General features: G+C 45.7%; 46 protein-coding genes, 1 tRNA gene and 1 other annotated feature (2 of these 48 cut by a window edge). Of the genes, 3 read left to right on the top strand and 44 right to left on the bottom strand.

What is annotated here, in order from left to right; translation table 11 throughout:
- Window positions 1–110, top strand: partial view of a helix-turn-helix domain-containing protein gene (locus ESE_RS0107675; RefSeq protein ID WP_010373561.1) — the end only. It extends 1714 nt beyond the left edge of the window; the window shows 110 of its 1824 coding nt (coding positions 1715–1824); its start codon lies off the left edge, out of view; its stop codon occupies window positions 108–110.
- Between the two features lie 65 nt (window positions 111–175).
- Here the strand turns inward: ESE_RS0107675 and ESE_RS0107670 are convergent, their stop codons facing one another.
- From ESE_RS0107670 to ESE_RS0107500, 35 genes are all read right to left on the bottom strand, one after another.
- Complete coding sequence (locus ESE_RS0107670; RefSeq protein WP_029237491.1) at window positions 176–3760, bottom strand: KxYKxGKxW signal peptide domain-containing protein; 3585 nt, start codon at window positions 3758–3760, stop codon at window positions 176–178.
- A 308-nt stretch (window positions 3761–4068) separates the two neighbouring features.
- Window positions 4069–5367: a hypothetical protein gene (locus ESE_RS0107665; RefSeq protein WP_010373558.1), complete on the bottom strand. Its 1299-nt coding sequence runs from the start codon at window positions 5365–5367 to the stop codon at window positions 4069–4071.
- 32 nt (window positions 5368–5399) lie between these two features.
- On the bottom strand, window positions 5400–5744 hold the full coding sequence (locus ESE_RS0107660; protein ID WP_010373556.1) for a hypothetical protein: 345 nt from the start codon (window positions 5742–5744) through the stop codon (window positions 5400–5402).
- A 465-nt stretch (window positions 5745–6209) separates the two neighbouring features.
- Window positions 6210–6980, bottom strand: coding sequence for a M57 family metalloprotease (locus ESE_RS0107655; RefSeq protein WP_010373553.1), 771 nt, complete (start codon window positions 6978–6980; stop codon window positions 6210–6212).
- Window positions 6981–7066: 86 nt separating this feature from the next.
- Window positions 7067–8725 carry a hypothetical protein gene (locus ESE_RS0107650; protein ID WP_029237490.1) on the bottom strand — a complete coding sequence of 553 codons (1659 nt, stop codon included), beginning with the start codon at window positions 8723–8725 and terminating at the stop codon, window positions 7067–7069.
- A gap of 346 nt (window positions 8726–9071) precedes the next feature.
- Complete coding sequence (locus ESE_RS0107645) at window positions 9072–9524, bottom strand: flavodoxin domain-containing protein (RefSeq protein ID WP_010373549.1); 453 nt, start codon at window positions 9522–9524, stop codon at window positions 9072–9074.
- A gap of 77 nt (window positions 9525–9601) precedes the next feature.
- Window positions 9602–11599, bottom strand: coding sequence for a DNA mismatch repair endonuclease MutL (gene mutL / locus ESE_RS0107640; RefSeq protein ID WP_010373547.1), 1998 nt, complete (start codon window positions 11597–11599; stop codon window positions 9602–9604).
- Between the two features lie 14 nt (window positions 11600–11613).
- Window positions 11614–14256 (bottom strand): DNA mismatch repair protein MutS, encoded by a 2643-nt coding sequence (gene mutS, locus ESE_RS0107635; protein ID WP_010373545.1) that lies wholly within the window; start codon window positions 14254–14256, stop codon window positions 11614–11616.
- Window positions 14257–14330: 74 nt separating this feature from the next.
- Window positions 14331–14873, bottom strand: coding sequence for a DUF177 domain-containing protein (locus tag ESE_RS0107630; protein WP_010373543.1), 543 nt, complete (start codon window positions 14871–14873; stop codon window positions 14331–14333).
- Between the two features lie 3 nt (window positions 14874–14876).
- Window positions 14877–16070, bottom strand: coding sequence for a nucleotidyltransferase (locus ESE_RS0107625; protein ID WP_010373541.1), 1194 nt, complete (start codon window positions 16068–16070; stop codon window positions 14877–14879).
- 17 nt (window positions 16071–16087) lie between these two features.
- Window positions 16088–16834, bottom strand: coding sequence for a class I SAM-dependent DNA methyltransferase (locus ESE_RS0107620; RefSeq protein ID WP_010373539.1), 747 nt, complete (start codon window positions 16832–16834; stop codon window positions 16088–16090).
- Window positions 16834–17205, bottom strand: coding sequence for a ribosome silencing factor (rsfS, locus tag ESE_RS0107615; protein WP_010373537.1), 372 nt, complete (start codon window positions 17203–17205; stop codon window positions 16834–16836). Before rsfS ends, ESE_RS0107620 begins: the two co-directional genes overlap by 1 nt.
- Complete coding sequence (gene yqeK, locus ESE_RS0107610; protein ID WP_029237488.1) at window positions 17205–17804, bottom strand: bis(5'-nucleosyl)-tetraphosphatase (symmetrical) YqeK; 600 nt, start codon at window positions 17802–17804, stop codon at window positions 17205–17207. Before yqeK ends, rsfS begins: the two co-directional genes overlap by 1 nt.
- Window positions 17767–18432, bottom strand: coding sequence for a nicotinate-nucleotide adenylyltransferase (locus tag ESE_RS0107605; RefSeq protein WP_010373533.1), 666 nt, complete (start codon window positions 18430–18432; stop codon window positions 17767–17769). The genes yqeK and ESE_RS0107605 overlap by 38 nt, the downstream gene beginning before the upstream one ends.
- 27 nt (window positions 18433–18459) lie before the next feature.
- Window positions 18460–18774: a YhbY family RNA-binding protein gene (locus ESE_RS0107600; protein WP_010373531.1), complete on the bottom strand. Its 315-nt coding sequence runs from the start codon at window positions 18772–18774 to the stop codon at window positions 18460–18462.
- Between the two features lies 1 nt (window position 18775).
- On the bottom strand, window positions 18776–19915 hold the full coding sequence (gene yqeH, locus ESE_RS0107595) for a ribosome biogenesis GTPase YqeH (RefSeq protein WP_029237486.1): 1140 nt from the start codon (window positions 19913–19915) through the stop codon (window positions 18776–18778).
- On the bottom strand, window positions 19911–20438 hold the full coding sequence (locus tag ESE_RS0107590; protein ID WP_010373527.1) for a YqeG family HAD IIIA-type phosphatase: 528 nt from the start codon (window positions 20436–20438) through the stop codon (window positions 19911–19913). Before ESE_RS0107590 ends, yqeH begins: the two co-directional genes overlap by 5 nt.
- A 158-nt stretch (window positions 20439–20596) precedes the next feature.
- Window positions 20597–21745 (bottom strand): D-alanine--D-alanine ligase family protein, encoded by a 1149-nt coding sequence (locus ESE_RS0107585; protein WP_010373525.1) that lies wholly within the window; start codon window positions 21743–21745, stop codon window positions 20597–20599.
- Between the two features lie 68 nt (window positions 21746–21813).
- Window positions 21814–22797 (bottom strand): DUF2785 domain-containing protein, encoded by a 984-nt coding sequence (locus ESE_RS0107580; RefSeq protein WP_010373523.1) that lies wholly within the window; start codon window positions 22795–22797, stop codon window positions 21814–21816.
- A 113-nt stretch (window positions 22798–22910) separates the two neighbouring features.
- Entirely contained in the window at window positions 22911–24743 is a 1833-nt protein-coding gene (locus ESE_RS0107575; RefSeq protein ID WP_010373522.1) for an APC family permease, read from the bottom strand.
- A gap of 185 nt (window positions 24744–24928) precedes the next feature.
- Window positions 24929–26548 carry a chaperonin GroEL gene (gene groL / locus ESE_RS0107570; RefSeq protein ID WP_010373520.1) on the bottom strand — a complete coding sequence of 540 codons (1620 nt, stop codon included), beginning with the start codon at window positions 26546–26548 and terminating at the stop codon, window positions 24929–24931.
- A gap of 50 nt (window positions 26549–26598) precedes the next feature.
- Window positions 26599–26874, bottom strand: a complete 276-nt coding sequence (locus ESE_RS0107565; RefSeq protein ID WP_010373518.1) for a co-chaperone GroES — start codon at window positions 26872–26874, stop codon at window positions 26599–26601.
- 166 nt (window positions 26875–27040) lie between these two features.
- Window positions 27041–28999, bottom strand: coding sequence for an ABC-F family ATP-binding cassette domain-containing protein (locus tag ESE_RS0107560; protein ID WP_010373516.1), 1959 nt, complete (start codon window positions 28997–28999; stop codon window positions 27041–27043).
- 126 nt (window positions 29000–29125) lie between these two features.
- Window positions 29126–29449, bottom strand: coding sequence for a hypothetical protein (locus ESE_RS0107555; RefSeq protein ID WP_010373514.1), 324 nt, complete (start codon window positions 29447–29449; stop codon window positions 29126–29128).
- Window positions 29450–29536: 87 nt separating this feature from the next.
- Window positions 29537–30238, bottom strand: coding sequence for a glycosyl transferase (locus tag ESE_RS0107550; RefSeq protein ID WP_010373512.1), 702 nt, complete (start codon window positions 30236–30238; stop codon window positions 29537–29539).
- A gap of 11 nt (window positions 30239–30249) precedes the next feature.
- Window positions 30250–32184 carry a glycosyltransferase gene (locus ESE_RS0107545; RefSeq protein WP_010373510.1) on the bottom strand — a complete coding sequence of 645 codons (1935 nt, stop codon included), beginning with the start codon at window positions 32182–32184 and terminating at the stop codon, window positions 30250–30252.
- A 141-nt stretch (window positions 32185–32325) separates the two neighbouring features.
- A complete protein-coding gene (locus ESE_RS0107540) occupies window positions 32326–33636 on the bottom strand; it encodes a bifunctional folylpolyglutamate synthase/dihydrofolate synthase (RefSeq protein ID WP_010373508.1) in 1311 nt (436 codons plus the stop codon).
- A gap of 125 nt (window positions 33637–33761) precedes the next feature.
- Window positions 33762–34514: a matrixin family metalloprotease gene (locus ESE_RS0107535; protein ID WP_010373506.1), complete on the bottom strand. Its 753-nt coding sequence runs from the start codon at window positions 34512–34514 to the stop codon at window positions 33762–33764.
- 473 nt (window positions 34515–34987) lie between these two features.
- A complete protein-coding gene (locus ESE_RS0107530; RefSeq protein ID WP_010373504.1) occupies window positions 34988–37651 on the bottom strand; it encodes a valine--tRNA ligase in 2664 nt (887 codons plus the stop codon).
- Between the two features lie 83 nt (window positions 37652–37734).
- Window positions 37735–37948, bottom strand: a binding site (T-box leader).
- 43 nt (window positions 37949–37991) lie between these two features.
- A complete protein-coding gene (locus ESE_RS0107525) occupies window positions 37992–38255 on the bottom strand; it encodes a hypothetical protein (protein WP_010373503.1) in 264 nt (87 codons plus the stop codon).
- 48 nt (window positions 38256–38303) lie between these two features.
- Window positions 38304–38603 (bottom strand): hypothetical protein, encoded by a 300-nt coding sequence (locus ESE_RS0107520; RefSeq protein ID WP_010373501.1) that lies wholly within the window; start codon window positions 38601–38603, stop codon window positions 38304–38306.
- 18 nt (window positions 38604–38621) lie between these two features.
- Complete coding sequence (locus ESE_RS0107515) at window positions 38622–38882, bottom strand: hypothetical protein (RefSeq protein ID WP_010373499.1); 261 nt, start codon at window positions 38880–38882, stop codon at window positions 38622–38624.
- A gap of 118 nt (window positions 38883–39000) precedes the next feature.
- Complete coding sequence (locus ESE_RS11560; protein ID WP_010373496.1) at window positions 39001–39312, bottom strand: hypothetical protein; 312 nt, start codon at window positions 39310–39312, stop codon at window positions 39001–39003.
- Between the two features lie 137 nt (window positions 39313–39449).
- On the bottom strand, window positions 39450–39845 hold the full coding sequence (locus ESE_RS0107505; RefSeq protein ID WP_010373494.1) for a tautomerase family protein: 396 nt from the start codon (window positions 39843–39845) through the stop codon (window positions 39450–39452).
- 16 nt (window positions 39846–39861) lie between these two features.
- Window positions 39862–40476, bottom strand: coding sequence for a LysE/ArgO family amino acid transporter (locus ESE_RS0107500; protein ID WP_010373492.1), 615 nt, complete (start codon window positions 40474–40476; stop codon window positions 39862–39864).
- Window positions 40477–40634: 158 nt separating this feature from the next.
- Between ESE_RS0107500 and trhA the strand changes: the two genes are divergently transcribed.
- Window positions 40635–41288: a PAQR family membrane homeostasis protein TrhA gene (trhA, locus tag ESE_RS0107495; protein ID WP_010373491.1), complete on the top strand. Its 654-nt coding sequence runs from the start codon at window positions 40635–40637 to the stop codon at window positions 41286–41288.
- A 394-nt stretch (window positions 41289–41682) separates the two neighbouring features.
- Here the strand turns inward: trhA and ESE_RS0107490 are convergent, their stop codons facing one another.
- Complete coding sequence (locus ESE_RS0107490) at window positions 41683–42450, bottom strand: hypothetical protein (protein ID WP_010373489.1); 768 nt, start codon at window positions 42448–42450, stop codon at window positions 41683–41685.
- 97 nt (window positions 42451–42547) lie between these two features.
- Here ESE_RS0107490 and ESE_RS0107485 point away from each other — a divergent pair.
- Window positions 42548–42621 (top strand) — tRNA-Lys (locus ESE_RS0107485).
- 63 nt (window positions 42622–42684) lie between these two features.
- On the opposite strand, the gene ESE_RS0107480 is transcribed toward ESE_RS0107485, so the two are convergent.
- From ESE_RS0107480 to ESE_RS0107445, 8 genes are all read right to left on the bottom strand, one after another.
- Window positions 42685–43446 (bottom strand): hypothetical protein, encoded by a 762-nt coding sequence (locus ESE_RS0107480; protein ID WP_010373488.1) that lies wholly within the window; start codon window positions 43444–43446, stop codon window positions 42685–42687.
- A 244-nt stretch (window positions 43447–43690) separates the two neighbouring features.
- The gene (locus tag ESE_RS0107475) at window positions 43691–45772 is read right to left on the bottom strand and encodes a leucine-rich repeat domain-containing protein (RefSeq protein ID WP_010373486.1); all 2082 of its coding nucleotides are present in this window, start codon (window positions 45770–45772) and stop codon (window positions 43691–43693) included.
- A 187-nt stretch (window positions 45773–45959) separates the two neighbouring features.
- Window positions 45960–48467: a beta strand repeat-containing protein gene (locus ESE_RS0107470; RefSeq protein ID WP_010373485.1), complete on the bottom strand. Its 2508-nt coding sequence runs from the start codon at window positions 48465–48467 to the stop codon at window positions 45960–45962.
- 34 nt (window positions 48468–48501) lie between these two features.
- Window positions 48502–49602 carry a WxLIP family cell surface protein gene (locus tag ESE_RS0107465; protein WP_010373483.1) on the bottom strand — a complete coding sequence of 367 codons (1101 nt, stop codon included), beginning with the start codon at window positions 49600–49602 and terminating at the stop codon, window positions 48502–48504.
- 78 nt (window positions 49603–49680) lie between these two features.
- Window positions 49681–50253, bottom strand: coding sequence for a hypothetical protein (locus ESE_RS0107460; protein ID WP_010373477.1), 573 nt, complete (start codon window positions 50251–50253; stop codon window positions 49681–49683).
- A 304-nt stretch (window positions 50254–50557) separates the two neighbouring features.
- Window positions 50558–51676, bottom strand: coding sequence for a WxLIP family cell surface protein (locus ESE_RS0107455; protein ID WP_010373474.1), 1119 nt, complete (start codon window positions 51674–51676; stop codon window positions 50558–50560).
- Between the two features lie 11 nt (window positions 51677–51687).
- Window positions 51688–52368, bottom strand: a complete 681-nt coding sequence (locus ESE_RS0107450; protein WP_010373472.1) for a hypothetical protein — start codon at window positions 52366–52368, stop codon at window positions 51688–51690.
- A gap of 11 nt (window positions 52369–52379) precedes the next feature.
- Window positions 52380–57671, bottom strand: partial view of a hypothetical protein gene (locus ESE_RS0107445; protein ID WP_137636361.1) — the 3' portion only. It continues 2592 nt past the right edge of the window; only the last 5292 of its 7884 coding nucleotides appear in the window; the start codon falls outside the window, past its right edge; the stop codon is at window positions 52380–52382.

The raw sequence follows: 57671 nt of genomic DNA, 5'->3' as shown, positions 1-57671 counted from the left end.
CCATCGATAATTTGCTAAAAGATGTTGAAGTAATAACTGGGGAGCGCGATTTCATTCAACCTTATCAAGAATTGTTAACGATGTTGAAGGAAGTTTATCCCGTCTATTAATACACAAAGAAACCCCGTCGCCATTCCATAATCGGAATAGCGACGGGGTTTTAATTTACATTTAATTAGGCGGTTGGTTGAATAAGTTGTGCTGCATTCAACCGAGCGACTGCATCAACAGCATTGACAACTGACGCTTGTGCACGTGTCGTTTCTGCTTCATCATCCAACAACTCACGTAAGTCCATCTTAGCTTCGTCAACCGCTAAAATCTGATCGATGTACGCCATCTCGTACTGCTCCTGATTTTGCATCGTGAATCCATCCGGTACCACGATGCTCATCACTGGATTGTACTCCATTGTTGCTTCACCATCCATCTCATTCATCGGTGCCGACGCTTGTTGCAATTGCTGGAACTTCTGACTAACATTCAAAGCCACGATATCTGACAGGGCGTTTTCAACATGCTTAACAGCCTGTTCGACCTGACCAATTGTCGCACCATCATCCATTGCCTCTTGCAGGGCCATCTTAGCATCCTCGAGTAGTAAGACGTGGTCAATATATGCTTCTTCGTAATCGTCTGCATCAATATTAGCAAACCCAGCTGGCGCAGCAATCATATTAGCAGGCTCATGATCCAACGTTTGTGACCAAACATCATCTGCTTGATACGTCACACGCCCATCGGTAATCTGCGTCGCTTGCTGTGCAACCATAAAGCGTTGCGCTTCATTTAAGGCTACTACCGCAGCTAATGCACGACTAACTGCTTGGCCATGTTCAGCCAGAGAACGCGTTGTCGCATTGTCATCGATAGCCTCTTGTAACAGCATCTTCGCCTCATCGACAGCAATCACTGCGTCAGCATAACGCTCAGCATACGCTGCTTCATTGACATTAACCGTCCCAGCTGGCGCAACTAATTGAGCAGCTGGCTCTTCATCCAAAAAGCTAGCGTAAGTTGTCCCCCAATCAGCCCAGTTAGCTGGTACATCGGCATCGCGTGCTAACAGGTCGGTTGTCGGTGCATAATTCATTGCCACTGACTTCAAATCGGCCACTGGCAATTGCTCTGGCGCTTGCATGTCACCAAGGCGGAACCCAGCAAATGATAATGGCACAATCGTCAAAGCCACCATACCGATAGCTTGTGCAATGGCAACCACCAGTGTGGGCATTTCACCAACAATCGTATCCGTTTGACTAGCTTTCGTCCACTTCATACCATCAGCTAGCAGACTTTGCATGCTGACCGGTGTCGTGGTCGTTACTTGCCGTGCAACACGCTGTACACCGTTAACTGACTTATTAGGCGTTGCCCATTCGATAACAATGGCCTTATCGTCCAATTGTGCGACACGTACATGACTACCCTGTGGCAGACTGTGTGCCAATAATTTGTTAACTGCCTGCAAAACATCATGTTGCTTACTATTATTTGTATGTGCCAACTGTGCCACTAATTTTTGTAGCACCGCACTCCGCACAACCATCCGTTGGACAGTCGTTGTCGCAGCATGTGTCGCCTTAGAATTAGTCAACGCAACATGCGGTACGGCTCGATCAACGACCATCTTTTCGGCAAGCTGCGTCCGGGCCACCTTCGTCTGGTTATGGTGAGTCTGATGTGACTCCGCCTTGCTAGACTGCTCAGATTTTGGTGTCGTTGCGTCAATCCGTGCACTAGAACTTGGTGTGACTGGCGTAGCTGGTGCAACTGAGGCAACACTTACACTTGATGTCGCAAGCGATGATGCGGCTGACGATGATTCTGATACTGCCGACGAAACGCTTGAAGAAGCTGTCGAACTTGGTGCCGAAGCAGGCAAGGTACTTGGCGTGGTCACATCACCCCCCTTGTCAACGACCATTGGATTAATCAACGAAAACGCTGGCGTCGTTCCTTGATCAACTAATGTCACACCCATTTGTGAACTAGAATCACCGGTGATGGCCTTAATTGCCAACGCCATCGTGGCCACATTTTTTGCACCCACAACCATTGATTGCTTATACGAACCGTCAACTGCCTGAACCGTTAACACCCCTGTACCATCACCATTTGCAACATAGCTTATCGTAACAGGCACAACTATGTTTGGTGTTACTGCCGTCCCTAAATCATTAGAACCCGCAGTTTGTACATCTGTCGCAAAACTATCAGCCGTCATCCCTGTTTTAGTCGTCACTGAGTGATTTATAAAATCAAGCCCTGAGCCCACGTGATAACCAACATATTGTGTCCAAATGGCATTCCCATAACTGGTATACCCCAGCGTGTGCCCACCAAGTTGGGCCACCAAGTCAGTAATCGCTTGGGTATTCGTCATAGCTGTGCCATCAGGGTTAATATTTGCTGGTAACAGCTCACCAGCAGCATAAGCGATATCGTTCTTCACAACATCATTGGCGGCATAAACTGTCCCATCAGGGGCGGTAAAGCCGGACTTCAATTGCGTACCAGCCTTAATAACGGTGCCGTTTTCAGGTGCCGTCAATCGGAAACCAGCCTGGGCAATCGTATTAGCAAGATTAGTGATGCCATCACCATTATTTGCATTCAGGTCAAGACCCCAAGCAAACGCTCCCCTAACACCATCAATTCCCAAACCACCACCATTATTACCGGTCGTTGCAGCTGCTTTAGGATCAACTGGCAACAGTGTAAGACCTAAGAAATCACCAAAGACGTGGTTCATATCTTGTAGATTGGCCAAGTCCAATTCAAGATTTAACGTCCAATTTGCCTTCATATCAACTTGCTTGTTAAACGTTAATGCACCTTGTTGTCCCTTATTGGTCGTTAATGTATAGACTGATCGTGACTTATTCGTTGCCGCAATACTAGCATAATATGAAGCGGTTGCCACTAAACTAGCATAAGTTGCACTTGCACTTCGATTATAGCCGGCTACTGTCTTAGCTGAGTCGGCCGCTAAAGACGCCATCATCGCCAATGAACTAGCCATAGCTGGCGTCAGAGTTGTCATAACCGCTTGTGACTTTGTCGCCCCCGATGTCACCGCCGTAAAGTGCGAACCCACCGTTTCTTGGCTAACTTGCGTATCCGACGCAACGTTGCTTGTAGCGGTCTTGGCGGCAGGTGCAACTGAACTAGCGACGTCACTTGACGTAGCCGCCGGCAATACTGCCGCGTAAGACACTGGGACGTGAACTGCTGACAAACTTTGCGCCGTCGCAGTTACTTGCGCCATGGCGCTTTGATCATCACCATCTACAACACCTAAATCAACTGTGCTGTCAACTGATTGACTAGTTTCACCTGATTGTTGCGATGAACTTTGCACACTGACCGATGAACTTACGACGGCAGAACTTGATGTCACAACTGACGACACCATTGATTGACTTGATTGATCACTGACACTACTAATCGATTCATCGCTTGCGATTGCTGATGAATTTTCATTTGCAGATGTCGATGCTGTGCTAGCGACTGAGGTAGCCGCTACCGTTAAATTCGATGCACTATCAACGTTGGGCGCTATTTGATTGGTTGTGGCCGTAGCTGACGTACTGGTTTGCTCAGCTGGTGTCACATCAGCTGAAACGTTCACTGGCATCAAGCCGCCCAGTCCAACTGCAGCGGCAAAGATTCCCGCAACGACCCAACGCTTACCGTCTTTATACATCTTAAAATGTTTTTGTGTTGGTTCTAATGCTTTGAAAGACTTGAAATTCATTTCCCAAACTTCCTCTCTGTTTTCTTAAAGCGGTTCGCGTTTGGCCTGAGGATATCAGAAAAGGCCACCCATCTTACTAGTAGACGCGTGACCTTTTCTCATTTCCACAGTACAAAACACCTACGCAAAAAGCGTAAACTCTGTGTATCATACCAACTACCATTCCATGTTTATTATTATAACAGGTTACTGTGGTTATGTATAAAAAATAAGCAAAAAACAGCGGTAGAATGTGTCGCTTTTGAAACATTCTACCGCTGTTTTTAATGTTTGTGATAAGTGGCTTTACACTAACTGGTTAAGCCACTTTATTGTAATAGGTTTTTAAAGATTGTTAACTTTGACAAGAGCATCTGAGCAGCAACCGCTAATGCACTCATACCAACAGATAACGCTGAAAACGTCCGCGCTTTGTCGTTCCACATTGAAGGCTTTGGCGCGTCAGCCGTTGAACTTAATAATGACCCCTTTTTAACAACCGTTGTGTCATTTGGCTGATCACGCTTAGTGCTTGGCTTTGCTGATGCAAGACCCGGCGCACTTACTGGCGTCGTTTGCGCTGGTTGTTGCAACGCTGCTGCTGCGTCAATGACCGCACTTGCAGACGTTGGCGCTTGCCAATCAATTTGCTTAGTTGGCGCAATTGTTGTTGCCATCTTAGGCAAGTTAATAATTGCGGCTGGCTGGGTTGCCAATGCTGGCAGGATAACCTGGGTTACCCCGTTTGATTGTGGCACAACTGGTGTGGCCTCAGACTGAACACCCGTATCACTGGCAGCAACTGCAGCCATACTTGCCGGTGCTGATGCCGCTGAACTGATTGCACTAGATGGTGTAACCGTCGCTGACTCACTGGCCTCTGAAGCAGATGATGCGACTGATTGGGATGGCGCTACCGTGATACTTGATTGTGAAGGTACGTTGGATACCACCGGTGTCTCGCTAGCTACCTCTGACGTCGTATCACTAGGCATCGTTACTGCTGAAGATGATGCCGGTGCTTGTGAAGTGACCACCGATGACGGCGCCTCACTTGGCGTTGTCACGACTGCAGATACGCTGTGTGATACCTGAACAGATGACGCACTCGGTGCAACAGACGAAGCGCTTGACGCTACTGACCCAGGATCAGTTGCTGCAGATGAATTTGCATCTGACGTTGCGCTAGATGACGCTGGGTTGTTTGATGCAAAGGCAGCCCCCGTCAATGTGAAGTGAGCAACTGAGCCTTGAATGGCAGATAACGTCACGTATAGTTGACCGCCTTGTACCATTGCGATTTGATCCTGATCAGAAGATGATACTCCAGTTGCAGTAACGCCGGCTGGCAATGCAATCAACTGCATGCCTTCCAAGTTACCGTCCTGGCCGGCATATTCAATGCTTGATCCGCCGTTAGTACCATCTGACTGGAACCAGGTAACTGGGTTTCCTGCATCATCAACCAAATTAATCACAATTTGCTTTTGATTAGTACTTGTTGCCGATTCAAGTCCTGATGTATATGGTGAAGCTTCAACCAATTTCTCTTGTTGAACGAGCAATGTTCCCGTGGCTGCCAAACCAACGAGTGCCGTCAACACAATTTTTTCTCTCTTTAATGTCATGTCTGACGCCCTCTTTCGTCCCACAAACATTCCTAATGAATGGTATAACTCAGTGCAACTGCTTTAAATATCCAAGCAATTGCCAAGAACACCAACGGAATATTCGCTAACAAACCTTTCGCAATTCCCCGAAGGAAAATTGTATAAACCAGTCGCGCAATTGATGCCAAAATTGCTGTGGTCAGTACCGCCAATGATAACGTAATCCACAAACGTGAATTCGGTTGTATAAACATATCGAACACACTAGTGACGAAATACAAACCGATCATCACCATAATATTTTGGCCGCGCTGGTTAATTCTCTTTCTTAATGTTTTCCGGTACGTCTTCTGATCGGAGACGCCCGACTTTGTTTTTGATACCATATTATCCATTTCGCGTTCCCTTAGTTTCCGAATGTATCTTCATTCTAACCGAAAGCAACTTGTGTGCATATGGTCTTGCCTTCTCTTTACGTCCCAGTATAGCAACACTTTCCACTATCCAGGATAAAAAAGTTAGTGTTTAACACAAAAACGGGTAAACTCATTTGAATTTACCAGTCATTGCTAACATCACACTAGCTATTAAGAAATGAATTGACTGATCGAGTGTTGCAAAAAGATCGCGTCTTTTCAATTAGGTATGGTGTGGTATGAGAGAAAAGTCAACCGCTCCACCAGCCAATTCATTTCTTAACATGTATAAGTGTACCCCCGCCTAACCTTCATATTTGGTTTCTTCCCCAAATTAAGCTCTATAACTATGGTTTTCCAAGTAACCTAAAAAAAGAGCTGAATTCTATGCGAATTCAGCTCAAATCTGGGACGTTTTTGCCATTTGTCCGTTATTTTTTCAAATTAACTTTGCAGTCCAGCTAAAACTTTCCGACGCCAAGCAACCAATCTGATGATAATTGCTAACGAAGCGACTGCCAAGGCCGCAACCATGCCCCAAAAGAGCATAGGCAAATGGGCAACTCTGGCTGAAAACATCGACATGCGCGTTGTAACGAACTGACTATTTGCCATCGATGTATTCTTATCTAAATCACTTAAAGCTGCCGTCGACACTTGCCACGGTAACTTAGTCGCGTCTAAGTGTGTAATCGCTTGATTCGGCCCCGTGTTCACTGGGTACATCAAGTCATTCTTGTTGTTCAAAGTGTGTCGTAGACCCATCGCGTGGCCCATCTCGTGGGCGATAACGCTGGCTGTGTAGTCAGCTGCCGTCTGGTATGAGGTCAACTTAAAATTAGTGAATATTCCTTTTGTAAAAATGACAATCTTTTTGGTGCCAGCTACATCCGATGTTTCGCCTAAAACATCAGCTGCTACTTGGTTTCCTTTCGCATGGCCCGCAATTTCTTTTGTATCGTTAAATTCAATCGTGATTGTCGTGGCGTCCGATTGCGCATCAGCTGCCTGAAAGAGGCTTGGTTCGTGCAAGGCTGTCGTCCACATCGTTTCAGCGGCCACAACAGCTTTGCGCTGGTTTGCCGTACCAGCTAACACATTCACGCGATACCGCGCCTGATTAACGGTGTCAGCATGGGCTGTATGACCAGCAACCAGTAAGACACCAAGCAAACTTATCACGATTCGGAATAAAACATGTTGCGTTACACGCATCGTATTCAACCTCATCTCAACTCAATTTCTTTCCCGTATTGGATTATACAGTGCCAAGCACTTTTTTCAAGCATTTCGTTTCACAATTAGTAAGCCGGATAGACCTCACGAATTGCGTCCAAAATCGCTAAATAAGGCACAATAAATCGACGTTCGCCAGTCACGGTCTCAACATCGCGCAAAACACCTTCGATTGTCATCGGCACCACGAAACCATCTTGAACAACTTTTAGCAGCTGTTCGTTCAACAATTTATGCCAACGATAATTGAAGTAGATTTGCAAATCAGGGCGTGCCTGGTATTCTGCAAACAAGCGTTGGTAGACTTCTTGCGCCTTTGCAACATCCTGTCGTAAGATCGCCTGCATTAAAACCGGATCAAAATTAATTAAAATCGGATCGTACGGATACTTAAACACCTGTGCATTGCGAGTGAACGATAACAAAATTTCCATCCGTTGACCAACGCCAACATCAGTCGTTTCATCCAAAAACGCCCACGAAGCAAGCCGGTGTTGCGACTCATGCCATTCATCAAAATGTTCCAAATGGGTTTTAACGTCGTCAGACAATTGTTGTAATTCTGGTGATGTCAGCCAATTCTTGACCGTATTTTTAATGACTACACCCCGGAATTCAAGACTCATTTCCGTATACAAATCTAAGCCGGTTTCTTCAGCTAAGGCTTCGTACTTGGTGATCGCCTCTTGTAACTCCGTCAGACTTAGGTGTCGCATACCAAACCGTGGGCGCCCCATTGCAGCCGAACTGGCCGTTAAATATACGTCAATATCACGGACATCCAAACGGGCGGCCAACATTCCCGCAAACAAATCTTCCACATCAAATTCAGCTAGGTTTTTACGAACCCGATAAATTTTAGAGTGACTCATCCCCGCCAGCTCAAATTCATGGACTGATAATTTCTTAAGCTTCATGATAAAGGCAAATGCTTCACCCATACCAAAAACGCCAAAATCAACCGTTTCAATTTCAGCTGATTTTAGGGCTGTATCAGATTCCTGAAGTTTGCTTGGGTCAATCGAAATCAATCGCTTCCAAAATGTTTCGAAATCCAACAAGTTGGGGGACACCCATAAGCGCTGAACATCTAATCGCTTGGCTGCCCCATTAAAACTATCGAACGCGCGTTTAGCCGCATCCACATTACCACTTTGGTACAGGCGCACAATCGACACGAAGCGTTTCATAATCGAAAATTCAGATGTAAATGGGCGCCCTTGTAAAGCTTCAATTTGTTCAATGACAAAACTCAAGTACTTTTGGGCTCGTGCTGTCGAACTGATGGCATATGACAAAGCAGTTGCGTGCACTTTTACCATCAACTCAATACCGTCAGCCGGATTATAATTTTCATAAGTTCGCAATGAAACGGCAAACACCTCATACAACTTAAAGAAACGTGCCACGTTTAACTGTGGCATTAAAATGCGAAAAACTTGCAAATCAAAAATTGTAAAAAAACGTTGCCGTTTCAGTTCTTTATATAATTCATCAACATAATCTGAAATATCTTCGCCAGCTTTACGCCCCGCTAATAATTCATACACTGTCGACGCAATATAATGCGCCTTCATTTGCGTTTGCATATAACGGTGCGCGAACACGCTAGCACGTTCGCGCAATTCAGGCAGTGACAATTGCCAATAGTCACCAAATTCATTGAAAATCAAACTATCACGCTCATCAGATTCGGCTACCAATTCCGATAACGAAACCGTCAAGATTTCAATTATTTTTTGTAAATCTCCGATACTAACGGACCCCTCGCCTGATACGAACCGGTAGTATTTATTTTTTGAGATACCGTTTCGCACAAACCTTTCAATGGGAATGTGTTTGGTCTGACGGATCTCATTTATGCGTTCGCGTAATAACATATAGTAGACCACACTTTCTCTTTCTCTATCTTATCCACTTCTTAATAGTATAGGACATTGTTTCCGTTTTGTCAGAGCTTTTGTTATCGTAAAGTCCGATGCCGGTTACATACAATTCACATAGCTCAGCAAATAATAGCATGAAAAAAAGACAGAAAGCCGATTGGTTTTCTGTCTTTTTGAGAAGTTATTATGCATTTACCTTAGCAATCAAAGCCTTCGTGAATGCTTGTAGTTCTTCAGTTGCTTCAACGTCGGGGCTCAAGTTAACCTTCACACCGTCTGCACCCTTGGTAGCACCTGACTTTTCGAATTGGGCCTCGAACTTGTCGATAGCAACTGCAAAGTCCTTACCGTAGAAGTCATCCCCTGAACCTGAGACACCATAAACGATACCTGATAGGTCAGTATCTTCCAAATCTTCAAAGAAGTCCAAAGACTCGTCAGGAACCGTTCCCTTATCAAACGTGTATGGTACAACCACAACGATATCAGTTTCATCAGCTGAGATGTCGTGAGGGTCAACCATTTGGATATCTTCCTTAGTGACTTCAACACCTTCTGCCTCAAATGTATCAATAATTACATCTGCGACGTCTTCGTTGTTCCCAGTGATAGTTGCGTAAAATACACGTGCCTTCATGATAAATTACCTCTGTTAAAGTTTTTAATTTCTTAATTGATGTGTTTAGTTTATAGCTAAATTAGGCCACTTTCAAATTAAAAGGGGTGATTATCATACTCAATCCAAGGTTCGTGTGAATCTTGGATACGCTTGAACATCTTTTGCATGTCCAACGTTGAGAATGTCACCAAGACAGGCCGACCGTGTGGGCAATTATAAGGGTTCTCTGAGTGTGATAATTGATCAAGCAACCCCTTAGCTTCAAAATCATTCATTGACCAGTTAGCTTTGATTGAGCGCTTGCATGCCATCATAATTGCCGTTCGCTCCCGGAATTGCGCAACCGTTAAGCTACCATCGCGTAGAATCCAGTCAACCATTTCACGAATCGTATCTTCTTCTTGTCCCTTTTCAAACCAGCCAGGATGCTCGCGCACAATGACCGCATCATCCCCGAATGGTTCCAAATGTAGGCCAACTTGGGCTAACTCGACTTCATGTGACTGAATCTTCAAAATATCAATTTTTGGATAATTCAGCACGATCGGCACGAGTAACTTTTGCATTTCCAAGCCGACCTTACCGATTTCTTCACGGTAATACTCATACTTAACACGTTCCTGAGCCGCGTGCTGGTCAATGAGGTACAGCCCTTCTTCAGATTGCGCAAACAAGAACGTCCCGTGCATTTGGCCAATATAGTCTAACTTTGGGAATGTTTGTCCATGCTCATCAACTGCTTGAATACTGTCATCTGTCAAATCAAGTGACTTTTGCTCAGCCACCATCGCTGTCCCACCTTCGTCGAAGGGGTTAATGTCCGCACCATCTTGATACTTAGTCGCAAACTCACTCACGGCTGTTCCTTGCAGTTCCTCTGCATGATGAACGACCACAGGGGTCACATCAGACACAGAGAAGTTGTCAGCCAACTTTTCATAGTCAGCTGGCGTCATTGGCACTGGATGATCCGGTGTCGACTCCGGCGCGTACGAACTAACGTATGGCTGTGACGCATCGTTCAGCTGGGCAATAAAGGCGGCATCATTTTCAGCTGCATTTTGTTCTTCACCCAAATAATTCTCATAGGCATTCGGAATCAAATTCTCGTTAGCAAACCGCTCCTTCACAGCTTGTTCAATCAACGCCATCAACTGGCTTTCTTTCGACAAGCGGACCTCATGCTTTTGCGGGTGTACGTTCACATCAACCAGCAATGGATCCATTGTTATTTGTAACACCGCAATGGGGAAGCGACCAACCATTAGCTTAGAACCATAGCCTTTAATCAGGGCTTTGGTGAGATTGTAATTTTTAATATAGCGCCCATTAATCAGCACCGAAATGTATGAACGACTTGCACGCGTTAATTCTGGCAATGAGATGTAACCCGACACCTCAAAGTCGTTATCTTCAGCTTGGATAGCCTGCATCTTACGCGCTTGTTGGACACCGTAAATGGCCGCAATAACTTGTTGCAAGTTACCATTACCTGCTGTTCGCATCACCTCATTACCATTGTGCGACAACCGGAAGCCAATCTCTGGATAACTCAGTGCCAATCGATTGATAACGTCCACAATCTGGGCCAACTCGGTCGACTGTGACTTCAAATACTTCAAGCGGGCTGGCGTGTTGAAGAAAATATCTGACACCGTAATGTCCGTTCCCTTACGTGCACCGGTCCCGATTTCCTCGAGTAATTCGCCACCCTTGTAGTGAACCCGCTTACCTTGTTCCGCTCCGGCTGTGGCTGTTTCCAACACAACATCCGCAACTGACGCAATTGATGGTAGCGCTTCACCACGGAACCCAAGTGAATGCACGCGGAACAAATCATTACGCGATGTAATCTTTGATGTTGCGTGACGCAGAAAGGCCTTCGTCACCTGGTCAGCATCGATGCCATCGCCATCATCGATAATGCGAATTGATTTTACCCCTGCTTCTTCCACCAAAATATCAATTTGCTGGGAATTAGCATCAATCGCATTTTCAACCAACTCTTTAACCACTGACGCAGGCCGTTCAATCACCTCACCGGCCGCAATCTGGTTCGCTAAAATATCAGAAAGCTCATGAATCTCAGCCATCTCTTAACCCTCTTTTACTTCATTTGCTTTTGCCACTCATTTAACTTCATCATGGCATCTAATGGCGTCATTGTTGCAATATTTGTTGCTTTAATTTCATCCAAAACAGCTTGCATAGCAGGATCAATTTCTGGTCCAACCGCAAACAAGTCTAACTGCGTATCCGCTGGTTCGGCCGCCGCAACCTCGGGTTCTGGCTCAGCCACTGACGCTTGATAGGTGGCAACTGGTTCAGCTAACTTAGCAGGTCGTGTTGGTGCCGTTGCTTCCAATGACACATCCTGTGCCTCCAAGTTAGCCAAGATATCAGCCGCCCGGTCAATCAAACTATCTGGCAAGCCAGCCAATTTCGCGACGTTGATTCCGTAACTTTGATCTGCTGGTCCTGTTAAGACCTTGTGTGAAAAGACTAGTTCACCATTCTCTTCCGTCGCGCCAACGTGAACATTTCGCAAATTAGGCAACTCATCAGACAACGCTGTTAACTCGTGATAGTGAGTTGAGAATAACGTTTTCGCCTTCGTGTTATTGTGCACGTGTTCAATAATCGCTTGCGCCAAAGCCATTCCATCATAGGTTGCCGTTCCGCGTCCAAGTTCATCAAACAAAATCAATGATCGCTTTGTGGCATTCTGAATGGCTGTATTTGCTTCAGACATTTCCACCATGAACGTTGAATTACCGGAAATCAAGTCGTCCGCCGCCCCAATGCGAGTAAAGATTTGGTCAAAAATAGGTAATTCAGCTTCGCTAGCTGGCACGTACGAACCAATTTGTGCCATCACCACCGTCAACGCTAATTGACGCATGTAGGTTGACTTACCAGACATATTCGGTCCCGTAATCAACATGATGGTCTCATCCTCATCCATAAAGACGTCGTTGGCGACATACGATTGGTGGCCCAATACTTTTTCCACAACCGGGTGGCGACCGTCCTTAATCACCAACCGTTGCTTATCCGTTAACTCAGGTCGCGTAAACTTGTAGTCTTCTGCCACGGTTGCTAATGATTGTAGCACATCCAATTCGGCCAACGTGGCAGCGAGCTTTTGAATACGCGTAATGTTATTTTTAATTTGCTCACGCACTTCCGTAAATAACTGATACTCCAAATCGCTCGACTTCGTTTCAGCTTCCAGAATCATTTGTTCGCGATCTTTTAGTTCGGGCGTGATAAAGCGTTCCGCATTGACCAAGGTTTGCTTCCGTGTATAACGGTCTGGGTCAAGTTTATCAATGTTCGCTTTAGTAACTTCGATGTAGTAACCAAACACCTTGTTAAAGCCAATTTTCAACGAACTAATACCGGTTTCGCTACGTTCCTTCGCCTCTAATTCAGCTAACCATTGCTTACCATTCTTCATGACACTGCGATATTCATCCAAGCGTGTATTATACCCGGCCCGAATTACACCACCATCGGTAACCGAAATTGGTGGTTCTTCAGCAATGGCCGTGGAAATTAACTTTTCAATGTCTGAAACAGGGTCAATTCGACGTAGCAAATCACCAAAGACGGCCGGATCCAAATCACCCAGTGTCACCATGATGTCTGGCACTTGTCGCAAAGAATTGCGCAACTGCAATAAGTCACGCCCATTCGCTGTACCATATGCCACGCGACCAGCCAAACGTTCCAAATCATAAACTGACTTCAATGTTTCTTGTAACGCCGCCCGCGAGAAGAAATCCTTGAGCAACTCACCAATCTTGTCATAGCGTTGTTCAATCGTTTCCCGATCCAGTAATGGTTGTTCCAACCACTGCTTTAAGGCACGCCCACCCATTGCGGTTTTCGTATTGTCCAGTAACCACAAGAGGGTACCTGACCGTTGTTGGGTGCGTAAATTAACCGTCAATTCCAAATTAGCGCGTGAGTTACGATCTAACTTCAAGTATTGGGCAATTTCGTATGATGACGCCATTTGCAAGTGATCGAGTGACCGCTTTTGTGTCGCAAATAGATAGGCCAATAACACATCAGCAGCCTCTTTTTGTTCTGGCACCGTCAGTTGTTGCGTCAAATATGACGTTTCCGCATTCGCCGCCTCTTCATCCTGATGTGACACCAAAATTCCCAAACTGGTTAAATTAGCCATCAAATCATCTGGCAACGTTGCGTTTGTAACAATCTCCTTCGTTTCAAGGCGACTGATTTCATTAAGAACGCCCCCAGTGGCAGTCACCGTGGTCGCTTTAACTTCACCCGTTGATAGATCGGTGTACGCCAAACCGAACCCACCTGCTGGTGTCATTGATAGACTAACTAGATAGTTATTTTCTTTTGCCGCATCAGCACTCGTGCGCATTCGGGTACCAGGAGTCACCAGTTGGACAACCTCGCGCTTAACCATCCCCTCTGCTTCAGCCGGATTTTCCATCTGTTCAACAACCGCAACTTTGTATCCCTTATCGACCAAAATATCGATATAATTCTGGGCGGCGTGATGTGGTACGCCGGCCATAGGAATCGGTTCAGCGGAATTTTTATTCCGTTGGGTCAACGTTAATTCTAATAATTGTGAGCCCAAAACGGCATCGTCATTAAACAGTTCATAAAAATCTCCCAGACGATAAAACAAAAATGCATCTGGATATTGCGCCTTGATTTCGTTGTACTGCTTCATCATTGGCGTTTCTTTCGGCTTAGCCATTATGCAAGTATTCCTTCCGTTTAAAATGTGGAAAAACGCTCACCGGTTCACCGCCGGTAAGCGCCTCTGTTTAACTAATCTTCATCCTTGAACAAGTCAGCCAAACCAGCCAGTGGCGTGTTTGCTTGCACTGGCTCTTCTTCCTTTTTCTTGTCAAAGTCATCTTCAGAAATCACTGCCCAACCATTACCTTCAGGCATTGGTTGATTCTGTTCTTCTTCAGTCAACACTTGCAATGGTACTGACAATGCCACGTACTCAGCCAACGCTTGGTTGAAATCAATCACACCATCTTCAACTAAGATGACTGAATCTTCAATTTCATAACGATCAGCGTGCGCTTCATCTTGCAAGTAAACTTCGTCAATGTCAAAATCAATTGGCATTTCCACAGGTTCCAATGAACGCGTTGACGGCGTCACTAGTTGTCCTTTCACATTCGCGTGAACAATGATGTCTTCACGATCTGCTTGTGCAAATCCCGTCACCGTCAACGGTGTAACATCTAAAATGACATCCCCAAATGTTGTTGTAATTTCATCCTTCAAATCCACAACTTCATTGAATTGGAGTGCTTCTGTCTTGTACTTTTGGAGTTCCACAAATTGCCACTTCATGACTTATCCTCTTTCTATAAAAACTGGAATGCGACCGGTATCCTGCGCCTTTGCAAGATCGGCTGGTCGTTGTGAGAAAAGTTGATACAACCGACCAGCTCGATAATCAAGCGCTAAAATGCCAGTTAAATCATCCTTTTCAACTTTATGTATCACTGGCAACGAAAACTCATCACGCTGTTGCTTGAGATAACGACGACCAAGTGTCGTGGCCCCAAGCATGCGCAAATAAGGCGTTGCCATCGCGGTTTGCATTTCCGCGCTTGTAATATTTAAAACAGTGTACAGTAACGTGCGTTGTAGGCGCGCCTGTGTATAACGTTTCGACTTATATGCTGCCATAAATGACGTGAAATCAGTCGCTAGGTGTTGCGCCACCTGTTCTTGCAATCGATACGCTAAACCATCCGTTAACTGATAAATTTGTTCAAGTTCAGCAATTGGCGTTGTCATCACTTTCGTTTGCAACGCATGGTACCAAGTCGTTGACCAAGGTGCGGTTTGAGCGCCTTGGGCTAACAGCTCAGCAGCTTGCTGTCCAACGTACGGTAAGAAAGACGTCGTTGGTGCTTGTTTGTCCATTAATTCTCGGATGGCAGTTGCGCTGGCAATATGATCATCAACCAACCGCGTCTCATGGTAGCCAGCTTTAATCCGCTGGATTGGTTGTAACGTGATTGTGCCTACCAAGTCCAAGTCAATGACAGCGGTCGCATACGCAAACCCCAACATATCATTAGGATCAGTTAATCGAAAGCCAACCACGTCTGCCAGGACATCATTAAACGCCGTGGCATAAGTTTGACTGTAGTCAGTTGAAAATTGTTTGTCAGCCATTAGCCGTTGGTGAGCCTGTTGCGCCAGCGCTAGAAAGTCCAAGTCACCGTGTTCAGCACCAAAAACAATCGTTTTCACACCCGCATCGGCGAGCAATTGCACCGCACCACGCGCAAAAATATGCGCTGGCTGTACCGCAAATGCGAACGGCAATTCAAAAACTAAATCAACCCCACCTCGTAACGCCAGTTCCGCCCGTTGCCACTTGTCAAAGGTAGCTGGCACCCCACGTTGCACATAATTACCACTCATGACAGCGACCACGACGTCCGCACCGGTCAGTGCTTTCGCTTGCGCTACATGGTAAGCGTGCCCATTGTGGAACGGATTATATTCGGTTATTAGCCCAACAGCCTCCATTACCAGCTCACTCCTTTTTAAGCTTTCGTTGCGTTAAAGAACCAACGTGGCGATTCCGCCGTTACTGTTTCGCGACCAAAGTCTGCTAATACCTCAATGTTGGTAAAACCAGCTTCAGTTAACAAGCGCTTATATGTTTCTAACTCGTACGTGCGCTCTGTGTGCACTTCTTGAATTTGTTGGAAGCCATCAATTTCTTCATTGTAAACAAAGAATGTTAACTCATGTTCTACCGTGTGGGCTTGCTCTTCAACACCATATGATGACCACATAAAGGCGGTTTCATCATCATGCCAATTGTACATATACCCCGGATAGTACACGTCTGTCTGCCAAGGTGAAATCACGTCAAACAAAAATTGACCATTAGCTTCCAAGTGGGCTGCAACTTGTTTAAAGGCTTGCAACGTTTCTTCTTCAGACGCCAAATAATTGAATGAATCTGCAAACGACGTAATGGTAGCAAACTTTTGCTCGTAATCTGACCATTCACGCATATCGCCTTCAATTAGTGGCAACATCATGTCTGCTTCTTGCGCATGTTGTGCTGCCAAAGCCAACATTTCAGTTGATAAATCAAAGACCGTAACGTCTTCGTATCCAGCCTTCTTTAATTGAATGGCCAATCGACCAGCACCACCCGCTAACTCCAATAACTTACCATCTTTGTTCTTAATGAACTTCGTGGCGTATTGGAACCAATCAGCATAAGCATCCTCATCGAACAGGTCATCATACAACTTCGCAAAAGTTTGATAATTCATTAGAACTCTTCCTTAACAATCCATTGGTCAATATCAATTTCAGGTGCAGCGCCCCACAACTTTTCCAAATTGTAGAATTGGCGCATTTCATCCTTGAAGACGTGGACAAACAAGTCACCAAAGTCCATCAAAACCCACTCACCTTCACGACGACCTTCGTGGCGTTGCAACTCGAATCCTGCTTCAGCCATCTTGTCTTCGATTTCATCAACAATCGCCAAAACTTGGCGTTGCGTTGGGGCATCCAAAATAAGGTAGGCATCTGCCACCAAGCTAATTTCGTGAATGTCCAAAGCCATCAAGTTTTCAGCGCGCTTTTGATCAGCGGCCTTAACAGCTACTTCCAACATTTCGTTTACTTTGTTTTCCATTACTTCTCTACACTCCATGCGTTGTAAGTCAAAAGCGTTCCCGGATAAACCGGCACGCGCTTTTCAATGAGGTACGCTAGCGTGTGGCCTGTCTGCCATCCCACACTAGCTGCAAGGTCATCAAACGCCAAAGATCGAACTTCTTCGACCCCTGGAAAATCACGCCCTGCTTCAATATAATCTGCCATATAAATGATTTGGCTCAGCGTCGTCATATAAGGTGCACCTGTTGTGTGCTGACGAATTGCCGTTAGGATATCTTCGTTTTGAATGCCCAGCTCATCCTTGACCATTTCTGCGCCAACGATACCGTGCCAAACGTTATTCCCCCAATTAACCAAATCCGGATCCAATTGCTTTTCCGCAATCTTTGCCAAGAAGTCAGCATCTGAGCGTTCCTTGGCGTAATCGTGCGTCAAAGCTGCCACAGAAGCCAACTCTGCATCAACGTCCCACTTGTCTGCTAGCCGAACTGCCATTTCCTCCACACGTAGGACGTGTTGGAAACGATAATCAGACATAGCAGCTTGTGCGGCTGCGACTAAACTTGCTCGTGACCCGTTATAGTACCGGCCCCGATAAATCATCTCGTTTGTCATCCATGTATAACCCGTTTTCTACAATGTAGGCTGCTACCATATCTGGTAGCAAGTAGCGAACCGACTGCTTGGTCGCAATTCGCTTTCGAATATCCGTTGAACTGATTTCAAGGTTTGGCACCTCAACCCATTTCACGGGATAATCCGATTCTCGTGGTTGTCCTGGTCGATTAACCCCGACAAAATTCACTAACTTCAACAAGTCATCAATGCGATACCATGTTTTCAGATAGGCGACTTCATCACCGCCGATAATGAAATAGTATTCATAATTAGGGTGCTCAACTTTCAATTGCAACATGGTGTTGTACGTATAACTCTTACCACCTCGCTGCACTTCCAGCAGTTCCAAGCCAAAATGACTGTTCCCTGCAATGGCCGCTTGCACCATTTTGGCACGATGCAAGGGATCGATTGCCCCTTTGGGATCAACATGTGGTGGCTTAGCATTTGGCATAAAGTAAACCTTATCTAAGCCAAGCTGTTCAGCGACTTGTTCGCCAATCACCAGATGTCCCAAGTGTGGTGGATTGAACGTGCCACCTAAAATACCAATTTTCTTTGTCTCACCGACAAAACTACGCTCAGCTTGTGCCTGCGTCATTGTCTTCTCGATTGTATTAATCATGCCCGAACCCCCGTTCCGAGAGTGATGTTAAATTTTTTGAACGGCGACAGAGTAGCGACGGTTTTCTTTGTCAGCTGACTCTCCGAACAATACTAGTGTGTGCCCAATCGTTTGAACAACTTGAATATCCGTGTTCTCTTCGATAAATGCCTTCAAATCATCAACTTCAACATCTGAATTTGCCAAGATATTAACCTTGAACAACTCGCGCTTGTTGATTGCATCTGAAAGTTGGTCCAACCAGTTTTGTGTCAATCCTTGCTTACCAATACTAAAGAGTGGTCGCATGTCGTGCGCTGAGGCACGTAGGTAACGCTTTTGCTTACCGCGTAGTGAAATCATATTAAATCATTGCCCTTCGTGTTAATACTGAAACACCCTCGGGTGCCCAGCCTGCTACTACCGTGTTGGCGGGAACTGTAATCCAGCCCAATCCATCAATCACGATATCCGTCTTCTCAGTCACCTTAAACTCGTGACGTTGCAATGGTGGCAACATGTCTAAGTTTTCCGTTGTTGGTGGCATCAATAGTTCACCAGCATGCTTGCTGTAGAACTCATCCGCCTTTTCCAGCTTCGTCCGGTGAATCATCAAATTATTTTCAAAGTAAGCCGTAATGCCGGCCTTCTCACCTTGAATGAAATCAAAACGAGCCAAGGCCCCCATGAACAACGTTTGTTCTGGGTTCAATTGATACGTCTTCGGCTTCAATTCCTTTTGTGGTGAGACGTACTTCAAATCCTTTGGCGTCAAATAGTGTGCCATTTGATCTTGGTGAATGATTCCTGGTGTATCAATAATGAACGTGTCATCATCAAGTGGAATTTCAATACGATCCAACGTCGTTCCTGGGAAACGTGACGTTGTGATGACATCCTTTGAATCACCAGTTGCATCCTTAATGATTTGGTTGATCAACGTTGACTTACCAACGTTCGTCACACCAACGACGTAAACTGAACGGCCTTCACGATACTTTTCAATCATATCCAACAATTCAGGGACATCATCACCGCTCTTACCTGAAGTCAACATCACGTCAATTGGTCGCAATCCAGCTACGTTAGCTTGTTGACGCATCCAGTCCTTAATCTTTGAACGCTTCAAAGACTTTGGCAAAACATCAACCTTGTTTCCAACCAACAAAACCGGGTTCTTACCAACAAAGCGGTGCAAGCCTGGAATCAATGACCCTGAGAAGTCAAAGACGTCCATCACGTAAACGACCAAAGAGTCAGTCGTTGAAATTTCGTTCAACAACAAACGGAAATCATCATCCGTCAAATCAACGGGTTGAATTTCGTTATAGTGACGCAAACGGAAGCAACGTTGGCACAATACTTCTTCATTTTCAAAGCCCTTAAGCAAGGCTGACATTGGGGCATAACCCAATTCACCCTTACGCTCAGTTTGAATCAAAGCGCCACAACCAATGCAGCGCAAACCATCGTCCAAGTAACCTTGTACTTCTGTTTCACTAATCAAGAGTAGTCCTCCATTGTAGTTCTGGGTGGGCATTCAACATGCGCTTCTTAACACCCTTTTCGAAAAAACGATTAATCTTTGTATTCCACTGGTCAGTCTCAATTAGTGGCTTAACCAAAATGCTCCGAACGCCATAATTATTAGATGACCAGACGTCAGTTAATAATTGATCGCCGACCATGACAACTTCTTGCTTCGCCAAGCCAAGCGTTGTTGTGGCCTCGTTTAGGCCACGGGTCAGTGGCTTCAAAGCACGTGAGACAAATGGCAACTTCAAAGGTTCAGCAACGCGTGCGATACGGGGTGCTGAATTATTTGAAACGATCATTACAGGGATTCCTGCCTCGTTCATTTGTTCAAGCCAGTCGTGCAATTCCGTTGTGCCGTCTGGGTTATTCCAAGCAATCAACGTGTTGTCCAAGTCAGTCAGCACTGCCTTGATTCCTTGAGCCTTTAATTGTTCAGGCGTCAAACGGTAGATTGCATCAATCATCCAAGTTGGTGTAAATGATTCAGTCATTTTAAGTCCTTTTCTACAAATTGTCTTACTATAAATTATACGCTAAATAACGGCGTTTATAAAGTAGAGATAGCTAGTTAAGCATCGCGTGTTGCCACCCGCCACCAAATAAAAAACAACCAGCAACAACACTGTTACTGATTGTTTTTAAATCCATATTACTTAGCGCGCTCGGCGTTGTACTTCTTTTCACCAACGTGCTCTTCACCCAATGACACGAAGTCGTATGACAACTTGGCATTGCGTTCGAATTCAGCCAAACCGTAGTTGATAATTTCATCAATCAAGTTCGTATAGCTGATACCTGAAACTTCCCACATTTGTGGGTATAGTGAAATATTCGTGAAGCCAGGCAACGTGTTTGGTTCACCCAAGTATGGTGTACCATCAGCATCAATCATGAAGTCCATACGAGTCAACCCAACAAGTCCCAATGCCTTGTAAGCATTTAATGCCATGTCAGTGATTTCCTTTTCAAGGTCATCCCCTAACTCAACTGGTAATTCAAAGACCATACCTGAGGCATCAACGAACTTGTTGTTGTAATCGTACCAAACGTCTTGTTCAGGCAAAACAATACCACCCAAACGAGATGCACGTGGTTGCTCATTACCCAAGATTGAAATGAAGACTTCGCGTGGCTTAGTCAACGCAGCTTCAACCAAAACCTTGTAGTCGTATTGCAAAGCGTCCTTAACACCAGCTTCGAATTCTGCAGCGTTCGTGACGCGTGAAATACCAACTGATGATCCTTGCTTAGCGGCCTTAACGAATAGCACTTCCGTACCAAGTTCCTTAACAAGGCCCTCGTACGTGTAGTCTTGGAAGTTTTGATCCGTCAACAATACATACTTCGTGTTACGAATGCCGGCTTGGTTCAAGATACGCTTCGTCAAATCCTTGTCAAATGACATTGCTGAAGCGGCAGTACCAGGCCCAATGTATGGCTTTTGCAACAAACGGAACAACGCTTGCAACGTACCATCTTCACCCAAGTTACCGTGCACGACTGGGTAGAACAAGTCAATTTCTGACATCTCACCCAAAACTGCAATTGGTGCCAATGGGTTCTTCAAGTCCATCTTTGACTTTGCTTCCGCCACAATCGTATCTTCGTCTTCACCATCAAATACGCGCTTTGAATCAGCGGCATTGATCATGATTCCGTCCTTAGAAATCAAGAAAACCGTTACGTTGTACTTTTCCTTGTCCATGGCATCGTAAATGTTACGTGCTGAACGCTTTGAAACGTCGTGTTCTGATGAATTACCACCAAAGAACATCGCAATGTTTAGCTTTTCTGACATGTCTATCTCCCTGTCAAACTGATTTATTTGGAACCCTCAGTATAACACGTTCCTGAATTCTTGATAAGTTACGCTAGAAAGTTTCGCGCTTCGTTAAGATAATTATAAATTTCTTTAGGCAACTTTTCGCGTAACAGTAGCCCTTGAAGTAACCGCTGCTGGTTGTACATACGATGCCAATCAGCCTCAACTTCAGGTTGCATCTGACGGGTCATTTCTTGACGCCATTGCTTTAATTGCTTTAAGAAATAATCGCGATACAGTGGATTCATGTTCACCAGCGTCACGATATAACTATCAATTCGACGGTTTTCACCCATCACCAGTGGCGTCTCCAAACGCTTGATACGTTCAATCAGCACCGTCAATAAGAAAATTTTGTCTGCACGGGTCACAGCATCATCGTTTGATAAATCATCTAACATATTGCCAACGTGCAAGAATGTGTGGGCCCAGCCTTTCCCCTCAACAAAGCCACGCGTGTCATGCTCTAACGCGATATAAGTCGCTAAGTTATCAATCATCATTTCATGCAAATCATCTGTAAACAAATCAAAGTCATTCGTCCGATTAGCATAGTTCAACATCGACAGAATAAATACAGCGAATGATCGGAAGAAAATACCATCATTATTCGTTTCCGTAATGTGCGAAAACAAGACTGAATCCTGTAAAAGGTAGCGTGTCATCATGACAACTTGGTTATCACTGAAAATATGATTCTGTAAGCCATCACTGACAAAGAAAAACACACCGCGATCACGTAGTTCAGGATCAGTCTGACGCAACCCTGTCATCATATCCAATACGTCTTGATCCGTGACCACCACTGGTTCACCAGCAATCAATGCTGTCTGCCAATCAGAAAGCTTTTCTTGCAATGTACTAGCAGTGGCCGCATCTAATTGCGCAACGGTTGTTGGGGCATCATAATCAAACTGATCAATCAAGCGACCAATCTCAGCTCCCATTGAATCAAATAATTCGCCATGGTGCACCCGTTCACGGATGGCTTGTAATTCTTGTCGGACTTCATCAACGGTATAATCCATTATCTCTATCCCTTTATTTTCTCTAAGTTTTTTTGCTTTCAAAATAAAAGCTATCATCAATAGGTTAACACAACCTCTTGATGATAGCAGATGAAAATATTCGTTTTTAACAACTATTCCTTTAGGTGGAAGTAGTACGTCGATACCGTGACGTCACGTGAGGCCAACGCCGTGCGCAAACGCAAACTATTTTGGTTGTGCAAAGCATTTTGCCAACCGTGACGTGGTACGAATTGCGGAATCAAGATAGTCAAGGAATGATTGCGTTCCTTAGCACCCTTCGCAATTTCATCCACGAAACGTAATGATGGCTCTGTAATTGATCGATAAGACGAGTGAATATCCACGTAGCGGACATCCGGGAATTCACGCTTGAATTCCACCCCCAAACGATGTTCCTTTTCAGGGTTCGAATCAAACGAAACGTGCATTGCCAAAACGCGATCACCCATTGATTGGGCATAGTCAATCGCATCAGCCGTTGCCTTCGTCAAGTTTGAGACCAACACAATCACAGTCGCACCATCGTAATGATGACGCTTGACCGGTTCCTTAGACAAAACACGCAATTGCTTTGCGACAGCGCGGTAGTGCTTGTTTACAGTCCAGAACATCTTAATGAGCACTGGCATGATAATCAAGTAAGGCCAAACTGACTTGAAGTGCATCCAGAATAAGATAACCACCAAGGCAAATGAAATGGCCGCACCAACGAAATTGATTGACGCTTTACCAAGCCAAATACCTTCACGTTCACGGAACCAGTGAATAATCATTCCTGATTGTGACAACGTAAATGGAATGAACACACCCACAGCATACAATGGAATCAGTGCTTCCGTCGAACCGTTAAAGATTAACAGCAAGACGATGGCCCCAATGGCCAATGACATAATACCGTTTGAGTAACCCAGGCGATCACCCTTGTCCATGTAGATGTGTGGCATGAACTTGTCCTTCGCCAAATTAAAGGCTAACTGTGGAAAGGCTGAGAATCCGGTGTTGGCAGCAACTGCCAAAATCAAAGCCGTGGCGATTTGCAACAAATAGAACAGCACGCCGTGACCAAAGGTTGCCTGACCAATTTGGGCCAAAACAGTCACGTGGTCATTTGGACGAATACCATACCAGTATGACAAGAATGTAATGCCGGCAAAGAAGAAGGCCAAAATCAAGGCCATAATTGACAACGTTGCCGCTGCATTACGAGGCTTTGGTTCTTTAAAGTTTGGTACGGCATTTGAAATCGCTTCAACACCAGTCAATGAAGATGATCCACTTGAGAACGCCTTCAAGAACAAGATGATGCCGATATTCGATCCCGTCGTACCGATAGCCGAAGCAGCATGGAACGCTACCTGGCCAGTGGCGATGTTATACAAACCATATAGCACCATCCCCGTAATCATCAAGATAAAGAAGTAAACCGGCACCATCAAGAAGCCAGCTGACTCCCGGACACCACGCAAGTTGATTCCCATCAAAATCAAGATAATCACGACACCAATCCCAACTGCATAGGGATGTAAGGCTGGAATTGCTGAGGTAATGGCTTCTGTACCTGCCGCAACAGATACGGCCACGGTCAGCATGTAGTCAACCAACAATGAACCACCCGCGACAAGTCCTGCGTTACGTCCCCAGTTAGTTGACGTTACGACATACGCACCACCACCCGATGGGTACGCATGAATGATTTGGCGATATGACAACGTAATCGCTGCCAACAGCACCAAAACCAGAATTGCGATCGGAATTTGCATCCAAAGGGCCGCAGCGCTCGCAGCGATCAACGCCGTCGTAATTTGCTCCGTACCATAGGCAACTGATGACAACGCATCAGAAGACAACAATGCCAATGCCTTGGTTCGACTCAAATGTTGCGAGCCTTCTTCCAGGGTCTTCAATGGCTTTCCAATCAACAACCGCTTTAAAAAGCGCCACATGATTAATTCGCTCCTATTAAATTAGATTTAGCTGTTACGCCAATTTGTAAGACGATTTAAAATTTCTACAACGACTTATTTTAGTGCTATTTACACCCGTTGTCTATCATTGATATTTAGATAATTTTTCACAAACAAAGAACCACCGCCAAAAGCATGACGGTGGTTCATTAGTTTGTATTAAATTACATCATGCCCGGCATTCCTTGAGCAGGCATTGCAGGTGCTGCGTCTTCCTTAGGTTGCTCCGCAACAACAGCTTCAGTCGTCAACAACAAAGCTGACACTGAGGCAGCATTTTGCAAAGCTGAACGCGTCACCTTCGTTGGATCCACGATACCAGCAGCAACCATATCAACCCATTCATCAGTCGCAGCGTTGTAACCAATACCAGGCTTTTCGGCCTTCAATTGGTTCACAATCACTGATCCTTCCAAACCAGCATTTTCAGCGATTTGACGAACTGGCTCTTCCAAGGCACGACGCACAATGTTGATACCCGTTTGCACATCCCCATCCTCAGACAAGGCAGCAACCGCAGGGATTGCGTTAACCAAAGCAGTTCCACCACCGGCAACGAATCCTTCTTCAACAGCGGCGCGTGTGGCATTCAAGGCGTCTTCAATTCGGTACTTGCGCTCCTTCAACTCAGTTTCAGTTGCAGCACCGACGTTGATGACAGCAACACCACCGGCCAACTTAGCCAAACGCTCTTGCAACTTCTCACGATCAAAATCAGAGGTTGTCTCAGCAATTTGACCCTTAATCAGGTTAACACGCTCAGCGATGGCATCCTTGTTACCAGCACCTTCAACAATCGTCGTGTTATCCTTTGATACCGTTACCTTAGCGGCTTGACCAAGTTGGGCAATCGTGACGTCCTTCAAGTTCAAACCAAGGTCTTCAGTAATCACGGTACCACCCGTCAAGATAGCAATATCTTCCAATTGGGCCTTACGACGGTCACCGAAGCCAGGTGCCTTCACAGCAACCACGTTAAACGTACCACGCATCTTGTTCAAGACCAACGTTGGCAAAGCTTCACCCGTAATATCATCAGCGATGATCAACAAAGCGCGACCTTGCTCGACAACACTTTGCAACATTGGCAAGATTTCTTGAATGTTCGCAATCTTCTTATCCGTAATCAAAATGTATGGGTTGTCCAAAGATGCTTCCATCTTGTCCGTATCCGTGACCATGTATTGTGACATGTAACCACGGTCAAATTGCATACCTTCAACAACATCCAACGTTGTTTCGATACCCTTTGACTCTTCGATGGTGATAACGCCGTCGTTACCAACCTTCTCCATCGCCTCAGCAATCAACTCACCCACCTCTGGGTTAGCAGCTGAAATTGACGCGATTTGCGCAATTTCTTCCTTCGTTGACACCGTCTTTGACATGTCATGCAATGACTTAACAGCCGCATCCGTTGCCAATTCAATTCCACGACGCACACCAACTGGGTTAGCACCGGCTGTCACATTCTTCAAACCTTCATTAATGATAGCTTGTGTCAAAACAGTGGCTGTCGTCGTACCATCACCAGCGATATCGTTGGTCTTTGAGGCAACTTCAGCAACCAACTTTGCCCCCATGTCTTCAAAGTGGTCTTCCAACTCGATTGACTTAGCAATTGTCACACCATCATTCGTAATAGTTGGTGCGCCGTAGCTTTGTTCAATCACAACATTACGTCCCTTAGGACCAATCGTCGTCTTAACCGTATTTGCAAGCTTGTCAACTCCCGCTTGCATCTTGGCACGTGCATCTTCAGCAAACTTAATGTCCTTAGCCATGATTTATTCACCCTCTATTTTAATAATTTTGATTAATTGTGTTTTGTAAATTAAAGAACCGCAACGATATCCTTTTCGTGTACGACCAAGTAGTCGACACCGTCAACCGTTACTTCTGAGCCAGCATACTTATCAAAGATGACCTGGTCACCTTCCTTCACTGCAGCTGGGGCCGTCAAGTCACCAACTGATTGCGTTGAAACAGCAACAACCGTTCCGGTAACTGACTTTTCTTGAGCGTTTGACGCAAGTAAAATGCCACCAACTGATTGCTCAGGTGCTTCTTCAACTTGCAAAACAACACGATCTCCCAAAGGCTTCAACATGTTATATGACCTCCATAGGCAATTATAATTTTTAGCACTCTCTTTTGTTAAGTGCTAATCAACATAAATAATAATAGCACACTGAGATATTTTTGCAACAAATTTTGTGCAATTATTTACCCGGATAAGACAAAAAGTCTCGACGATTCCCGCCGAGACTTTTGTCTTAATTATTAAATTCTTCCAGTGCCATACTTGCTTCAGTCCATTGTTCCTCGACTGTGGCTAATTGTGCATCCAACGCAGCGATTTCCTTGGACAAGTCCGTTAACTTACCCAAGTCAGCACCGTTGGCTGGATCATTCAACTCTGCGTTCAGTGCATCTCGCTTGGTATTCAACGTTTCCATCTCTTCTTCAGCTGCTGACACTGCCCGTTCAAGCTTACGTTGTTCTTTCTGACGCTCCTTGCGTTCTTCACGACTCAAGTTCTCAATCGGCGTGGCTGACGCTTCTTTGAACTCTTCCGTCGTTTCAAAGCTGGCCTTGGCCCGGTGTGACGCTGCTTGTTCGCCAGCCGTCTTCTCCAAGTAGTAATCGTAATCACCATCAAAGAAACGCGTGCCGTTTGGTGATAACTCAACCACCTCGGTCGCCACGGCGTTAATGAAGTAACGGTCGTGCGAAACAAAGAAAATCGTGCCGTTAAACTCATTTAACGCTGTCTCAAGCACTTCACGTGAATCAATATCCAAGTGGTTGGTAGGTTCGTCAAGAATCAAAAAGTTTGCGTGTTGCAATGACAACTTCGTTAGCAGCAAACGCGCGCGTTCACCACCCGAAAGCGCCGACACAATCTTATCCACCGATTCACCCGAGAACATAAATGAACCCAAAATTGAGCGCACATCGCGTTCTGGCATCGTTGGGTGTTCATCCCAAATCGTATTTAAGACCGACTTCTTTGGATCCAAAGTTTGTTGCTCTTGGTCATAATAACCAACTTCAACATTCGCACCCATTTTGATTGTGCCCGCAATCAAGGGTAACTTCCCCAAGATCGTCTTAATCAACGTTGACTTACCAATTCCATTCGGTCCGACCAAGGCCACTGCGTGTTGCTTGTCCACATCAATATTGACGTGCTCAGCCAAAATATTCGTCAAGTCGTAGCCTAGCTTCACTTCATTGACACGCATTACTTCATTACCAGACTCTTCGTCAGTTGAAAATTGGATATGAGCGACACCCGTTTCATTCTTAGGGGCTTCTAAGCGTTCCATGCGTTCCAACTGCTTACGCCGTGACTGGGCCCGCTTCGTCGTTGACGCACGCACAATGTTACGGTTCACAAAGTCTTCCAACTTGGCAATCTCTTCTTGTTGCTTGTCAAACGCCTTCTGTTCTTGCAGCACCTTAGCAGCCTTTAGCTCCATAAAGCGTGAGTAGTTACCCGTGTAGTGATCCAACACACCCGAGTGCATGTCATAAATTTCGTTCACGACCCGATCCAAGAAGTAACGGTCGTGGGAAACAATCAACAAGGCCCCTTGGTAGTTTTGCAGATATTGCTCCAACCAAGACAGCGTTTGCATATCCAAGTGGTTCGTTGGCTCGTCCAAGATTAGCAAATCAGGCGTCTCCAGCAACTGCTTCGCAATCGCCAAACGCGTGCGCTGACCACCAGATAGTGATGAAATCTTTTGATCATAGAATGATTCGTCAAAGCCAAATCCATGCAATACCGATCGAATAGTTGCTTCATAACCGTAACCATTCATTTCATTGAAATCGTGTTGCGCTTGATCATACGCCGACAATAAACTCGTGTAGTCATCACTTTCATAATCCGTTGCCGATGCGATTTTGGCTTCCATCTCACGCATCTTCTTTTCCAACGAAATCACTCGGTCGAACGCCGTTAACATCTCATTGTAAACCGATAGATCCGAATCTAAACCTGAATTTTGTGCCAAATAAGCGAGCTTAATGCCCTTTTTCATCGAAACAGTCCCCTCATCAGGTTGCGTTTCGCCAATTAGCATCTTCAAAAGCGTTGATTTACCGGCACCATTACGTCCGACCAAACCAACCCGACCTTTATCTTGAATCTGCATTGATATGTTTTCAAAGAACGTCACTCCGCTAAAGCGGCGGGCAACATTACTTGCTTGTAAAATAATCATGATTATATATCTCCGTCTCAACACCCCGCGTCCAGGGCATTGCCTAAATCTCTCTATCTAGTGTAACAGAAAACGCAAAAAATTCCGCGATAGTCAAAAGACTACCCCGGAATTATACTTGCTATTTTAGCCTGCCCGTTTGATTTCCCGTCGAAACGATTGCCAGACTAAGCCACCAATCGTCGTGACAGCAACCACCACCAGACCGAGCCATGTGTAACCCGCCACCGTTTGATTGGTCTGGTTACCAGCCTTCATTGCCTGCACTTCATCATGCGTTTGATATTGGACCACCGCGCCACCGTCAAGTTGCGCACTGGTGGCGTTTGCGCCATTGGTAGTCGCCTGACTTGTCGTCACCCGACTAACCGTCGTTTCATCACCAAACGCCGTGCCACCTACCAAACTCAAACCGAATACAATCAACGCAACCACTATTAAGCGCTTCATGATATTCTAACCCCTTTCTCTGTTCGACTAACTTACCCATGTTAGTCCCATTGAAAGTGTATACTATATTACGCTAAAAAGAGCAGATTACTGGAAAACGACACCTTGCTTTTGCTTTTCGTGCTGAATAAAGTACTCCCAGGCATGCATTTCACTCTCAAACCAGAGATGCTGCCCATCGTAGTCCATAACTTCCAATGATGTTTGAACAAGTGGCCATTCATTATTCGGCTTGCCTTCAATGTGTTGCCACATGAATGAGGCTCGTGCAGCAACATCACCAGTTGGGGTATAGAAAATAATGTTTGAGATATTCCCATTCGTTTGGTAATAACGAGTTGCTGACTTAAACCCACGCCAGTCCCAAATATCCGTTACAGCAACATGGTCCAATCGGTCAATGTAATGCAACATTGATGAACGACCACCTGGGTTGCCGGCAAATAATTCCACATCAATCACATTGCGACCGTAAGTCGTCCCAAACCGACGAGCCTGGGCCATCCCCCAATCAATACCGTCCAAGTGATAGCGTGTCTTATCAATTTGCGGATTGTGTCGATAGTGGACCATTTTAGGATCCACATCAGTTGCCTTTTGAAACACATCATACATATTCAACAAATCTTGATCCGTTAAACCGTGATTAGCCAAGTGCATATGTTGATCTGGGTAATACCCACGCACAACAATTTTCGCATCATTGCCCGCCGCACGGTCCTCTTTTACCCGTGCAGCCACGTTGACATCAAGCGTTGGTAAATCTGAATTATCTATATATAAGTTCATCGCTGATCTCCTTAATTCGCTGCAAAGTAAGTGACACCTGCAACACCATTAATCGTCACTTCATCCGCTCGTTGACCGAGGGTGTACGCCGTCATCGTTGTACCGCCTTCACCAACCCCAACGTTTGATAGTGCAGGAGCCTGCGCTGCCATCGCTGGCCAGCGCTTGTTTGCATCATCTAACAAACCTTGCCAAGCTTGCCACACATTTTCCTCGTAATAACGGTCACTGTGGTCATAAGCCGCATCTGAAAAGGCTTGTAACTTTTGTGGATCGTTGAATAATTCAAGGAAGCGGTCAGCCATTTCAGACACAAATTCATCTTCTTGACCTTCTGGTGCCCAGGCCGTCAAATAACCATTCTCGCCATCAATAATCAAGTCATTTGGACCGTAGTTCACATTCGTCGATACACCCGGTAGCCCATTTGACATGGCTTCCATCATCGAAATGTTGAACCCTTCCATCATTGACGCTAGACCATACACTTGGTGTGAACGGTGAATAGCATACAGCTCATCACGATCCGTAACGTAGTCATGCAACGTCACAACTGGTGAATCCAAACGGCGGACTTCATTAATATCAGTCGTCTCTTCGCCCTTCTCATTCAACATCGTTGGCTTTGGTAGTCCATACTTATCGAACAAGTTAATCAAGTCCTTGTTGGTCTTATTGTTGCCAGTGTTGTCAAAGTAACCATAAACATCCAAGTGTGCATTTAGCCCCGGTTGCTTTTGGTTCGCAATCATCAAAGCTTCTGCTACTGCAGCAGGACGCTTATCTGGCGCTCGACGCACAATCATCAACACTGAATTTGGTTCACGATCAGCCATCGGCACACGGTTTGCCTCACGAATTTCAGCTGGGACAACCCCCACCGGAATTGTAAACGGTGTTGCCTTTGGTGCGTAACGTGCCACCACGTCAGCCGTTTGACGTGGCATCGCTGAAATAATTGCTTGATAGTCATTCATGTGCATGAAATCAAACTCATAATTGTTATTTTCATCAGTCGTCATAACATCACGAGTGTCCGAAGCGTGCAAATTATGCAAATGGAAGCCAATGTACGCTGGTCGATCCATATGCAACAAACCTTCATCTGCCGCCGTTGTTCGATCCATAATAAAGACATTTGGCTGTTCAGCTGAGTAGAAGTCATTATTCAAATCGTTCACAAATTCGGCCGTCAACTCATCAAAGGAATCAAAAATGTACGTCATCCCGTTTCGCTTGATCAACCGGTAACCCGCAATAAAGTTAACAAATTGTGGTGCCTCAAAGGGCTTAGCTTCAAACGGTTGTCCTGACATGCGTGCGTTATCGGCCAATTGATTTTGTGCATCAATATGTTGCCGGTTCATCAGCATCGTTTCAGACATACGCGGACCCTTGCGACGTAGAAACTCTTCAATCACTGGTCGGCCTTGACGGTCCACAAACACATTCGTATTAGGTGTACCATCTGGATCGATATATTGTTGGCGACTAATAAAGCCACGTGAATCATACGTATCAACCCGGAACAAATTACCAAAGTGTTCAAACACTTCCACCATCGTTACCCGATTCTCGTGTTCCAAGTCAACGTGAATACGCCCCAAAAAACGTGTTCGTTCAATATCTTCAAACGCCATAAACGTCTCAGGCTTATCAGCCATTGGCTCCACTACTGCAACTGGGCGACCACCCCATTCAACATCTTCAGCCGTCACGATGCGATCGGGCACATATTCTGTCCCTGCATAGTAATCATACATATTAATTACTTCAGCATCGTTTAGTTGCCATGCCAGCAAATCTCGATGACCATTGGCGTTGTAAACCCGGGTCACGATTTTAAATGACTGACCATTCTTACGGAATAACTTCCCGCGTTGCACTTGGGCGTGTTCAATCCCCGAGCCCTGTGCTGCAAGTCCCTCATTGACGAAAAAATTCATCGCACTTCCCTCTTCTTATCCATTTTAATAAAGTAGCCAATCAAACTTGTGATGCGAAACCACCGCTATTTCCAATCGCCACTGTCTTGATTTAAGTATACCAAAAAACGCCCGCAGATTAGTGCAGGCGTGTGTGCATTTTTATAGATTAGCGCGAACTTCTGACACGAAATATAATGACCCTGTGAACAAAATCATATCATTTTGCTTCGCGAGCGCTTTAACTGTCTGATAGGCCGTTTGCCAGTCCTGATGGACAGTAACCGTGTGTCCAGTCACTTGAGCGGCCGCCTCAGTCGGATCTAGAACCGTCCGACTGCCTGGGTTTTGAAAACCAACGACGTGGAGGTCCACATTAGGCAAGTCAGCCAACGTATGAAGCATTTCCGGATAAGCTTTATCCGCTAACGCCCCAAACAAGATATGGACAGTCCGTTGCTTAAAACGTCGCGCCAATGTTGCAGCTAATGCATCTACACCGTGCTGATTATGTGCACCATCTAGTACGGTTAATGGTGTGTTTGATACGCGTTCAAATCGAACCGGCCAAGTAACGATTGCCAAGGCCGTCTCAACCATCTCAGGTGTCAATTCACGACCAAGCAACTGCGCGGCTAACGTAGCTGCTTGGATGGCCACAGCGGCGTTTTCTATTTGGTAATCACCCATCAAATCTACGAACACATCTCGCTGTGTTACGGTACCTGACAAATTAAAACGTTCACCCCATTCAGTATCACCAGGCACCATGGCGACTTCAAATTCATGACCAAGCTCAAAAATCGGGGCACCTGCAGCCTTGGCGACCGTCGTTACGACTTGACGGGCTTCTTCTGGTAATCGTCCTGTTACTACCGGACGCTGACGTTGAATAATGCCCGCCTTTTGTGTGGCGATTTCAGCTAATGAATTGCCTAGCACCTGCATGTGATCCAACCCAACGGTTGTAATTACCGATAGCACTTTATCAGGAATTACCTCAGTCGTATCCCAGGTTCCCCCAACACCAACCTCCAAGACCACCACATCAACTGGATGTTCTGCAAAGTACACAAACATCATGGCTGTTAACGTTTCAAACTCAGTTGGACCACCGTCAGGCAATTCTTGGTCCAACGCTTCCGTAATTGGCGCAATGCGCTGCATAATCGCCAATAAGTCCGCATCCGGAATGTTACCGTCATTTCCTTGGACGCGTTCATTGAACGTCATAATAAAGGGTGATGTAAACATCCCCACCGTTAAACCCGTTTGCCGCAACAATTGGGCAATCATCTTACTAGTCGATCCTTTGCCATTCGTGCCAGTAATATGAATAAACTTAGAAGCCCGTTCTGGATGATCTAATCGATCGAGAAGTGCTTCAATTCTGGCAAAACTAGGTATTTTCTTCCACTTGTGACGTCCGTGAATATAGGCAATGGCGTCAGCTGCCGTTTCAATTGTAATCATCTGAACGGACCTCCTTTTTCATCTTTTCAATCCTAACACACCCAATCTCCCAGAGCGATTTTTTGGTGTAAAAAACGAGGCACCTGAACTCAGATACCTCGTCATATTGATTTTACTAATTGTCATCAGCGTCCCCGCCGATTATAAACCATTGTCCCTACCACGGTTACGACTAGTGCACCGCCAAAACTCAACGCCGCAATTTCTAAACTATGGGGCCGTTTGAACGTTTTCACAACTGTTTCTGTTAACATCGTCAACCAACGTCGTGGCGCAAACCACGCGCGATCTTGTCGTGCCAAATCTTGTTGCACACCATTTCGTACTGCAAACGGTAGCTGACGGACATCATCAGCCGTAATATGTTGCGTTGGCCCAAGTGCCATTGGATACATCACGTCATGCTTATTCGTACTATGTGTCAGCCCCATTGTATGGCCTAACTCATGCACAATAATCGTCCGAAGTTGCTGTTCCTGTGTGGCAAAGCCGTCCTGCTTAAACGCTCGATTGATATCTCGTTTATACAAGACAATTTCATAGGCTGGTTTCGTCAAGTTTCCCGTCTTTTTCGTCACCGCCACCGCATCGTCTTTTGCGACTCGGGCATCGTGTGCTGTATCCCAGACTACTGTCACATTCGTACGAGTTGGTTCCGCAGCATCAAACAAATCATCATCATTTAAAACTGTTTGCCATTCTTGAGTTGCCTCAAAAACGGCTTGTTTGACCTTATCGGGCATTTTAGCATTCCCAGAAACGCTAAAACGACCAGCTGGTGCCCCGGCAGCTGATACGTCAGTCATCGTGCCCACGGCGAGCAATATTGTTAGGCTGGCCAGCACCCATCGGCCAATTCGTTCGCTACGTCGCCACATAGTTCTCACTCTCTCTTACTTACGCTTTCGCGGTTTATTAAACCGACATAATGTAAGTATATCGGTTATCAGTGCCGTTTGCACGGACAATTTACGCTTTGACTGTTTCAAAAGTGCACAGGAATAGCAAAAGCGCCATCCACAAATGTGAACAGCGCTTTTACAAGTGTAATTTACTAACATTGTAACGACGAACAGCTTAAATTCGTTATTAACAATATATAAGATAATACTCTAAAAACCGACGACCTGCAAGCCTTTAGAAGTAACAATCTCATTTCAGGGTGGCTGGTGCAACTTCAGGCAAAAAACGTTTCTCTATGCTCTGTTTAAACGCCTGGCGTGTTTTCGGTCACCACTGCATTAAGTCAAAAATTTTCAGCACGCCTGTGGCGCACCGAGAAATTTTCGTCTTAATTCCGGATAACCGATTTTCTTGCTCCGCAAGAAAACCAACACTCTATGCTCTGTTTTTACTTCGCAGCCTGCAATTCGGCCAAACGAGACTCAGTTGCTGCCAACTTTGCTTGCCAGTCAGCTAGCTTCTCACGTTCTTCCGCAACCACAGCTTCAGGTGCGTTGTTCACGAACTTTTCGTTACCCAACTTACCTTCTGCACGCTTTACTTCACCAGCAAACTTTTTAACATCACCTTGCAAACGGGCAATTTCTTCATCCAAGTCAATCAACTCTTCCAAAGGCACATAAACTTCGGCACCAGAAATAATTTGCGTCATCGCCAACTTTGGTGCAGACACATCAGCAGAAATTTCAAGTGACTTTGGCTTTACGAAGCGGTTGATGTAGTCTGAGTTTTCATCAAAAATGCGTGCCAAGTTTTCATCTGACGTCTTGATCAAAACGTCGATTTCAGTTGACATTGGCGCATTTGCTTCCGTACGAATCGTACGAACAGCCTTGATCAAGTCAGTCAAGCTTTGGAAGTCAGCTTCAGCCGTTGGGTTATCCAACTCAGCCTTCTCTTCTGGGTAAGCAGCAACCACGATTGATTCACCATCATGTGGCATCTCTAGCCAGATAGCTTCCGTTACGAATGGCATTATTGGGTGTAGCAAACGCAATGTGTTGTCCAACACGTAAGCCAAAACAGCTTGCACATTCTTCTTGGCAGCTTCATCGTTTCCGTTCAACGTTTCCTTGGTCATTTCGATGTACCAGTCAGCGAAGTCGTTCCAGATGAAGTTGTACAATGAACGACCAGCCTCACCGAACTCGAACTTGTCAAAGTTCTTCGTTACTGAAGCAATTGTCTCGTTCAAACGTGACAAAATCCACTTGTCGGCCAACGTCAAAACTGACAAGTCAGCAGGCAACTCAGCCTTCGTTTCGTCATCCAAGTTCAGGATAACGTAACGTGAAGCGTTCCAAATCTTGTTGATGAAGTTCCAAGCTGAGTCCATCTTCGTGTATGAGAAACGAACGTCCAAACCTGGCGTTGAACCAGTTGCCAAGAACCAGCGCAATGCATCGGCACCGTACTTCTCGATGACATCCATTGGGTCAATTCCGTTACCCAATGACTTTGACATCTTGCGTCCTTGTTCGTCACGAATCAAACCGTGAATCAAAACGTTCTTAAATGGACGACGACCCGTGAATTCCTTTGATTGGAACATCATACGAGCAACCCAGAAGAAGATGATGTCGTATCCCGTAACCAACGTGTTGGTTGGGAAGTAACGCTTGAAGTCTGCGGCATCTTCATCAGGCCAACCCATCGTTGAGAATGGCCACAAAGCTGATGAGAACCACGTATCCAAAACGTCAGAGTCTTGCTCCCAGTTTTCGATATCCTCAGGTGCTTCCATACCAACATACATCTCACCCGTTTGCTTGTGGTACCAAGCTGGGATTTGGTGTCCCCACCAAAGTTGACGTGAGATAACCCAGTCGTGGATGTTATCCATCCAACGCGTGAAGGTATCTTCGAAACGTGGTGGGTAGAAGTCAACACGGTCGTCTGACTTTTGCATGTCCAAAGCCTGCTCAGCCAATGGTTGCATCTTAACGAACCATTGCGTTGACAAACGTGACTCAACTGGTACACCAGTACGCTCTGAGTGACCAACTGAGTGCACGATTGGCTCAATTTCAAGCATCCAGCCTTCAGCTTGCAAGTCGGCAACGATCGCCTTACGTGCGTCAAAGCGATCCATACCAACATACTTGCCGGCACGCTCGTTCATTGACGCATCTTCATTCATCGTGTTGATGCGCTCCAAGTCGTGACGGTTACCAACACCAAAGTCGTTAGGATCGTGGGCTGGTGTAATCTTCACCATTCCTGAACCAAATTCTGGGTCAACGTATTCATCGGCAATGATTGGAATCTCGCGACCAACAAGTGGTACGCGCACCATCTTACCAACCAAGTCCTTGTAACGCTCATCTGATGGGTGAACGGCAACGGCAACGTCACCAAACATCGTTTCAGGACGTGTCGTAGCAATTTCAATGTAGTCCTTACCATCGTAAGTTACCCCTTCTTCAACGAATGGGTACTTTACATGGTAGAAAGCACCTTCATCATCTTGGTGGATAACTTCAATATCTGACAAAGCCGTACGAGCCTTAGGATCCCAGTTGATGATGTACTCACCACGGTAGATCAAGCCCTTTTCGTACAACGTCACAAAGACCTTGCGAACAGCTTCTGACAATCCTTCGTCCAACGTGAAACGCTCACGTGAGTAGTCCAAAGAAAGTCCCATCTTACCCCATTGTGACTTGATGGTTGCAGCATATTCGTTCTTCCAGTCCCAAACTTGGTCAACGAACTTTTCGCGACCCAAGTCGTAACGTGACACACCTTGTTCAGCCAAACGTTGTTCAACCTTAGCTTGCGTTGCGATACCGGCGTGGTCCATTCCTGGCAACCACAATGTGTCAAAGCCTTGCATACGCTTTTGACGGATAATCATATCTTGCAACGTCGTGTCCCAAGCGTGTCCCAAGTGCAACTTACCTGTAACGTTTGGTGGTGGGATAACGATTGAGTAAGGACGAGCCTTATCGTTTCCTGATGGCTTAAAGCGGTTCTCTTGTACCCACTTGTCATAACGGCCAGCTTCAACAGCAGTAGCGTCATACTTTCCAGGCATATCAATTTCGCGCATGTGAAATTCTCCTTATGAATAATAGCTATCTTATATAACGGATGGTCGCAAATAAAAAACGCCCTAACCATACTAATTTGTATGATCAGGGCGACTTAATCGCGGTACCACCTGATTTAACGGGACTACTCCCGCTATCTCGTTAGAACTTAACGCGTTTCTCACGGCATCGACTACTCACGTTCACCGGTGCGGCCCACTAACTACTTTCACTTAAACTGATTGATGCACTTCTCATCACCTGTGCACTCGCTGGACAATCGACGTTTAACTTACTTTTTAGTGAATTGCTATAAACGATATTTTACGTTTATTTAGTTAGAAAAGCAAGGCATACCGCTCAAATGAAGCGTGACACCAAGCGCTCAATAAACGGCAGTAAAACCACCAGTACAAAGATGTACTTGTACCAGTTTAATGTGGTAATGATGCCATCAACTCGTTGTGTCAGAGCCTTCACCTCACCACGTAATTCTGTCAATTCGATGCGAATTTCCTTCAAATCAATCCGTATTTCCCTTACGGCATTGCGTAAGTCTTTGACACCTTGCTTTAATTCTTGAAAATCATGGTCCGTAAACTCCTCAAATTTCTCATCCGTCACATAACGCCCCCTTGTCTCTACCGACATGATATTTTCCCTTATTAATACCTAAAAAAATTTTGAAATTAGCCGTTCAATAAATGGCACCAATACCACAAGCACAAAAACGTACTTATACCAATTCAATGAGGCTACGATGCCGTCTACCCGCTGCGTAAGCACATTCAAGCTTCCTTGCATCTCACTTCGCAACTCTGTTAATTCAATCCGAATTTCTGTCACGTCGCCACGTAGTTCCTTCACCTCACCACGTAAATCTTTGATATCATCCTTCACTTCCTGAAAATCATGGCGCTTGAAGTCATTGAATTCTTCATATGTCACGTAGCGTTCTTTTGTCTCTGTCATAGATCCCCCATAGTTCAATCAATAGAAATAATGTATGAATCCCATTAACGCACCTAACACCACCGTCATAAGCCCCGTCGCTTGATAAATATATTTCCTAAAATTCTGTCGTGACTCTCGATTGGCCGCTTGGAAAGCTTGTACGACGTCCCGCAGCATCACTCGCATGTCTTCCTTAGTCGCAAACGTTTCGAGTGTTTTCTCTACATTTGCCATGCGCCAATTCAAAATTCGTAGTTCACCACGCGCTTTTGTCAACTCGACTCGAATTTCGGTCATGTCTGTACGCCATTCTTTGAGGCTATCATTTATTTTTCAACAATCGTGATGCTTGAAATCATTGCATGTCGTCTGCGTCTTATAGCGTTCCTTGTTTGCCATAACAGCCCCCCTACATTTAATTTAAATACTGCAAAATACTCATTAACACGCCCAAGACGGCCGTCATTACGCCGAGTGCACGATACATTCCCTTTCGATTTGCTGACGAGTGGTCATGGAACATCAACTGCATCTCGTCCTTAGTCGCAAACGTTTCGAGCGTCTTCTCCACGTTTGTCAGACGAGTATCCATAACCCGCAAGTCAGCTCGCATTTCGGTGACATCTTCGCGGAGATCTTTCAGGTCATCCTTTACTTCCTGAAAGTCGTGATGCTTGAAGTCATTGAATTCTTCATATGTCACGTAACGTTCTTTTGTCTCTGCCATAATGCCATCCCCCTGTTAATTGTTAACGGTATCGTTATATCCCCTTAAAGCAGGAAAGAGGTACCTGGCGATTGCCAGATACCTCTTTCGTTAATATATTCATTATAACAGAAATAAATTTTAGTCACAATGTAACTTTACAAGTCACCCGTCAAGAATTGCGCCTTACCTAAACCAAAGCTCCAATCCTCATCCGTGTTTGATACCAGATTAATCATCACGTCTTGTGGATCAATCCCCAAATCGCTATGAATGCGTGCCACCAACTCACGATAGAAGTTTTCCTTCTGTTCAGTTGTGCGTGGACGCGTACGAACTGACAAAGAAATAAATTGATTCGTTCGCGTAAAGCCAAGCCCTGTGTCTGCCATAATGAAATCTTCTGGCTCATGGTAGCTCACGATTTGGTAACGGTCCCCTTCAGGCGCACCAAACGTTTCACGCATCACTTCGTATGATAAGTCCAACAGTTGCTTCACACGTGACTTATCTTCCCAACCTGCCTTATATAAATCAAATCGTAGTAATGGCATTTTTTCGCCTCATTTCTTAAATTAACATACTGATTGCTTCTACCAATAAGTATACGCCGTATCCCAGTACAATGATTGCAGAAAGGATATTGACCCAGACCAAGACTCGTTTGGGTAGCCGATCTTTTAACAGATTCATCGTAATCGTGATGCCATTAAACCAAATAAAAGTCGCTATAATAACACCGATAATAAACGGCCACACTTGTGAATCTGCCAAAGTTCCGCGTAGTGCACCAAGCATCAAACTACCGTCGATCAATGCTTGTGGATTAGCCCACGACACAATAACCGCTGTCACCAGCGCCTTCTTCAAGGATACAGCATTTTGCTGCGTATTAAGTTGCACTGAATTGGCGCCTCGTAGAATGCCGTAACCAATCCACATTACTAACAAGCCCCCCAACAGCATCACAATTAGTTTGAGCGTATCATGAGAACTAATCAACGCCCCCATCCCGAAGAACGCGGCCATTGAAAACGCCGAATCAGCAATCCACACAAACAGGACGTACAAGAACGCCCGCCGCAAGCGATTGTTCATTGCGTTATTAAACACATACAAATTTTGCATGCCGATTGGTGCAACGAACGCAAAACCAATCATCATGCCTTTCAACAAGGTCATCATTATTTTTCACCCCAACATTTTCACTACCGATACAGTATACAGAAAATGACCGTCAGTAACCATTTGAAGTCAAAATTCAGTTCATCTAGTTTACAACACTAGATGTTCGCGTTATGATAGTTACAACAATAAAAAACGAAAACACGGAGGTGTGCATCATGCCTGTCTTAACAAATGAGAATCGCCGTTACTTAATTACCTATGAAACACTAAACGCCGTCACCCACGGACTTGGCGTATTAGCCGCCGTCGTTGGTGCAACATTGCTACTTTGGGAAAGCATGCACGCTGACTTTGACGGTTTTACAATGGCCGCCCTTTGGATTTACGCGGTTTCAATCATCACTTTCCTGCTTGCTTCAACCCTCTTTCATGCGTTGGTCTTCACCAAAGCTGGTAAGGTATTTCAATTCCTAGATCACTCTGGCATCTACCTAGTCATTTTGGGAAGTTACACGCCCTACACTTGGTTGTTCTTACCACATAATGTTGGCTGGCCAATTTGGGGCACAATTCTTGGGCTAACAATCGCCGGCATCGTCTACGACCTATTCTTCGTCGGGCGCTGGCCTTGGGTGTCGGTCCTCATTTACGTTGTAATGGGCTGGCTAATCATCTTAGCCTTTCCATCATTACACCATTCGTTAACACCGTTTGCATTTAATCTGCTATTAGCTGGTGGTATTACCTACACATTAGGTGCCGGCGTATACTTAATTCCAAAGTTGCCCATGAGTCACGTCTACTGGCACCTATTTGTCCTCGGTGGTGCTGCCTTAATGTACGTTTCAATCTTCAGCATGCTGTTCTAATAACGTAATCAAAATATAACGCCTCAACTATCTGTTTCGTAATAGTTGAGGCGTTTTTCTTTGTATGAGTCAATTGCAGCGTTCAACAGATTCATTACTCGACATCTGCTCCACACTAACAGAGAACATCTTGGCTGTCGCAACAGGCTTGGGTTGGCTCCGAAGCGTTCAAAAATCGGCAACATGCCGCATGGCCGGCGCTATTCAGGCAAGCCCACACAGACCTGAAGGCTTTAGGGGGAATTATTTGCCCCGCTGAATGGCGTCCGCGCCATTCGGTTGCCGAGTTTTTGAACAAAGTCGGAGGTGCCAACCCAAGCCTGTTGCTCGTGCGGTAGCACGACCCATCCACCAAATTAAAAAGCCTGCAGACTAAATCCACAGACTTTTAATATTATTGTTTCGTCGTACCTGACGTGACCCACTTGGTAAAGTCTTGATTATCACCAATTTGACCACCTTGTTGGTGATTCGTGTAATCATTCTTTTGTTGTTGTGAGAACGTACCCCAGACCGAGCCACCGATATAGTAACGACTTGCATTGAGCAACAAATCCTTCATCGACGTATTGTCTGCCAAGGTCCCAGCATTCTTCAATTGATCACCCGTCCAATAACCGGCAACCGCAAACTCAGTACCATCTTCCAACTTAACTTGACGCGCCACATAAATGTCCGTCATCTTACCCGTCTTGGCAGCTGCCTTCAAAATCGCAACCGCTGATTTCGCATAAGCACCTGTGTAGGCATCAAAATCCTGATTTGCATTATCAGCTAACACAACTTGGGCTGACGTTGCACCAACGTTCGTTGACAACACTGCCGGCGCTCCATCGACGCCCTTCAAAGTTGCAGCAACGTCAAACTTATCAGCAGCACTGCTTGCTGAACTAGCGCTCGCCGAACTTGATGATGAAGATGAAGCCTTGCTAGAACTGCTTGATGCCTTGTCATGCGCTTGCTTACTTGAAGTGGTAGCTGACTTAGCAGCGCTAGCCGTCTTTTCAGACGATGACTTTGTCGTCTTTTTCACTGTCGAAGAAGCCTCTTTAGCGCGATTTGATTCATTGCTTTTTGTGCCATTCGTGACAATCGCAAATACAACTGCGACCGCTGCTAAAACCATAATGGCTGCAACAATCACCCGTTTATCCTTAAACATACGGTTATCCTCGTCTTCTCTTAAACTTATCTTTACTATTCTAACATAACCTCTTGCACAATTTTGCTGGCTTGTGCATAATAATAACTGTATTGACGCCTCCTTAGCTCAGCTGGTTAGAGCAACGGACTTTTAATCCGCGGGTCCAGGGTTCGAATCCCTGAGGGGGTATAAACCGTCAATGAAAAAACGACATTCAGAGCACACGCTCTGGATGTCGTTTTTGTTTTTTGATTACTTTCCAAATAACTTTGAGAAAAAGCCACGAATACCGCTTGGCTTCTCTTGTTGGCGAGTTGTTGGTTCCTCTTCCACAACTTCTTCTGGAATATCAACGGGCGCGGTTTCCGCTGCTGGCTCAAACGGACGTGGTGTCTGTTCAGCCGTTGCTTGCTGAGCCACGGCCTGCTGTTCCTTTTCCTTAGCAACGTACTCAGCAATCATGTCATCTGTTAATGCTGGCATGACAAGCGTCTTGGTCGTAACGCCTAGACCAACCTTGGTAGTCGCCGTCTTGCCAGTAATTCGACTCTTCGCAATCACTTCAACCTGTGCAGGTGTCGTGTTCTCAGGTAGCACCAACTCGAATTCGTGGCTATTATCAACTAATAAAAAGACCGGATCATCTTCTTCATTCAGTTTAACAGTCACATCTACATCAGGCTGATTAACACGACCTTCCAGCAAGCGTTGGTTGTCTTGCGTTGAAATAATTGCCGTTACAACTGGCGCTGGAATATCAATCGTCAACGTGACTGTTTCCTTTGACGCAACATCCCCAGGCAACTGGGCCTCCACCAAAATGTCACCATCAATTACGCCAACTGGCGCCTTGGTCACGAAATCACCTTGGTTGTCTGAAACAACCGTATCATATTTACCATTTGGATACTTCACATTGATAACAGCTGCTGGTACCCCAACGTGTCCAATGACCGTCGTCCCTAGGCTATTTGTCAAAGTTGAAGCAACTAAATTTACTTTTGTTTCACTCATTATGAGATCCTCATCTCTTTAACTGTTTATCTTTACCTTCTATTGTAACAGAAAAACCATGGGCAGCACCCATGGTTTCGCTGACCTACTAGTAAGAGATCACCCTAGCAGGTCTGTATGGTTATATGAGGTAAAGGAACAGGCCATTGGTTAGATGGCTAAAAAGATAAACTGTTCTTTACGTATCATTAATTATACCCTTTTCCACCAACGCAAACGAAAAATCCCTAAAAAAGGAACGTTCTTAATTTGTTGTCGTACCGGGCAGATTATTTAACTGCCATGTTAATGAACCGGCGTACGTTTTACCAGCTTGAACGCCCGTAATATTCGTCATGCCAACCGAATCTAGCGTCACATCAAAATCAACATTGTCAGCTGTCGCCCGTAATAGCTCTGTACTATCACCTGCCACAACTGCTTGATCAACCCCCTGATTATTCACAGCGTCCTCGCCAGTCAATTGCAAGGTTGGTGCAAAACTACTCGTCCCATCCAAAGCCGTCCACTTGCTAGCTAATAAGCGCAAGGATTGTCCTTTCGTGACGGTACCCGTAACACGTAGCCCGGTATCAGCTTTAATCACACTTGTTGCCTGAATATCAGTGACATTCGGTGTCCCAAAAGATAAGCTTGTCTTGTCTACACTGACCTTGCCTTGTGTCGTTGGTGCTGGATTGCTTAGTACAACTGGCGCGCTGGCATTAGGATTGTCGAGAATATCTTGTACCTTTGACAAGTCATCAGCGCCAACAACTTTCGTAATCGTTTCTTTTTGTTCCGGTGTTAAGTTCGCGACAACAGATGGTTTTGTTGCGGCAATCGTTGCCAACGTGTCCGCATCTAGTTGCCCCGCCTCAGCCAAATTATTAATCAACCCCGATGTAATCGCATCTGGGTTGGTTGCCCCAACTTTACTAATCACATCAGGCGAAATAGCTGTCGCATTTGTGCTGGCCAAATGTTCCAATGTATCTGACGTAATGGCTGCCGGATTATTCGTTGCCAGTTTCGTCAACGTATCCGCATCCACAACATTGGGGTTGGCCTTCACAATTTGCGTCACACTATCACCCGTCAGTGCGCTGGCATTTGACGTCACTAGTGTCGCCATGACCTTATCATCAACCAACGTGGGCTTGGTCGTTGCAATTTTGTCCACAGTCGACGAGTCCAACTGGTCTGCAACCTTATTTAACCCACTCGCGTTGACATTAACATCATTCCAACCATCATTTATCGACGCTGTAATTAATTGATTCGTGGCTGTGTCGCTGAGCTCCAACCCACCTTTACCCGAATTCAAGGCCGAAGCCAAAATTTTGTGCGTACTTGGATCTAAATTTGTAAAGTCAGCATTCGACAAATCTACCGTTGCTTGGTTGAAAACGCCCTCCGCATTCGTTGTGATTTTCGAAATTGCATTTCCGGCTAAATTCAACGTTGCCAGATTGTTTTGCACATTCTGTAAAATTTGCGTATCCAGGACTGTTAACTGATTCGATTGTAAATCCAAATTAGTCAGAGCAGGTAAATTCAACGCGTAGTTATAGTAGGTCCAGGCATTGCTCTGGACCTCGTTCGCAATAATCGGATTAAACCCTAAGGCCAACGACTGCAAGGTTGCTGATTTGTTGACCATCATACCAATAAGTAACCCAGCTTTACTAAAGCCACTATCAAAAGGCACTTTTGAAAAGGCACCTGTTAAGTCTAATGTGGTCAACTTAGGGTTTGTGGCAATCAGAGCCACAAGTTGATTAAGCCAAATATTCGCTGTCGTATAAACTGTCTGACGATTACCTTGCTGATCCCATTGATCAGTCGCATAACCACCATTCTTTAATAAGTTCACCATATCTGTCCGACGACTATCGCTGATGAAATTTTGCGATACCAAACTGGTTGGCGTTTGTGAATTGCTATCGGCTAACGCACCCGCGTTCACCATTTGTACGGACCCAATCGCCGTTGCAACCGCGTCGTTGGTCATCGACGTATATGTCCCATCAACATCCTTTACCCGATTAGCCAAAGACACCGTTGTTAAATCACGGAAATCTGCCACGGTAAAATTAGTAACCGTTTTACCATTTGCTTTGGGCGTCTTACCGTTGGTAGCGACACTATTATCAATAATCGCTTGAATAACTGCACTTGGAATCTTATAAACCGTTAAGAGATTCTGGGTGTAATCATCTGCCGCATGAACCGTGTCATAAGATAAAGGTGACAACGAGCTGAAAGTTGAGAATGTGGCTATATTTGTCCCGATTGCGCCAACGACTGACGCTAACATCAGTATACTCATGACCCGCTTTTTCATAACGGCACATCCCCCTTTCAATTCATCTTCCTATCTATCAGATTAACCTACTTTTAGTCAGTTAATCACGGTGTCCCAAATCCCCCAAAAGACCTTTTCGGGTCCGAGAACCCCCTGTCATGGTGCATATTTATCTGTCCCAGATAACAAAAAGGGACACCTTATTCACAAGATGTCCCTTTTGCTATTATTGTTGTGTGGCACTCTGCGTATTGCTGAGTTGCCAATTGATTGTCCCGGTGTAGGCTTGTCCAGCAACAGCACCATCAAAATGCGTCATCTGAATCGATCCCATTTGTACGTCAAACGTTTGAGCCGCCGTCGCGTTACCAACTAATACCTTTGTACGACCATCGGACGTTAATTGGATGGCATCCAGCGCTTTGTTATTTGCTTTGTCTTGCACTGTGCCAAAGGTTAACGTTGGTTGGAATTGATGCTGACCATCAGCGGTTTGCCAAGCCGTTGCCGATACTGCTAGTGACCACGACTTGGGGATGGTTCCAGCCACTTCGATAGCTGTCGGTGACGTAATAACATCATCTGTACCACCAAGATTAACCTGGCCAAACCCAATGTTACCACCAGACACTGCAACTGATCCTTGCGTGTCTGATTGCGGTGCAACAACCGGTGTATCCGTCGCCGGCTTAGCGGCCTCAGAGTTAGGGACCGTAGTCGGATTGTTGACAACATCACCAACCTTGTCACTTCCACCAGCCGCGGCAATAACTTTCTCCTTATCATCATCTGACAAGCCCGTTAACGCCGCTGGATTATTAACTGCAATGGTTTTCAAAGCAGTCGCATCCAATGCCCCTGCATCAGCCAATTTCGTCACCAAATCTGGCGTTAACGTGGCTGGATTCTGCGTGGCAACCGTCGCAATGACGGTTGCATCAATCGCGTCGGGATGCGTCTTAGCAATCGTTGCCAAAGTCGTCGCATCCAATGCGTCGGCATTATTCGCTGCCACAGCTGCCAATGAAGTTGACGTAATCGCATCGGGACTCGTCTTCGCGACCGTTGCAAGGACGTCTGCGTTCAGGGCTGCCCCGTTACCTTTGGCAATTGCTGACAACGAATCCGCCGTAATCGCCGTTGGATTGGAATTGACCACCTGTGATACGACGGCCGGGCTCAAAGCATCGGCACTACCTGATGCAATCGCCGACAGTGAATCTGATGTAATCGCATCGGGCTGCTTTTCTAAGATGCTTGATACCAAATTACTGGTTAACGCCCCAGCACTATTTTGCGCAATTGCCGACAGCGAATCTGACGTAATCGCAGTCGGCTTATTTGCTAGCACTGATGACACCACCTTATCATCGATTGCAGTCGCATTATTCGCCGCAATCGATGAAAGCGCATCGGCCGTAATCGCGTTGGCATTTTTATCTGCCAAGCTGGTTAAGGTGTTGGCGCTCAATGCATCGGCGTTCGTTGTCGCCAATGTTTGAAGGACGTTGGACGTCACAGCCGTTGCGTTTTGACTAACAATCGTCGTCACCGTACTACCCGATAGTTGCGGTGCAATCGACTGGAACCCAGCTGAACTAACCCCTGGCCAGGCACTTTGACTCGCCAATTGATTCGTAGCCAAATCATTGGCCGTCTTATCATCCAAAGTCAACGACGCACCACCGGAATTCAGGGCTGAAGCGATAACATAAGCTGTATTGCCAGAGACGTTTAGGTTTTCACTACCTGCCAAATTAACACTACCACCATCTGATTTCGACGCGTTTGAAAAGACCGAACCGTTATTGTAGTCAATCGAGGTAATGTTATTACCACCCAAATTCAATGCTGAAATTTGTGAGCCAATTCCCGATAAAATATTACCATCTAGCGTTGTAAAATCATTATTCGACAAATCCAGGTCTGTGACCGAATTTGAGGTTAACGTATTTGACCGGAACAAATAGTAGGCTGAGCCATCAATGGCAGCAGAACCTTGTTGATCAGACCCTAACCGATTGCCACCTAAGTTTAAGGTCTTCAAATTTGTTAGTTTATTAGTTTGAACCAAAGCCATTGTGGCCATGTGTACGGTGCTATACGCACTCTGCGTAGGCACCTTTGATAACATCCCCGTTAAATCAAGAGTTGTTGCATTTGTGGCTGAATTAATTACTGCCATCAACACGTTCAAAATAGGGGTTGGCGTGTAGTATTGATCACCACCGCTCCACTTAGGCACACCTTTATCAAGAATTGTGCTAACAGCTGTCTGCCCCGTCGACAAATAATCGGCACCGAGCACGACATCATTTGTCACAACCGGAGACGCGCCACCAGTCGTTGCTGTGTAATCCAATGATCCTAGCCAATCAGCCACATTACTGTTAGCTTTCGATGTGTATGTGCCATCCGCATTTTTAGTACGCGTTGCTAGCGACAGCGTCTTCAACTTTTGTACATCACCCAACGTAAAGGTATTCACTGTTTCACCCGCGGCAGTCGGCGTGCGGTCATCACTCTCGAGACTATTGTCGAGCATCGTTTGGATAACTGCTTTGGGAATTCCCAATTGCAAGAGCGTCGTCGAAGCCGTATCGGCCCGCACCACTTGGTTAGGTTGCGCCATAGTTGCTTCATAACCAACTACGCCACCAAATTCCAACCCAATTAATGTCAAAAAGGCGACGACTGCCCGTAAGCGCCTCTTATTCAAGCGTACATTTACCATGACAATCGTCCCCTTTCCCAATTTCAATATTGATTTATTTCTGATTTGCCTTTAACTTAGCGAGTTCAGCTTCCAAGTCAGCCATACGACTATCCGCCCGCTTACGACGCTTCATCATCAAGAAAATCATACCGAATACAGCCGCGACCAATACAACAATTGCTGAAATACCAGCAATAATACTTGTTGGCACACCACCAGCGGCTTGCTTAATATCAGCGTTCAATTTTTTAGCTTGCTGACTGGTCAGCGTTACGTCGTTCGTATAGGTTTTCTTGTAACGATAGCGTTGGCCCGTACCATCCTGGTATTGCCCAGCACTATCCTTAACGTAGTAAGCCGTCGTTTTCATTGTGTACTTACCGGCAGTTGCGTTTTCCTTCAACGGTACCAGATAGCTAAAGTTCGAATTTGGTGCCATTTGCATATCACGTTGCTTACGCGCATATGTTTTACCATCTTTTGTCACCGTGGCTTCAACTGCTAATTGGTTCAAATACGTGCTCGTTGTGTTACGCATCTTAATCGCAATGTTCGTCGTACCAGCCTCATTCTTCGTTGCTACCCCTGCAAACGTCAAATCAGGCTCCCATGTACGATTTTCATTACGCGCCAAAATGCCGACAGTGTATTGGAATTTATTGACAATCCCCATACTACCTTGACCGGTTGTTGCTTTTTCACCCGTTTCAGGCTCAAAAATCAATGCCCCGGAAACCATCCCGGGCAACGTTGCACCAGGCATCGTTAGCTTAGCTGTATACGTCACTGTTTGCCCAGCTGGAATTGTAATTTTGTCCGGCGCTTGCACCAACTTGTTCACGTTGTACACCAACGATGGATCTAACTTTGCTTGGTTATCGTACTGGACAATCCCACTGTTACTAGTTGATGCTGGTGCCGCTTGGGCATCCACCACCATGTCTTTCTTGGTGGTGTTTTGTAACTTGACGGATAAGTTTTCACTTTGGTTCGGCTGCAAGACTAGATCGAAGAAACTCTCACTCTTATCACGTTGACTCGCTGCTTGTACGGGAGTGACGTTTAAGTCAGCCTGGGCTGCATGAACGGTTGTCCCAGACAACGTTACAGCACCGACACCGACTGCAAACGCTAGCCATGTCATCTTTTTCATTATGTATATAACCTCTTACACGAAATACTCTCTCTTTACCAAGCCAAATGATGGGAAATCAAAGATGGTTTAAAAGCTTTACTTCGTTGCGGCACCAGCAACGTTTGACAATGACCAAGTCAACGTGTTCGTGTATGTACCAGCGTTAACATTAGTGTTCTTAGCAACGCTCAATGAGTACTTACCCAAGTCAATGGCCTTACCATTGTTTGCTGCGTTACCTGTCGTTAAATCAGTTCCGTCAGTTGTGATCGTCTTTTCGCCAATCTTCAACGTAGCGTTGTTGTTCAAAGCCGTCTCACCAGCCGTGGTACCATCAGTACCCTTAACCCAGCCACCTTGCTTAACGTTCAACGTCCATTGACCGTTATCGGCCAAGAAATCATCAACGTTCACTGATTCGTCATCGGCAGTCTTATCGTAGCCACTTGCATAAACAGCTGCGGCATTTGCACTACCAAAGTCAACAGCATCGTTAACATTGTATAGTGACAAGTGACCAGCTTCGAACTTAACTGATCCAGTTGTCGTTGCTGAAGTAACATCAGCTGTATCTGAAGCAGCCGTTTCATTCGCAGCAAATGCTGCAACTGGTGCAACCAAAACGGCAGCCCCAAGCACAGCAGATGCCAAAGTCTTCTTAAACATCATATTCGTTTCCTCTTTTCTCTCTACTGGGACAAGTCTCTCCTCAAGTCCCACCATTCTCTATTGCTAAAAGTTTGTTATCAACTTGATTTCCCATCATTTGGCTTGATAACTTCTCATGGATAAAAGAATACTTTTTACCCACTTACATTATGTAATAGAAGCCCCCAAACATTTTACTTTTTCCCAAACCCTCAAAAGCCGATAGAAACCTTAATTTAAGGTCATTTGGAAGCGCTAACAGAATTCCCAAATGCTCGTATGTCAGATGCCAATTACATCACTGACCGATTTATTAAGTTAGCCGTTACTTTTCTGCTTTATGTGTCATCTTGCGCCACCATTTTGCTGGTAACACGAAAATTGCCAAGTTAGGCTTCCGCATCTTTAAGAACCACAAAATGATAAAGGCAACTAAGCCAAACACAATGACTAAGAGCACAATAATAATCCAGGCCCAGACCGGTAAATGATTTGCCGCGTTTTGGACAGCATCCGTTCGATTCAACTTTTGCGCTTGATTTGCACTCAAGGTAAACGTTGATTTAAACGTCTGCTTGTAATTATACTTCGTCCCATCAGCGGCCTTATATTTACCGTTGGTATTCTGTGAATAGTAAGCAACCGTCGCAACATGGTACGTACCAGCCTTAAACGCTTTTCCCTGTAATTGCATGGCCCAGTTCATTGTTGAATTTGGGGCCATTTGCATCATTGATTGGGCAAACTTTTTAACCGTCTTACCTTTGTTATCAGTTACCCTAGCCGTGACAGCCAAGCGATTAACAAAGGTACTCGTCACGTTGTTAAATGTTAACTTCACAACGTTTTGGCCATCAACCTGACTGGCTTTGGCACCACCAAAATCAAGCTTTGGCTTTGGTAAGTCATCACTTTGGCGCGCCATTACAGCCAAGGCATAGGCCAACTTCGTTTGAATCGCATTATTGTTTGTCACGCTTGATGTATCATCAACTTCTGAAAAACGTAGGCCGCCGGCAATTAAGCCTGTCACCTTTTGCTTGGTCATCGTAAACTTCACAGGCACATCAACAGAGGTCTTTGCCTTAATCGTGATATCAGGATGTTCGACAGACAACAGCTCACCCATTTTTACAGGTAACTCTTTCACCTTGTCGGCCGCCATCACATTATCAACCGATCCCGTCGCTGTAGTACCGGCCGACCCAGTCTCAATGTGAATTTTGATATCCTTTGAGGCGACGTTCTGCACCGTGACATACAAGGTTTGACTAGCACCTGGATTGGCTTTCAGATTATAAAAGCCGAGGGTTTTATCAATTTGATTATCTGGCATCTGTGGTGACACCACATAATTCATCGAATTATCCGCCGAAACTGTCTGACTAGCCAATGACACAAATGCCGTCACAAGTAGTGCCATTAATAATTTCATTCGTTTCATTTCAAGCACTCCTATTCGCCAGTGACCGCTGCACCAGCATCTTGCGTCAATTCATAATTAATCTGGCCCATATAAGTGCCTAACGCAGGCATTTGCCGGTAAACCGTCACGATTGGCACAACGTTCAAATCAGCCAGCTTAGTTTCACCGAAAGCATTCGCCGTTACCCGCATCACACTATCCGATTTATTGGCCATTCCGTACGTCTTGCCACCCTCAATTAACGTCGTGGGGGTATTTTCTGGTAACGTGACTCCAAATAGTTGCATCTGCGTTTTTAGCTCTGCCCCATTTGGGTCATAGGTGGCGTTTCCCTTAGCGTCCGCAGTTGCTTTGCGAAAACCAGTAAACGTCGCCATTAGTTGCCAGTTACCATTTGACGTGTAATTTTCTATATTACCGGTAATGGCCGCACCCGCTAATTGGTAGCCATCCGTATCTGTTAAGGCCGTCGAGTTATTTGCCGTCAAAGCACTGTTATTGCTAAACAGTTGGGTCAAACTAACCCGTGAAAAATCAACCGCAGTATCAACGTTTAATAGTTGCAACCCACCAGATTTAACAGTCGCCGTCATATCTGTCGTGGCGCTGTCTTGCTGTACGCCGTCATCATCGTCGGCGTGAACCACACCGCCGGCCAACCCAAGTACAATGGCAAGCGTCAAAAGCCAGTATTTACTTGTTCGCTTCATCTTTTTGCCTCCTACTTTGTATCGCCGAGTGTGTTACCCTGCACAGCATTAACCGTCCAAACAATCGTTCCCTTGTAATCACCAGTGCCAATCGGCTTATTACCTGAAGTTGGCTGTGGAATATTGAGGTAAACGTTATTGTACGTCAGCGTCGTCGTCTTTGTCATCATACCCGATGCAATTGTAACTGGATCAGCCCCAATCGCAATCGCATTTCGCATATACAATCCTGAACCCAACACCGTTGAGCCCGAGCTTGCAACTTGCGTTAACGCATCATCGCTTGCCGTTGGCAAAGTCGTCTTACTCATAAAGAGTTGCGCATTTTCTAATTCACCTGTATTTGAACGGAAATTAGGTGCCAATTGAGCTGTGATATTAATGTTTGTCTTGTACTTACGTGTATCAGACAAAATGACTTGCATATTCTGGTTGTCATTTTGCACCAAATCACTTGAACTGGTGTGAACCAAACTATTAAACATGTTTGGTGACGTGTAAATGTCGAATGGATTTGATGGTGGCGTCACCGCTGCAATGGCAACCGTTCCGGTTTCATCATCATGATCATCCGTTGCTTCACTATCGGCATCATCAGATGCACTTGGCGCAACTGATGCCGTACTATCCGCGATGGCACTTTGCGCCTTCGAAACGGTATCCGTAATTGCAACGGATGAGTTAACCGTTCCATCGGAATTCAACACAGCGGCCGAATTACTTGCCAATGCGGAAGCGACCTGGCTTGCGTCCGTCACGACGTGTGACGCCATGCTTGACGCCATACTCTTGGCCACACTAGATGCCAATGATGACATTGCGGCACTATCTAGTCCACCAACGGCTGACGCAACCGAACTCGCGATTTCACTGGCAACCGAACTTGCAACCGAACTTGCAACGGCTGCACCAACGGCGGCTGACTTGTTCAACGTAAAGTCATCGGCAGCCTTACCAACGGCCGAATCAATCGCGTTCAACAAGTTATTTCCTGTCGTCGTATCCAAATTACCACGACCTGAACTGTCCTTGGTGTTCATTTGCTCATTCACATTGTTACGAATATCAGCAACCGTTGACGTGTCTTTCAACAACGTATCACCCATTGATGACGAAATCGTTCCGCCATCAACCGCGGTCTTAATAACGTCCTTCGCCAACTCGTATGGCGTGTTTGATCCAGCTGTAATCAACTGTTGGGCTGCATCAGACGCAACCTTACCAGTCGTCACGGCATTTGACAAAGCCGCCTTCGTATCTTCATTAGCCAACTGCGTAACTGTCTTTTCAGTGGCAGTCGTCGTTGTTTCCGTCGTCGTCGTTTCAATCTGCTTCGTCAAAGAACGAATATAGAAGAAATCAGAGTCCGTATCGGCCGGTGCCACAACGGGTACTTGGTTCAACACGTTTTGCACTTTATCAATCTGATCTTGCAAAGCGGCCGCACCAGCCGTATCACCGGCGGCCAACAAGGTGTCCTGAACTTGCTGAATCTTCGCGATTGTAATGTTGGCATCGGTAATCGCAGCTTGCTTAACCGTACTCAACAACGCACCTTGCGTGTCGTAGTATGACGGTACCGGTGTTCCATCAGCCTTCGTGTAATCGTTAGGCTTTGGGGCAACCGGCAAATCACCATAACTGGCAACCGCCTTCGGGTCCGTTTCGACCTTCGTCTGCAAATCCTTCAACGCATCCGTTGGCACTGGATTACCGTCCGCATCACGAACCGCATTACCATTGGCATCGACTTCGTAGTACTTCGCCATGACTGACTTTTCATCCGCGTGCTTTTCAACATAATCAAGCAAGTCAGATTGCGTCAAAGGCGTCTTAACTGATGCGATATCCAAGTCATCCGTTGACAAGTCAGCCAATTCAGGGTGGCTAGCTTGCAACTTAGACAAGGCCAATGCTTGTAGCTTAGCCATTTGTGCTGGGTCGTTCATGTCAACCGGATTTTCCGGATCATACGGCAACTTAACCGTATATGATTGTCCGTTAACAACCACTGAGGTCGTAACTGTAATCGTAACCGAAACTGATTGCTCGCCCGGATTCAATTCGGCACGTGATAGCAAATCAGTATAGTCGTTCAACGTAGCTTGGTATTCAGCACGATCCGCAATTTGCTGACGCAGTGCCGCCACTTGCTGGGCCAATTCACCATTCGGATCGTTGGCCAACCAAATTTGCATATCGGGGTCGTTCATAATCTTGTTGTATTGCTGAATAGCTTGCGTACCTGAGTTGTCCAGGAAGAAAGAATCCAACAAACCGTTACCGGTTGTGTCACCTGCTTGTTCCGTCAAGTCCAAGAATTCCAGAGATGATGGCTTCTGCAAAAGTGATTGGTCGGCAGACGTCAACTTGTTTCCAGTGGCCGTCAAAATAATCAAACCGTTTTGGGCAGCAACCGTAATCCAAGCTGGCAATGACGTGAAGTTGTCATTGTCGATTTGCAAAGACTGAATACGCTTAGCAAAATCGTTATTAGCGTTATTCAATTCAGGCGGGAACGTAGTCATCGCCGCCATGTTTGACATATTCAAGTTAACCAACTTGGGATAACCTGTTACGACACGTGAACTTCCTGAAGAACCACCCAAATTGGTCATGATGTTTCCAGAAATATCCAATGTCGTCAATGTCTTGTTGTTGAAAATACGGAAGTCCTGACCACTGAACAACTGGTTACCCAAGTTATCGTAGGCCAATGACAACTGCTTCAAATTAGACAAGCTCTCCAAGTTCAAGAAACCAAATGAGTACGACCATGATGGATCTTCTTGCGTTGAAGCGTTGGCTGGATTTTCAGCACTAGCTTTCCAGTTTGACATATCCAGCGACGTCATCGTCGTGGCACCCATGATAATGGCATCAAAACTGGCAAACAATTGTTGTCCGTTGTTCCAGTTAAACTTATTCGCACTCTTCCACGTTTCGGCATCATAAATTGACAATTGCCATGAAGGCACACTCGCAAAATAATCACCAATGCCGTTACGTTGGGCTTGCTTAATAGTCTTTGAACCTTCCGGATTAGTATTAGCATCGTATGGATTCTTCTTCGCATCATACAGTGGATCTGGCGTACCATCGTAAGTCGTTGCCTTAACGATTTGGTCTGATAGGTCCAACTTTGAGATGTTCATCAAATCACCCCACGTCACGTTATCATCTGTAATACCGTGCGCAGCTAGTGAATTTCCATCGAAGGTCATTGAGTAGTAAACAATGGCGTGAATGAATTGTTCGGGCAGGCCCCATTCCTTCAACGTCATCTTTGGTGAGACACCGTTTGGCAACAATTGCTTGTTATCACCCGCGGCCACCTTCAAAGGCGTCGACAAACGCGTATCAACATCCCCGGTTCCAGCTTGCCCATTGGCCTTCATCGATTCAGCCAATGAAGAAGCCAAATCGGCCGCTGAAGAAGTTGCCGCACTACCAGTCAATCCACCAGATGACCACGAAACCACTGAACTGCTATTCATAATAGATGATGCCATCGATTGCGTTGCGCTCAACAACGTTTGCCCATTTGCAAATTCGCTGGCAATCGCCGAACTAATGCGGGTCGCCGTTGACGTTGGATTGTTCCCCAACGTGGCATACATTGATGACGCTTGTGAGGCAAGTTTTGTCAAATATGAATAAGCCGTGCTTGCACTACTTGCATAGTACGACGCACTAGTAGCTGTAAGCGACTTCGTATTTTTCGTCAACACATTCGCGTTTGACAATGCGGCATAGTAAGCACTGGCTGATGCTGAATAGGTATTCATGATACCCAAATTCAGAGCCAATGCTGAATCATTACCAGCTTCTTCACCCGCCGTCGCCGCATACAATGAATTCATCACTGATTGGGCTTGTGAAGTAAAGACGCCAGCTTGATTGGCAGCACTTGCTTCGTAACTCAAAGCGGCACTCACTGAGGCATTCGAATCCGTGATCAACGCCGCAATCGAACTAGCCGTACTGTACGCTGATGATGCCTTCATTGCTGCACTTGCGATTTGGCTAGCCAATGATGATGCGGTATCAACATTTGACAAGCCAGATGCCGTTGCTTTCGTCGTCAACGACTTGGCCACACTCAAAGCTGATGATGCCACGTTTGAATACGTACCAACAACTTGCGCCTTGTACAAGGCTTGATTATCAATTAATGAAGCCGTGCTCGTGGCAATACTGCTTGCCTTGACCGTTTGGTCGGCGATGATTGACAATTCAGCTTGCGCAATATCACCAAGTGGATCAAAGCTAGCAGCGGCTGACTTCATTGCTGCATTCGCGTTTGACAACTTCTTGGCTGCAGATGAAGCAATACTTGCACTTGATGCAATTGAAATTGCATTCGCACTTGTGCCCATCGCTGACAAAGCAGATGCCACGTTTGACACTTGCTTGTAAGCGACTGACGCCGTAAATAAGTTGGATGCCAACACGTTACCTTGGCTCATCGCCTGGAACATGCTGCTACCAGCCATTGAGGCACTAGCAATCGTCGACAATGCTTCGGCTGTTGCCTTGTTAATAGAACCTGAAATCAGCGCTGATAGTGAGGCAGCTGCACTATTCGTAGACGTCAACACTGCCATCATGCTTGAAGCAGCATCGGCGTACGATTGAATGTTATCCAATACGATGGCTGACGATCCACCCAAAGCAAGTGACATCCGACTGTCAGCCGCAGCCAGTGACTTCAACGTATTAGAAGCCGTCACTGCTAGTTGCGACTTGATTTGCGTCGTATAGACTGTATTGGGATCCAAAGCTGGATCATCACCAGCCGACGTTGCAACGGAACTCGTATAAGCTAATTGACTCTTCAAGTTAGCTAAGGCGTTCGAGGCAATCATCCCCATATCACCGTCAATGCCAGTAACAGCTGACTGAGCAGCCTCATTATTGCTTGCGATAATTGACGCATCTTGCGCCAACAATGAGGCAATACTTGCCATTTGCAAAATCTTACCGGCAGTTGAAGCTGTTGCATAGTCTGAGACCAACCCTGAAGCCTCACGATAAGCCGCCAAGGCACTCAAAGAGTATGGCGCCACCACTGCTGCATTGCTCGTGACCGTCGCAAATGAAGCCACTGAGGTAGCAGCTTGCTTCATTGCCGTCAACGCACTCTTAACCGCACTGGTATCGTGTTTCTCGTCTAATTGACTGGCTTCAGATTGGGCCAAATCATATAGTGACGATGTCAAAGCTGCCGCTGATGATGTCTTGGCAACATATGACTTCATGTTCGTACTATCATTTGTAATCGCTGCAGCACTGGCTGCATC

The sequence above is a fragment of the Weissella cibaria KACC 11862 genome, from assembly GCF_000193635.1.
GTDB lineage: Bacteria > Bacillota > Bacilli > Lactobacillales > Lactobacillaceae > Weissella > Weissella cibaria.
Note: the sequence above shows the minus strand (reverse complement) of the source record. Positions and strands in the feature narration are given on the sequence as shown.

What these genes read in the sequence shown, in the direction of transcription:
- yqeK (WP_029237488.1), bottom strand. Translation starts at nt 17,804, where the DNA reads ATGACAAACGAGATGATTTATCGGGGCCGGTACTATAACGGGTCACGA.
- ESE_RS0107590 (WP_010373527.1), bottom strand. Translation starts at nt 20,438, where the DNA reads ATGACTGAATCATTTACACCAACTTGGATGATTGATGCAATCTACCGT.
- ESE_RS0107460 (WP_010373477.1), bottom strand. Translation starts at nt 50,253, where the DNA reads ATGATGTTTAAGAAGACTTTGGCATCTGCTGTGCTTGGGGCTGCCGTT.
- ESE_RS0107625 (WP_010373541.1), bottom strand. Translation starts at nt 16,070, where the DNA reads ATGGAGGCTGTTGGGCTAATAACCGAATATAATCCGTTCCACAATGGG.
- ESE_RS0107655 (WP_010373553.1), bottom strand. Translation starts at nt 6,980, where the DNA reads ATGCGTGTAACGCAACATGTTTTATTCCGAATCGTGATAAGTTTGCTT.
- ESE_RS0107505 (WP_010373494.1), bottom strand. Translation starts at nt 39,845, where the DNA reads ATGCCATTACTACGATTTGATTTATATAAGGCAGGTTGGGAAGATAAG.
- ESE_RS0107530 (WP_010373504.1), bottom strand. Translation starts at nt 37,651, where the DNA reads ATGCGCGAAATTGATATGCCTGGAAAGTATGACGCTACTGCTGTTGAA.
- mutL (WP_010373547.1), bottom strand. Translation starts at nt 11,599, where the DNA reads ATGGCTGAGATTCATGAGCTTTCTGATATTTTAGCGAACCAGATTGCG.
- ESE_RS0107465 (WP_010373483.1), bottom strand. Translation starts at nt 49,602, where the DNA reads ATGAAAAAGATGACATGGCTAGCGTTTGCAGTCGGTGTCGGTGCTGTA.
- ESE_RS0107580 (WP_010373523.1), bottom strand. Translation starts at nt 22,797, where the DNA reads ATGGATTATACCGTTGATGAAGTCCGACAAGAATTACAAGCCATCCGT.
- ESE_RS11560 (WP_010373496.1), bottom strand. Translation starts at nt 39,312, where the DNA reads ATGGCAGAGACAAAAGAACGTTACGTGACATATGAAGAATTCAATGAC.
- ESE_RS0107500 (WP_010373492.1), bottom strand. Translation starts at nt 40,476, where the DNA reads ATGATGACCTTGTTGAAAGGCATGATGATTGGTTTTGCGTTCGTTGCA.
- rsfS (WP_010373537.1), bottom strand. Translation starts at nt 17,205, where the DNA reads ATGGAAAACAAAGTAAACGAAATGTTGGAAGTAGCTGTTAAGGCCGCT.
- ESE_RS0107555 (WP_010373514.1), bottom strand. Translation starts at nt 29,449, where the DNA reads ATGAAGCGCTTAATAGTGGTTGCGTTGATTGTATTCGGTTTGAGTTTG.
- ESE_RS0107565 (WP_010373518.1), bottom strand. Translation starts at nt 26,874, where the DNA reads ATGTTGAAGCCTTTGGGAGATCGTGTTGTTTTGCAAGTTGAAGAAGCA.
- ESE_RS0107550 (WP_010373512.1), bottom strand. Translation starts at nt 30,238, where the DNA reads ATGAACTTATATATAGATAATTCAGATTTACCAACGCTTGATGTCAAC.
- ESE_RS0107665 (WP_010373558.1), bottom strand. Translation starts at nt 5,367, where the DNA reads ATGACATTAAAGAGAGAAAAAATTGTGTTGACGGCACTCGTTGGTTTG.
- ESE_RS0107605 (WP_010373533.1), bottom strand. Translation starts at nt 18,432, where the DNA reads ATGATTAATACAATCGAGAAGACAATGACGCAGGCACAAGCTGAGCGT.
- ESE_RS0107540 (WP_010373508.1), bottom strand. Translation starts at nt 33,636, where the DNA reads ATGATTACAATTGAAACGGCAGCTGACGCCATTGCCTATATTCACGGA.
- ESE_RS0107515 (WP_010373499.1), bottom strand. Translation starts at nt 38,882, where the DNA reads ATGACCGAAATTCGAGTCGAGTTGACAAAAGCGCGTGGTGAACTACGA.
- ESE_RS0107600 (WP_010373531.1), bottom strand. Translation starts at nt 18,774, where the DNA reads ATGATTTCACTACGCGGTAAGCAAAAGCGTTACCTACGTGCCTCAGCG.
- ESE_RS0107475 (WP_010373486.1), bottom strand. Translation starts at nt 45,772, where the DNA reads ATGAAAAAGCGGGTCATGAGTATACTGATGTTAGCGTCAGTCGTTGGC.
- ESE_RS0107560 (WP_010373516.1), bottom strand. Translation starts at nt 28,999, where the DNA reads ATGATTATTTTACAAGCAAGTAATGTTGCCCGCCGCTTTAGCGGAGTG.
- ESE_RS0107450 (WP_010373472.1), bottom strand. Translation starts at nt 52,368, where the DNA reads ATGAAGCGAACAAGTAAATACTGGCTTTTGACGCTTGCCATTGTACTT.
- ESE_RS0107520 (WP_010373501.1), bottom strand. Translation starts at nt 38,603, where the DNA reads ATGACAGAGACAAAAGAACGCTACGTGACATATGAAGAATTCAATGAC.
- ESE_RS0107585 (WP_010373525.1), bottom strand. Translation starts at nt 21,745, where the DNA reads ATGTCAGAAAAGCTAAACATTGCGATGTTCTTTGGTGGTAATTCATCA.
- ESE_RS0107490 (WP_010373489.1), bottom strand. Translation starts at nt 42,450, where the DNA reads ATGTTTAAGGATAAACGGGTGATTGTTGCAGCCATTATGGTTTTAGCA.
- ESE_RS0107660 (WP_010373556.1), bottom strand. Translation starts at nt 5,744, where the DNA reads ATGGATAATATGGTATCAAAAACAAAGTCGGGCGTCTCCGATCAGAAG.
- ESE_RS0107545 (WP_010373510.1), bottom strand. Translation starts at nt 32,184, where the DNA reads ATGAATTTTTTCGTCAATGAGGGACTTGCAGCACAGGGCTCGGGGATT.
- mutS (WP_010373545.1), bottom strand. Translation starts at nt 14,256, where the DNA reads ATGGCTAAGCCGAAAGAAACGCCAATGATGAAGCAGTACAACGAAATC.
- ESE_RS0107630 (WP_010373543.1), bottom strand. Translation starts at nt 14,873, where the DNA reads ATGAAGTGGCAATTTGTGGAACTCCAAAAGTACAAGACAGAAGCACTC.
- ESE_RS0107670 (WP_029237491.1), bottom strand. Translation starts at nt 3,760, where the DNA reads ATGAATTTCAAGTCTTTCAAAGCATTAGAACCAACACAAAAACATTTT.
- ESE_RS0107535 (WP_010373506.1), bottom strand. Translation starts at nt 34,514, where the DNA reads ATGTGGCGACGTAGCGAACGAATTGGCCGATGGGTGCTGGCCAGCCTA.
- ESE_RS0107470 (WP_010373485.1), bottom strand. Translation starts at nt 48,467, where the DNA reads ATGGTAAATGTACGCTTGAATAAGAGGCGCTTACGGGCAGTCGTCGCC.
- ESE_RS0107620 (WP_010373539.1), bottom strand. Translation starts at nt 16,834, where the DNA reads ATGAATTATCAAACTTTTGCGAAGTTGTATGATGACCTGTTCGATGAG.
- groL (WP_010373520.1), bottom strand. Translation starts at nt 26,548, where the DNA reads ATGGCTAAGGACATTAAGTTTGCTGAAGATGCACGTGCCAAGATGCAA.
- ESE_RS0107645 (WP_010373549.1), bottom strand. Translation starts at nt 9,524, where the DNA reads ATGAAGGCACGTGTATTTTACGCAACTATCACTGGGAACAACGAAGAC.
- ESE_RS0107480 (WP_010373488.1), bottom strand. Translation starts at nt 43,446, where the DNA reads ATGAGTGAAACAAAAGTAAATTTAGTTGCTTCAACTTTGACAAATAGC.
- ESE_RS0107455 (WP_010373474.1), bottom strand. Translation starts at nt 51,676, where the DNA reads ATGAAACGAATGAAATTATTAATGGCACTACTTGTGACGGCATTTGTG.
- trhA (WP_010373491.1), top strand. Translation starts at nt 40,635, where the DNA reads ATGCCTGTCTTAACAAATGAGAATCGCCGTTACTTAATTACCTATGAA.
- ESE_RS0107575 (WP_010373522.1), bottom strand. Translation starts at nt 24,743, where the DNA reads ATGTGGCGCTTTTTAAAGCGGTTGTTGATTGGAAAGCCATTGAAGACC.